51 protein-coding genes and 1 pseudogene (2 of these 52 cut by a window edge) are annotated in these 56,334 nt (G+C 72.0%); 28 read left to right on the top strand and 24 right to left on the bottom strand.

Annotated features, from left to right (window positions below; genetic code table 11):
• The 4 genes from cobO to IEY56_RS16785 form a co-directional block, all read left to right on the top strand.
• A protein-coding gene (gene cobO / locus IEY56_RS16800) for a cob(I)yrinic acid a,c-diamide adenosyltransferase (protein WP_189038000.1) crosses the window boundary here: on the top strand, positions 1-83 show its final stretch. 517 nt of this gene lie to the left of the window's left edge; 83 of the gene's 600 nt are visible here — the last part of the coding sequence; its start codon lies off the left edge, out of view; its stop codon occupies positions 81-83.
• 91 nt (positions 84-174) lie between these two features.
• A complete protein-coding gene (locus IEY56_RS16795) occupies positions 175-1,632 on the top strand; it encodes a cobyrinic acid a,c-diamide synthase CobB (protein ID WP_189037999.1) in 1,458 nt (485 codons plus the stop codon).
• Positions 1,629-2,228, top strand: a complete 600-nt coding sequence (locus IEY56_RS29095; protein ID WP_189037998.1) for a cobalamin biosynthesis protein — start codon at positions 1,629-1,631, stop codon at positions 2,226-2,228. Before IEY56_RS16795 ends, IEY56_RS29095 begins: the two co-directional genes overlap by 4 nt.
• On the top strand, positions 2,218-3,414 hold the full coding sequence (locus IEY56_RS16785; protein WP_189037997.1) for an aminotransferase class I/II-fold pyridoxal phosphate-dependent enzyme: 1,197 nt from the start codon (positions 2,218-2,220) through the stop codon (positions 3,412-3,414). The genes IEY56_RS29095 and IEY56_RS16785 overlap by 11 nt, the downstream gene beginning before the upstream one ends.
• 43 nt (positions 3,415-3,457) lie before the next feature.
• Here IEY56_RS16785 and IEY56_RS16780 read toward each other — a convergent pair whose 3' ends face one another.
• From IEY56_RS16780 to IEY56_RS16770, 3 genes are all read right to left on the bottom strand, one after another.
• Positions 3,458-4,897, bottom strand: a complete 1,440-nt coding sequence (locus IEY56_RS16780) for a carboxyl transferase domain-containing protein (protein ID WP_189037996.1) — start codon at positions 4,895-4,897, stop codon at positions 3,458-3,460.
• Complete coding sequence (locus IEY56_RS16775; RefSeq protein WP_189037995.1) at positions 4,890-6,329, bottom strand: acyl-CoA synthetase; 1,440 nt, start codon at positions 6,327-6,329, stop codon at positions 4,890-4,892. The genes IEY56_RS16780 and IEY56_RS16775 overlap by 8 nt, the downstream gene beginning before the upstream one ends.
• A gap of 188 nt (positions 6,330-6,517) precedes the next feature.
• Positions 6,518-7,906, bottom strand: coding sequence for an SLC13 family permease (locus IEY56_RS16770; protein ID WP_189037994.1), 1,389 nt, complete (start codon positions 7,904-7,906; stop codon positions 6,518-6,520).
• 302 nt (positions 7,907-8,208) lie between these two features.
• Between IEY56_RS16770 and IEY56_RS16765 the strand changes: the two genes are divergently transcribed.
• Positions 8,209-8,931: a FadR/GntR family transcriptional regulator gene (locus IEY56_RS16765; protein WP_189037993.1), complete on the top strand. Its 723-nt coding sequence runs from the start codon at positions 8,209-8,211 to the stop codon at positions 8,929-8,931.
• 185 nt (positions 8,932-9,116) lie between these two features.
• A complete protein-coding gene (locus IEY56_RS16760; RefSeq protein WP_189037992.1) occupies positions 9,117-9,551 on the top strand; it encodes a DUF6892 domain-containing protein in 435 nt (144 codons plus the stop codon).
• A 193-nt stretch (positions 9,552-9,744) separates the two neighbouring features.
• Here IEY56_RS16760 and IEY56_RS16755 read toward each other — a convergent pair whose 3' ends face one another.
• Positions 9,745-11,265, bottom strand: coding sequence for an amidase (locus IEY56_RS16755; RefSeq protein ID WP_229711949.1), 1,521 nt, complete (start codon positions 11,263-11,265; stop codon positions 9,745-9,747).
• Between the two features lie 2 nt (positions 11,266-11,267).
• Entirely contained in the window at positions 11,268-12,359 is a 1,092-nt protein-coding gene (locus IEY56_RS16750; protein WP_189037991.1) for an amidohydrolase family protein, read from the bottom strand.
• Between the two features lie 487 nt (positions 12,360-12,846).
• Between IEY56_RS16750 and ectA the strand changes: the two genes are divergently transcribed.
• The 5 genes from ectA (at position 12,847) to IEY56_RS16725 (ending at position 17,367) form a co-directional block, all read left to right on the top strand.
• Positions 12,847-13,374 (top strand): diaminobutyrate acetyltransferase, encoded by a 528-nt coding sequence (ectA, locus tag IEY56_RS16745; RefSeq protein WP_229711948.1) that lies wholly within the window; start codon positions 12,847-12,849, stop codon positions 13,372-13,374.
• 130 nt (positions 13,375-13,504) lie between these two features.
• Positions 13,505-14,773, top strand: coding sequence for a diaminobutyrate--2-oxoglutarate transaminase (gene ectB, locus IEY56_RS16740; RefSeq protein WP_189037989.1), 1,269 nt, complete (start codon positions 13,505-13,507; stop codon positions 14,771-14,773).
• 76 nt (positions 14,774-14,849) lie between these two features.
• Positions 14,850-15,254: an ectoine synthase gene (locus IEY56_RS16735; RefSeq protein WP_045864309.1), complete on the top strand. Its 405-nt coding sequence runs from the start codon at positions 14,850-14,852 to the stop codon at positions 15,252-15,254.
• A gap of 93 nt (positions 15,255-15,347) precedes the next feature.
• Entirely contained in the window at positions 15,348-16,247 is a 900-nt protein-coding gene (thpD, locus tag IEY56_RS16730; protein ID WP_189037988.1) for an ectoine hydroxylase, read from the top strand.
• A gap of 274 nt (positions 16,248-16,521) precedes the next feature.
• Complete coding sequence (locus tag IEY56_RS16725) at positions 16,522-17,367, top strand: DUF1989 domain-containing protein (RefSeq protein ID WP_189037987.1); 846 nt, start codon at positions 16,522-16,524, stop codon at positions 17,365-17,367.
• A 149-nt stretch (positions 17,368-17,516) separates the two neighbouring features.
• Here the strand turns inward: IEY56_RS16725 and IEY56_RS16720 are convergent, their stop codons facing one another.
• Positions 17,517-19,034, bottom strand: coding sequence for an aldehyde dehydrogenase (NADP(+)) (locus IEY56_RS16720; protein WP_189038071.1), 1,518 nt, complete (start codon positions 19,032-19,034; stop codon positions 17,517-17,519).
• A gap of 135 nt (positions 19,035-19,169) precedes the next feature.
• On the opposite strand from IEY56_RS16720, the gene IEY56_RS16715 reads away from it, so the two are divergent.
• The 5 genes from IEY56_RS16715 to IEY56_RS16695 all read left to right on the top strand — a co-directional run bounded on the left by IEY56_RS16715 (position 19,170) and on the right by IEY56_RS16695 (position 23,613).
• Positions 19,170-19,940, top strand: a complete 771-nt coding sequence (locus IEY56_RS16715; protein WP_189037986.1) for an IclR family transcriptional regulator — start codon at positions 19,170-19,172, stop codon at positions 19,938-19,940.
• Positions 19,941-20,049: 109 nt separating this feature from the next.
• A complete protein-coding gene (locus tag IEY56_RS16710; protein ID WP_189037985.1) occupies positions 20,050-21,093 on the top strand; it encodes a hypothetical protein in 1,044 nt (347 codons plus the stop codon).
• Positions 21,090-22,454 (top strand): sensor histidine kinase, encoded by a 1,365-nt coding sequence (locus tag IEY56_RS16705; protein WP_373292101.1) that lies wholly within the window; start codon positions 21,090-21,092, stop codon positions 22,452-22,454. The genes IEY56_RS16710 and IEY56_RS16705 overlap by 4 nt, the downstream gene beginning before the upstream one ends.
• Positions 22,451-23,167, top strand: a complete 717-nt coding sequence (locus IEY56_RS16700) for a response regulator transcription factor (RefSeq protein ID WP_373292099.1) — start codon at positions 22,451-22,453, stop codon at positions 23,165-23,167. The genes IEY56_RS16705 and IEY56_RS16700 overlap by 4 nt, the downstream gene beginning before the upstream one ends.
• A gap of 86 nt (positions 23,168-23,253) precedes the next feature.
• A complete protein-coding gene (locus IEY56_RS16695; protein ID WP_189037984.1) occupies positions 23,254-23,613 on the top strand; it encodes a DUF952 domain-containing protein in 360 nt (119 codons plus the stop codon).
• Positions 23,614-23,691: 78 nt separating this feature from the next.
• Here IEY56_RS16695 and IEY56_RS16690 read toward each other — a convergent pair whose 3' ends face one another.
• Positions 23,692-24,267, bottom strand: a complete 576-nt coding sequence (locus tag IEY56_RS16690; protein WP_189037983.1) for a carboxymuconolactone decarboxylase family protein — start codon at positions 24,265-24,267, stop codon at positions 23,692-23,694.
• 289 nt (positions 24,268-24,556) lie between these two features.
• Positions 24,557-25,543 (bottom strand): 5-dehydro-4-deoxyglucarate dehydratase, encoded by a 987-nt coding sequence (locus IEY56_RS16685; RefSeq protein WP_189037982.1) that lies wholly within the window; start codon positions 25,541-25,543, stop codon positions 24,557-24,559.
• Positions 25,544-26,026: 483 nt separating this feature from the next.
• On the opposite strand from IEY56_RS16685, the gene IEY56_RS16680 reads away from it, so the two are divergent.
• From IEY56_RS16680 to IEY56_RS16670, 3 genes are all read left to right on the top strand, one after another.
• The gene (locus IEY56_RS16680; RefSeq protein ID WP_189038068.1) at positions 26,027-26,308 is read left to right on the top strand and encodes a GlsB/YeaQ/YmgE family stress response membrane protein; all 282 of its coding nucleotides are present in this window, start codon (positions 26,027-26,029) and stop codon (positions 26,306-26,308) included.
• 88 nt (positions 26,309-26,396) lie between these two features.
• Positions 26,397-27,605 (top strand): TerD family protein, encoded by a 1,209-nt coding sequence (locus IEY56_RS16675; protein WP_189037981.1) that lies wholly within the window; start codon positions 26,397-26,399, stop codon positions 27,603-27,605.
• Positions 27,606-27,853: 248 nt separating this feature from the next.
• Positions 27,854-29,251: an NADP-dependent succinic semialdehyde dehydrogenase gene (locus IEY56_RS16670; protein ID WP_189037980.1), complete on the top strand. Its 1,398-nt coding sequence runs from the start codon at positions 27,854-27,856 to the stop codon at positions 29,249-29,251.
• 323 nt (positions 29,252-29,574) lie between these two features.
• On the opposite strand, the gene IEY56_RS16665 is transcribed toward IEY56_RS16670, so the two are convergent.
• Entirely contained in the window at positions 29,575-30,897 is a 1,323-nt protein-coding gene (locus tag IEY56_RS16665; RefSeq protein ID WP_189037979.1) for a YeeE/YedE family protein, read from the bottom strand.
• Positions 30,898-31,417: 520 nt separating this feature from the next.
• Between IEY56_RS16665 and IEY56_RS16660 the strand changes: the two genes are divergently transcribed.
• Positions 31,418-32,182, top strand: a complete 765-nt coding sequence (locus IEY56_RS16660) for a crotonase/enoyl-CoA hydratase family protein (protein WP_189037978.1) — start codon at positions 31,418-31,420, stop codon at positions 32,180-32,182.
• Between the two features lie 76 nt (positions 32,183-32,258).
• On the opposite strand, the gene IEY56_RS16655 is transcribed toward IEY56_RS16660, so the two are convergent.
• Positions 32,259-33,839: a hypothetical protein gene (locus IEY56_RS16655; RefSeq protein WP_189038067.1), complete on the bottom strand. Its 1,581-nt coding sequence runs from the start codon at positions 33,837-33,839 to the stop codon at positions 32,259-32,261.
• A 315-nt stretch (positions 33,840-34,154) separates the two neighbouring features.
• On the opposite strand from IEY56_RS16655, the gene IEY56_RS16650 reads away from it, so the two are divergent.
• Positions 34,155-35,999 carry a DUF8508 domain-containing protein gene (locus IEY56_RS16650; RefSeq protein ID WP_189037977.1) on the top strand — a complete coding sequence of 615 codons (1,845 nt, stop codon included), beginning with the start codon at positions 34,155-34,157 and terminating at the stop codon, positions 35,997-35,999.
• 181 nt (positions 36,000-36,180) lie between these two features.
• Positions 36,181-36,765, top strand: a complete 585-nt coding sequence (locus IEY56_RS16645) for a Uma2 family endonuclease (RefSeq protein WP_189037976.1) — start codon at positions 36,181-36,183, stop codon at positions 36,763-36,765.
• Here the strand turns inward: IEY56_RS16645 and IEY56_RS16640 are convergent.
• The 12 genes from IEY56_RS16640 to IEY56_RS16585 all read right to left on the bottom strand — a co-directional run bounded on the left by IEY56_RS16640 (position 36,719) and on the right by IEY56_RS16585 (position 46,785).
• Positions 36,719-37,567, bottom strand: coding sequence for an EI24 domain-containing protein (locus tag IEY56_RS16640; protein ID WP_189037975.1), 849 nt, complete (start codon positions 37,565-37,567; stop codon positions 36,719-36,721). The genes IEY56_RS16645 and IEY56_RS16640 overlap by 47 nt on opposite strands.
• A 124-nt stretch (positions 37,568-37,691) precedes the next feature.
• Complete coding sequence (gene dapD, locus IEY56_RS16635) at positions 37,692-38,681, bottom strand: 2,3,4,5-tetrahydropyridine-2,6-dicarboxylate N-succinyltransferase (protein ID WP_189037974.1); 990 nt, start codon at positions 38,679-38,681, stop codon at positions 37,692-37,694.
• Between the two features lie 116 nt (positions 38,682-38,797).
• The gene (locus IEY56_RS16630) at positions 38,798-39,400 is read right to left on the bottom strand and encodes a TetR/AcrR family transcriptional regulator (protein ID WP_189037973.1); all 603 of its coding nucleotides are present in this window, start codon (positions 39,398-39,400) and stop codon (positions 38,798-38,800) included.
• Positions 39,400-39,720: a DMT family transporter gene (locus tag IEY56_RS16625; protein WP_189037972.1), complete on the bottom strand. Its 321-nt coding sequence runs from the start codon at positions 39,718-39,720 to the stop codon at positions 39,400-39,402. The genes IEY56_RS16630 and IEY56_RS16625 overlap by 1 nt, the downstream gene beginning before the upstream one ends.
• Positions 39,721-39,894: 174 nt before the next feature.
• Positions 39,895-40,224: a metal-sulfur cluster assembly factor gene (locus IEY56_RS16620; RefSeq protein ID WP_189037971.1), complete on the bottom strand. Its 330-nt coding sequence runs from the start codon at positions 40,222-40,224 to the stop codon at positions 39,895-39,897.
• Complete coding sequence (gene sufU, locus IEY56_RS16615) at positions 40,221-40,688, bottom strand: Fe-S cluster assembly sulfur transfer protein SufU (protein ID WP_189037970.1); 468 nt, start codon at positions 40,686-40,688, stop codon at positions 40,221-40,223. Before sufU ends, IEY56_RS16620 begins: the two co-directional genes overlap by 4 nt.
• A gap of 44 nt (positions 40,689-40,732) precedes the next feature.
• Positions 40,733-41,986, bottom strand: coding sequence for a cysteine desulfurase (locus IEY56_RS16610; RefSeq protein ID WP_189038066.1), 1,254 nt, complete (start codon positions 41,984-41,986; stop codon positions 40,733-40,735).
• Between the two features lie 5 nt (positions 41,987-41,991).
• Positions 41,992-42,756: a Fe-S cluster assembly ATPase SufC gene (gene sufC / locus IEY56_RS16605; protein ID WP_189037969.1), complete on the bottom strand. Its 765-nt coding sequence runs from the start codon at positions 42,754-42,756 to the stop codon at positions 41,992-41,994.
• A 7-nt stretch (positions 42,757-42,763) separates the two neighbouring features.
• Complete coding sequence (locus tag IEY56_RS16600; protein WP_189037968.1) at positions 42,764-43,105, bottom strand: non-heme iron oxygenase ferredoxin subunit; 342 nt, start codon at positions 43,103-43,105, stop codon at positions 42,764-42,766.
• Positions 43,102-44,310, bottom strand: coding sequence for a Fe-S cluster assembly protein SufD (gene sufD / locus IEY56_RS16595; protein ID WP_189037967.1), 1,209 nt, complete (start codon positions 44,308-44,310; stop codon positions 43,102-43,104). Before sufD ends, IEY56_RS16600 begins: the two co-directional genes overlap by 4 nt.
• A 127-nt stretch (positions 44,311-44,437) precedes the next feature.
• Positions 44,438-45,859 (bottom strand): Fe-S cluster assembly protein SufB, encoded by a 1,422-nt coding sequence (sufB, locus tag IEY56_RS16590; protein WP_189037966.1) that lies wholly within the window; start codon positions 45,857-45,859, stop codon positions 44,438-44,440.
• Positions 45,856-46,785, bottom strand: coding sequence for a helix-turn-helix transcriptional regulator (locus tag IEY56_RS16585; RefSeq protein WP_189037965.1), 930 nt, complete (start codon positions 46,783-46,785; stop codon positions 45,856-45,858). Before IEY56_RS16585 ends, sufB begins: the two co-directional genes overlap by 4 nt.
• Before the next feature lie 209 nt (positions 46,786-46,994).
• On the opposite strand from IEY56_RS16585, the gene IEY56_RS16580 reads away from it, so the two are divergent.
• The 3 genes from IEY56_RS16580 to IEY56_RS16570 all read left to right on the top strand — a co-directional run bounded on the left by IEY56_RS16580 (position 46,995) and on the right by IEY56_RS16570 (position 49,912).
• Positions 46,995-47,924 (top strand): ABC transporter ATP-binding protein, encoded by a 930-nt coding sequence (locus tag IEY56_RS16580; protein ID WP_189037964.1) that lies wholly within the window; start codon positions 46,995-46,997, stop codon positions 47,922-47,924.
• Positions 47,925-47,971: 47 nt separating this feature from the next.
• Positions 47,972-48,688: an ABC transporter permease gene (locus IEY56_RS16575; RefSeq protein WP_189038065.1), complete on the top strand. Its 717-nt coding sequence runs from the start codon at positions 47,972-47,974 to the stop codon at positions 48,686-48,688.
• Positions 48,689-48,814: 126 nt separating this feature from the next.
• Positions 48,815-49,912, top strand: coding sequence for a COX15/CtaA family protein (locus IEY56_RS16570; RefSeq protein ID WP_189037963.1), 1,098 nt, complete (start codon positions 48,815-48,817; stop codon positions 49,910-49,912).
• Here IEY56_RS16570 and IEY56_RS16565 read toward each other — a convergent pair.
• A pseudogene (locus IEY56_RS16565) lies at positions 49,882-51,115 on the bottom strand (amidohydrolase). The gene IEY56_RS16570 and the pseudogene IEY56_RS16565 sit on opposite strands and share 31 nt — an antisense overlap.
• Positions 51,116-51,452: 337 nt before the next feature.
• Between IEY56_RS16565 and IEY56_RS16560 the strand changes: the two are divergent.
• A complete protein-coding gene (locus IEY56_RS16560; RefSeq protein ID WP_189037962.1) occupies positions 51,453-51,767 on the top strand; it encodes a hypothetical protein in 315 nt (104 codons plus the stop codon).
• Positions 51,768-52,002: 235 nt separating this feature from the next.
• Here IEY56_RS16560 and IEY56_RS16555 read toward each other — a convergent pair whose 3' ends face one another.
• A complete protein-coding gene (locus tag IEY56_RS16555; protein ID WP_189037961.1) occupies positions 52,003-52,944 on the bottom strand; it encodes a heme o synthase in 942 nt (313 codons plus the stop codon).
• A gap of 425 nt (positions 52,945-53,369) precedes the next feature.
• Between IEY56_RS16555 and tkt the strand changes: the two genes are divergently transcribed.
• Both tkt and tal read left to right on the top strand, forming a co-directional pair.
• Positions 53,370-55,445, top strand: coding sequence for a transketolase (tkt, locus tag IEY56_RS16550; RefSeq protein ID WP_189037960.1), 2,076 nt, complete (start codon positions 53,370-53,372; stop codon positions 55,443-55,445).
• A 52-nt stretch (positions 55,446-55,497) separates the two neighbouring features.
• Positions 55,498-56,334: the 5' portion of a transaldolase gene (gene tal, locus IEY56_RS16545; RefSeq protein ID WP_189037959.1), read on the top strand. It continues 306 nt past the right edge of the window; the window shows 837 of its 1,143 coding nt (coding positions 1-837); the start codon lies at positions 55,498-55,500; its stop codon lies beyond the right edge, outside the window.

The raw sequence follows: 56,334 nt of genomic DNA, 5'->3' as shown, positions 1-56,334 counted from the left end.
CGGCGGACCTGGTGACGGAGATGACCAAGGTCAGACACCCCATGGACGCGGGCCAGAAGGGCCAGCGGGGCATCGAGTGGTGAGCGCCGGCACGGCCCGCGCCCCGCACGCGCCCCTCGGGCCGACCGGCCTGGCAGGCCGGCGCACCCTGCCGCCCGCCGAGGGGGTGCGGACATGGGCGGCGTGAACGTCCCGCGCCTCGTCCTCGCCGCCCCCTCGTCGGGCAGCGGCAAGACGACCGTCGCCACCGGACTCATGGCCGCGTTCACGGAAGCGGGGGTGGCCGTCTCTCCGCACAAGGTCGGGCCCGACTACATCGACCCGGGCTACCACGCGCTCGCGACGGGACGGCCAGGCCGCAACCTCGACGCCTACCTGTGCGGCCCCGAACGCGTCGCGCCGCTCTTCGCGCACGGCGCGGCCGGCGCCGAACTGGCCGTCGTGGAAGGGGTCATGGGCCTCTTCGACGGTGCGGCAGGTGCGGGGGAGCTGGCTTCGACGGCCCACGTCGCGAAGCTGCTGCGGGCACCCGTCGTCCTGGTCGTGGACGCCTCCTCGCAGTCCCGGTCGGTCGCGGCGCTCGTACACGGCTTCGCGTCCTGGGATCCGGAGGTGCGGGTGGCGGGCGTGCTGCTCAACAAGGTCGCCTCCGACAGGCACGAGGAGCTGCTCCGGGACGCGATGGAGGCCTCGGGAGTGCCCGTGCTGGGTGTGCTGCGGCGCGTCCCCGCGTTGGGCTCGCCCTCGCGCCATCTGGGCCTGGTCCCGGTGGCCGAACGCGCTGCCGAGGCCGTCGAGGCCGTGCGGGGCGCCGCGGAGCAGGTACGGCGCGGATGCGATCTCGACGCGCTGCTGGCGCTGGCGCGGACGGCTCCGCCGCTTCCCGTGACGCCCTGGGACGCGGCCGAGGAGCTGGCGCCGGAGACGGTGTCCCGGGGGGCGGCGCGTGGCCCCGCTGCCGCGGCCCGCGTACCCGCCGGGAGCAACGGCCGGTGCGCGGACGGCGTACGCGGCGGGCCCCGCCGCCCGGTCGTCGCGGTCGCGGGAGGACCCGCGTTCTCCTTCTCCTACGCGGAGCACGGGGAGTTGCTGCGCGCGGCGGGCGCGGAGGTCGTCCCCTTCGACCCCCTGCGGGACGAGGAGCTGCCCGAGGGCACACGCGGCCTCGTCATCGGCGGAGGGTTCCCCGAGGTGTACGGGCCGGAGCTGTCGGCGAACAAGGCGCTGCGCGACGAGGTCGCCGCGCTGGTGGCCGGCGGCGGCCCCGTGGCGGCCGAGTGCGCGGGACTGCTCTACCTGACGCGCGAGCTGGACGGGAACGAGATGTGCGGCGTGCTGGACGCCACCGCCCGGATGACGGACCGTCTGACGCTCGGCTACCGCGAGGCCGTGGCCGTCGGGGACAGCTCCGTCGCGGAGGCGGGGGCCCGGGTCCGCGGCCACGAGTTCCACCGGACCGCGGTCACCCCGGGGGCCGGGCCCGAACCGGCCTGGGGGCTGGTGCGGCCCGAGCGCCGTACGGAGGGTTTCCTCGGCGGCGTACGGGGCGGCGTCCACGCCTCGTACCTGCATGTTCACTGGGCCGCCTCGCCCTGGGCGGCCCGAAGGGTCGTAGAGAGGTGTGCCGTATGAAGGGACCGCACGCGGACGCCGGCGCCGCCGCGCACCGCGATGCTCCGGCCGCGCCGGTCCGTCCGAGCGGACTCCCCTCGCCCCAGCGGATGCTGACGGTGGGCGTGGGCGCGAGCCGCGGGGTGGGGAGCGGCGAGGTCCTCGAACTCGTCGAGCGCGTCCTCGCCGAGGGCGGTCTCCCGGTGGACTGCGTCAAGGAGTTGGCGACGGTCGACGCGAAGGCCGGCGAACCGGGGCTGCTCGCCGCGGCCGAACGGCTCAGGGTGCCGCTGCGCACCTTCCCGTCGGCGGAGCTGTGCGCGGTCGAGGTACCGACGCCCTCGGTGCTGACGCGTACCGCCGTCGCGACACCGTCCGTTGCCGAGGCGGCGGCTCTCCTCGCCGCCGGCGAGGGCGGCCGGCTGCTCGTCCGCAAGACGCCGTCCGCGCGGCCGGGCAGTACCGCGATGGCGACGGCGGCGGTGGCCACCGCGGCAATGCCGAGCGCCGTCGGGGCACCCCTCGGCGTTCCGGCGGAACGGGCGTACGGCCGCACGGCGGGGGGACCCGACGGCCCGGCGGACTCCACAACGGGGCCCGGCGGCCATGCGCCCTGATCCGGGACCGCGTACGGCAGCGCCGCACGGGACACCGGTCGATCCCGGACTGCGGCACCACGGCGACGCCGAACTCCGCGACGCCGAACCGGGGTTGACCGATCTCGCCGTCAACGTGCGGACGGGCACGCCGCCCGGCTGGCTCACCTCGCGCCTCGCCGCCTCCCTCGGCTCCCTCGCCGCGTACCCGGACCCGAGGGCCGCCCGCAGGGCCGTCGCCGCCCGGCACGGTGTGGCGGAGGAGCAGGTCCTGCTCACCGCGGGGGCCGCCGAGGCGTTCGTGCTGCTGGCCCGCGCGCTGGGCGGCGCCCGGCCCGTCGTGGTCCACCCGCAGTTCACGGAGCCGGAGGCGGCACTGCAGGACGCCGGCCGGAGCGTGCGGCGCGTCCTGCTGCGCGCGGCGGACGGATTCCGGCTCGACCCCGCGGCCGTACCGGAGAGCGCCGACCTCGTCGTCGTCGGCAACCCGACCAACCCGACGTCCGTACTGCATCCCGCGCGCCTGCTCGCCGGACTCGCCCGGCCGGGGCGGACGCTCGTCGTGGACGAGGCCTTCGCGGACGCCGTCCCGGGCGAAGCGGAGTCCCTGGCACCCTCGTCGGCTCAGCGGGAGGCTCCGTCCCGTCCGGCCCCGGGCGCACCGAGCGGGGCGGGCGCGGGTTCCAGGACGGAGCCGGGCCGTCACGCCTGGGGGACGCGGTCGCTGCCGGGACGTGTCGTCGTGCTGCGCAGCCTCACCAAGACGTGGGGCCTCGCCGGGCTGCGCATCGGCTACGTGCTCTCCGACGCCGGGACGATCGCCGCCCTCGCCCGGCATCAGCCGCTGTGGCCCGTCTCCACTCCGGCCCTGACGGCCGCCGAGGCGTGCTGCGAACCGCACGCCCTGGCCGAAGCGGACGCGGCGGCGCGCCAGTTGGAGGAGGACCGTGCCCATCTCCTGGACCGCCTGCGGGAGTTCACGCCGGCGGGACTCGCGGTGGCCGGCCGCCCGCGTGGGCCGTTCGTCCTCGTGCGCCACCCGCGGGCGGCCGCGCTGCGGGAGGAGTTGCGCGCGCTGGGCTTCGCGCTGCGCAGGGGCGACACCTTCCCCGGCCTGGGCCCCGAGTGGCTCCGTATCGCCGTCCGGGACCGGGAGTGCACGGACCGGCTGGCGGCGGCGATGGCGAGCGTTCTCGGACTCCCCTGAGCCCCCGGCGAGCGCGCACCGGGCGCCGCCGTAGGTCCGGCGGCTACCGGGCTCTTGCGGCGCCGCTGCTCGACGGCTCCTCCCGGGACGACCGCTCGTCCACGACGCCCCGCGCGATGCCCAGCCGCACCACGTCCTGCGGCCGGAGCCACAACTGGTCGGCGGTGCGCGCGACTTCGTCGCCCGGCCGTTTGAGGATCGCCGCGGCCAGCTCGGGAGCGATCACGGAGAAGTAGCTGTCGGGGGTGACCCACAGCCTCCCGGGCGCGGCGAGTGCCAGGGCGCCGCCCGAGCCGCCCTCCCCGATGAGCAGCGACGTGACCGGAACCGTCGCCTCGGCGACCGCGGCGAAGGCGTCGGCGATGGCGGGGCCCGCGCCCGCCCGCTCCGCTTCCGCGTCGTTGGCCGCTCCCGGCGTGTCGATGAGCGTGAGCACGGGGATGCCCAGCCGGTCCGCGGTACGGATCAGACGGGCCGCGGTACGGAAGCCCGCGGGGCGTGTGGCGGTCCCGCACTGCGCCGCGTAGGCGACCGTTCGGCCTTCCCGGCGCCCGAAGCCGCAGAGCGTCCCCTCGTCGGTGCCGCCGCAGCGGTCCCCCCGCACGTCCTCACGCGTGTCGAAGTAGTCGTCCAGATAGGCGGCGGCGCGCGGCCGCAGTGCGTCGCGGGCGCGCGCCACCGCCTCCTGCCCGTCGGCGGGGACGGACGGGGGGCGTCCCCCGGGCAGGGCCCCCGGAGGGGGCGGAGCGGTGCCGGAGCCGCCGGTCAGCAGCGTGAGCCACCGGCCGAGTGCCTCCCGCAGCTCCTCCTCCCCCACGATCTGGTCGACGTGCCCCGCCTCCCACTGCCCCTCCGCGGAGTAGGGGTGCGGATCGGCGCCCTGCGGACGTACGCGCGACCCCGCGAAGGCGACCTGTGCCCCCGGCAGCGCGAGGACGACGTCCGCTCCGGCGCCGAGCGTGGCCCATCCCCCGCCGGTGGAGGGGTCGCGCAGCACGGCGATCTGCGGCAGACCCGCCCGTCGCGTGAGCATCGACTCCTGTGCCACGCGCTGCAGTTGGGACAGGGCGACCATGCCCTCCTGCATGCGGCTGCCGCCCGTGGCGATGAGGGAGACCACGGGCATGCCGCGTGCGCGGGCCTGCGCGTAGGCCGCGGCGATCCGGTCGCCGGTGCGGGCTCCCAGCGAGCCGCCGAGGAAAGCGAACTCGAAGGCGATCAGCACCACTTCCACGCCGCCGGCCACCGCCGTGCCGCATACCACCGACTCGCTCTCGCCGGTGCGCTCCACCGCGCGCTCGCGGGCGACGCCGTATCCGTCCCAGGCGAGGGGGCCGTCCCAGGCGAGGGGACCGTCCGCCGCACGGTGGCCGTCCGGGCGGAACTCGGCGCTGGTGCCCGGGAGTTCGGCGAAGCCGCTGGAGACGGCGCGGATCACGTCCCGCGCCGTCGGTCCTCTGCGGGGGGCGGCGCCGTCACTCATGGAACGCCCGCTTCATCAGCTTGCCCATGTCGTTGCGAGGCAGCGTCTCGCGGAACCGCACCACGCGGGGCCGCTTGTACGGCGTCAGCTGGGAGGCGACGTGCTCGGCGAGCTCCTGCTCGCCGGGCTGCCGGGCACCGGGGACGATCCAGGCGACGATGCGTTCGCCGAGGTCGTCGTCGGGCTCGCCCGTGACGGCCGCCTCCCGCACATCGGGGTGTTCGAGCAGGACGTTCTCGATCTCACCGGCACCGATCTTGTAGCCGCCGCTCTTGATGATGTCGGTGGCCTTGCGGCCGACGATCCGCACGTAGCCGTCGGGGTCCCTGGTCGCCATGTCGCCCGTACGGAACCAGCCGCCGTCGAAGGCCTCCGCGGTGGCGTCGGGCCGGTTGAGGTACTCGGTGAACAGGTTGCGGCCCCGGACCTGGATCTCGCCGACGGTCTCGCCGTCGAACACCTCGATGCCGCGCCCGTCCTCGTCGACGAGCCGCACCTCGACGCCCGCCAGCGGCACGCCCACGGTGCCGGGACGGCGCTCCCCGTCCGCGCGGACGCTGGTGTTCATCAGGGTCTCCGTCATGCCGTACCGCTCCACGATCTGCCGGCCCGTGGCCTCGGCGATCCGCCGGTGGTCGTGCACGGGCAGCGGGGCGGAGCCGGAGACCAGGAGACGGGCCTTCCCGAGAGCACGGGCCAGCTTCTCGTCGCCGCCGACCTCCTCGGCGATCCGGTGGTACATCGTCGGCACCCCGAAGAGCATGGTCGCCCCGCCGCTCAGCGCGTCGCTGACGCCGTCCGTCGAGAAGCGGCCGAGGTGGCGCACCGTCCCCGCGCGGCGCAGCGGCCCGAGGACGCCGAGGATGAGGCCGTGCACGTGGAAGAGCGGCAGGGCGTGCACGAGCACGTCGTGCTCCGTCCACTCCCAGGCGTCCTCGAGGGCGTCGAGGGTGCCGGCCAGCGCGCGCCGCGGGAGGACGGCGCCCTTCGGCGGCCCCGTCGTGCCCGAGGTGTAGACGACCACCGCGGGCGCCTCCTCGCCCGGTTCGGCCGGGAGCGGCGGCGCGGGAGCGGCGGGCGGCTCGGGGCTGACGTCGATGCGGGGCAGCGCGTCGAGCACCGCGGGGAGGGAGGCTTCCGGCTCGGCGAGTACGAGGGCCGGTTCGCTGTCGCCGACGATGTGCGCCAGTTCCCGCTCTCCGACCCTCGGGTTGACCGGTACGGCGGGCGCTCCGGCGAGGAGGGCGGCCACTACCGCGACGCCGGTGTGGAGAGTGGGGGTCGCCCATACGGCGACGCGCTGCCCGGGGGTGAGTTCCCGGGCCAGCGTGCCGGCCGCCGCCGCGAGTTCGGCGTAGGTGAGGGAGTGGTCGCCGAAGTCCAGGGCGGTCTTCGGGGGCGGGGTGTGCAGCGCCGGGAAGAAGGTGGACACGGTGGCTTTCCTCGCAGTCTCGCTGGTACGGCAGCGTGGTGGTCCGGTCGTCCGCGGGGGACGCGTGAGCGGGACGGTTCGGTCGTGTTCGCGGGACGGTCGGGTGGCGGAGCGTTCATGGCGCCGGGACGGCACGGCGCCGGCGGACGAGGGCCCTCGACAGTGCGGTTACCCGGGAGCCCGGCGCGTCACCCGAGGCCGGGGACGACGATCGCCAGCCAGACGAGTGCCGGCACCGCAGCCGTGACGGCACCGCCGTAGATCATGAGCTGGCGGAAGAAGCGGTCCCTGTCGACCTCCTCGGCGCTGGCCAGGACCAGGGCGCCGTTGGTCGAGAACGGGCTGACGTCGACGACGGTCGCGGACACGGACAGCGCGGCCACCATCCCGACGACGCCGATCTCGCCCTTCTCCAGGAAGGGCACGACCAGGGGGATGAGCGCGCCGATGATGCCGACGGACGAGGCGAAGGCCGAGACGAAGCCGCCGATGTAGCAGAAGAGCAGCGCGGCGATCAGCGGTACGCCGATGGCGGCGACGCCCTCCCCGGCCCACTCGATGGTGCCCATCTCGTCCAGCACGTTGACGTAGGTGAGCATGCCGCAGACCAGAAGCACCGTCGGCCAGGTGATGCCGTTGACGGCCTCCTTGCTGTCCTGGGGCCAGATCACGGCGAGCACCACGGCGAGGGCGATGGCCGTCAGGCCCGCGTCGAGATCGAAGACGAGGACAGCGGCGACGAGGACCGCCAGCCCGGCGAGCGTGGCGAACCGGGCGGGAGTCAGGGTGACCGTGCCGCCGGGCTCCTCCTCGGGGTCCGCGGCCGGCGGCGCTGTGGCGACGGGGCGCGGGTCTCCGGCCGCGGCCGTGCCCTCTCCCCCGCCGCTGCCGGACTTCCCCGGCGCGCTGCCCGCGCTCCCCGCCGGGCCCTCCGGCTCCGCAGCGGTGGCCGGTGCGGCTGACGCCCCGGTCCCGCGGAGGCGCATGCCTCCGCAGGCGACGAAGATGACGGCCGCGATGACGAGGTTGACGACGAGGCTCGCGGCGAACAGGGCCAGCTCGTTGCCCGGCAGGCCTTCGCTGGCGACGATGCTGTTGACCGTCGAGCCGTAGATGCTGATCGGGGAGAAACCTCCCGCCTGGGCGCCGTGCACCACGAGCGCGCCCATCAGCAGGGGGTGGATGCGGTACTTCGCCGCGAATCCCATGGCGAGCGGCGCGACGATGGCGACCGCCGCGGGACTGACGGCGCCGATGGCCGTCAGCACGCCCGTGACGGCGAACATCACCCACGGGATGAGCACCACGCGCCCGCGCACCATCCGGATTCCGGCGTGCACGAGCCAGTCGGTCGTGCCGTTGGCCCGCGCGATGGCGAAGAAGTACGTGACGCCGACGAGCACCACGAACAGGTCGCCGGGGAAGCCCGCGAAGACCTCCTCGGCGTCGAAGCCCGCGGCGAGCGTGCCGACGCCGAAGGCGGCCGCGAAGGCCAGAGCGCCCATGTTGACCGAGCGCGTGGTGGCGACGACGAAGATCACCGCCAGTACCAGGATCGATATGAGTTCGGCGGACATGGGGCTCCCGTCGTCGGGCCCGTGAGCGGATCGCCTCGGGGGAAGGTCGCTGTGGTGGTAGCGGGCCGGTCCGGACGCGGCCGACGCCGGTGCCGGTGCCCGCTCGGAAAGGCCGAAGGACCAGAGGCCGTACGGTCGCGAATTGGCCAACTGGCCGACTGGTCAAGTGGCTGAACCACATTCGCGTCGAGTCCTCTCCGGTGTCAATGACTGCGACAGAATTGGTCCGTCCACTTGGCCATTCAGCCTTTGATCCACGCTGCTAGGCTCCGGCCACGGGGCAGCTGACCGAGGGGGCCCGCATGACCGATGACTCACTGCGACCGATGGCGCGTCCTCGCCTCTACGAGCAGGTACTCGACCGGCTGAGGGCCTACGCGGTGGAGCAGGGGCTCCGCGCGGGCGACAAGCTGCCGACAGAGCGCGAACTGGCCCAGCGCCTGGGTGTCAGCCGGGCGTCTGTGAAGCAGGCCGTGGTCGTCCTGGAAGTGCAGGGGCTCGTGGAGACCCGGCACGGCGGGGGCACGTACATGGTGGGCGGCACCCTCGACGCGGAACCCGTCGAACGCCTGGTGGAACGCAGGCGGCGCCTCCCCGACGTGCTCGAGGCCCGGGAGGCGATGGAGACCAAGCTCGCCGAACTCGCCGCCGAGCGCCGCACGGAGGAGGACCTGAAGGCGATGCGCGCCGCCCTGAGCGCCATGGAGGCGGACATCGCCGCAGGCGGTCACGGCGTCGAAGGCGACCGTCAGTTCCACGCGGCGGTCACCGCGGCGGGGCACAGCTCCCTTCTCGCGGAGTTCATGCGCTCGATCGCCGAAGCGGTCGCGGAGAGCCGCACTGAGTCCCTGCGCCAGCCCGGACGGCCCACCCGCTCCCTCGACCAGCACGTACGCATCCTCGACGCGGTCCAGGCAGGCGACCCCGAGGCCGCGGCCGCCGCGATGCGCGACCACGTGAGAACGGTCGCCAAGGTGCGGCTCCTGGAGTGGAACCCGGACGAGAAGGCCGACTCCCCCGGCTAGGGGCTGTCGTGACGCGAACAGTCCCGGCCCGCTCAGTTCACGCGCAGGCCGCGGCCGGCACCGCAGGCACCCCGCCCTGAATCTCGGTGGCCCTCGCTCACCGCCGTCCGGAAGGACCGGGTCCGGTCCGGGTCCGGTCCGGGTCCGGGCCGGGGGCTGTCGTTCCTCCCTGATACCCATGTCCCATGAGCCAGTTCCGCGACTTCAACCTCAAGCTCCTCGTCGTCGAGGAGCTCATGTACGGCCCCGAGCCGCTCCTCCCGGTCTACGACCTGTCAGAGGAACTGGCCGAGCGGGGAATCGACGACCCCGCTGACTACGTCCTGGAGAACGCTCTCGAAGCGGAGGTGCTGCCGGAGCCCCGCGCCCACTTCGAGACACTGGAGATACCGGCCGAGCTGCTCGCACGCGTCGAGGAGCTGTGCTTCGACGCCGGCGCAGAGGTCTTCGGGCACTGCGCTCCCGCCTGGGACGGCGAGGACGGCCTCTTCGACGTCCGTTCGCTCGACGACCTCGCCCTGCTGCCCAACCTGCGGGAGGTCACCTTCGTGGAGGACGGCGTCCTGGCGGTGCCGGACGCGGCGGAGGTCTTCGCAGCGCGCGGCATCGAAACCGACTGAGCCCGGCGGCCGTTCGCGGCCGCCTTCCCGTCGGGGCCGCACGACTCACCCCCGCCCAGCGGGTGTTCTCACCACGGGGCGCACACGCCCCGGACGGGAGGGCCGAGTTGAGCGCCGACGCACAGTCCCGACGGCCGCCGCGGCGCCTGACGTCCGCCCGATCGCCCCGCCCCGGGGCCGGAGGGCGGCCCGCTCAGCCCGCGGCCGCCGGCGCGGGCGTGCGGCGCTCCACCCAGTTCGTCGACTGCTCGTACGCGTAGGCCAGTTGAAGCACCTCGAAGTCGGCTCGCGGTCTGCCGACGAGCTGCAGGCCCGCCGGCAGCCCCTGCCGGCCGAACCCGGCCGGCATCCCGATCACCGGCACGCCGACCAGCGACCAGGGCACCACCGTCTCCATCCAGCGGTGGTAGGTGTCCATACGGCGTCCGCCGACCACCTCGGGCCACCTCGTCTCCTTCGCGAAGGGGAAGACCTGTGCCGCTGGTGCGAGGACGTAGTCGTAGTCGCGGAAGAACTCCGCCAGCGCCGCGTACCAACGGTCCCGCGACGCGGCCGCCTCCGCGACGTCGAGGGCGCTCAGGGCCAGACCCCGCTCCGTCTCCCACACCGCCTCGGGCTTCATCCGCTCCCGTGCGGCGGGATCGGCGTAGAGGCCGTACCGGTCCAGGGCCGCCCACCAGCGCCACGTGAGGAACGTCCGCCAGAGCTCGTCGGCCGGGAAGTCCGGTACGGCGTCGGTCACTTCGCATCCGAGCGCCTCGAAGACGGACAGCGCGGAACGGCACACCTCCAGCACTCCCGGCTCGGTGGCCAGCCGCCCACGCCAGTCGCCGACCCATGCCACGCGCGTCCCACGGAAATCGCGTTCCAGGGGCTCCCGGAAGCGTTCGCCGCTCTCCGGGAACGCCGTCGGGGACTCCTCGTGCGGTCCCGCCATCACCGACAGCAGCCACGCGAGGTCCGTCACCGTGCGGGCCATCGGACCCGCGACACCCGGCTGGCCGGTGAACCCGGGGCCTGGGACGCGTCCCTGACTCGGGCGCAGGCCCAGCACGTTGTTGAACGCGGCGGGGTTGCGCAGGGAACCCATGTAGTCGCTGCCGTCGGCGACCGGCAGCATCCGCAGGGCGAGGGCGCAGGCCGCTCCCCCGCTGCTGCCGCCCGCCGTGAGCGCGGGGTCGTAGGCGTTGCCCGTCGTCCCCCACACCTGGTTGTACGTCTGCGAACCCAGGCCGAACTCGGGGGTGTTGGTCTTGCCGATCACGACCGCGCCGGCGTCCCTGACGCGCCGCACGAACGGGGCGTCCCGCTCCGCGACGCGGTCCCTGTGCAGGGGCGAACCCTCAGTCCACGGCAGACCGCGCGCCTCCGCGAGGTCCTTCACCGCGTACGGGAAGCCGTGCATCCAGCCGCGGCTCTCACCGCGCTCCAGCTCCCGGTCCCGCTCCCGCGCCTGCTCCAGGGAGAGTTCCGGCGCCTGTGCCCCGACGATCGCGCAGACGTGCGGATTGACCCGTTCGATGTGCTCCAAGTACGCCCGCATGACCTCGGTGCACGTCACTTCACGGCCCGCGACGGCCCGCGAGAGCTCCATGGCGCTCCACGAGACGATCCCGGAGGCGTCCACCCGGCGGGACCCCTCCGGCATCCGCTGCGGGGCCTCCCCCGCGCCTTGTCCGCCCTCCCGGGCCGTGAGCGCTCCGCCGTCCTCCACGGCTAGTGCACCACCTCTCCCCGCAGCACGACCCTCCGCGGGGAGCCCAGCACCCCGACGTCCGCCCGCGGGTCCTCCGCGTACACGACGAGGTCGGCGGGGGCTCCCTCCTCCAGTCCGGGGCGGCCCAGCCAGCGCCGGGCGCCCCAGACGGCCGCCGACAGGGCGTCCGCCGCGGGGATGCCCGCCTTGACCAGCTCGCCGACCTCCGCGGAGACGAGCCCGTGCGGCAGCGACCCGCCGGCGTCCGTCCCCGTGAAGACGGGGATGCCCGCCTCGTACGCGGCGCGGACCGTCTCGTAGCGGCGCTCGTGGAGCCGCCGCATGTGCGCGGCCCAGCGGGGGTACTTCTCGCCTCCCGCGGCGAGCTGCGGGAACGTGGCGGTGTTCACGAGGGTGGGGACGATCGCGACGCCGCGCTCCGCGAAGAGCGGGACGGTCTCCTCCGTGAGCCCCGTAGCGTGTTCGACGCAGTCGATCCCGGCCTCGACCAGGTCGCGGAGCGAGCTCTCCGCGAAGCAGTGCGCAGTGACGCGGGCGCCCTCCTCGTGGGCGGCGGCGATCGCCTCCTCCACGGCCCAGCGCGGCCAGCACGGGGCGAGGTCGCCCTCCTCGCGGTCGATCCAGTCCCCGACGAGCTTCACCCAGCCGTCGCCGCGGCGGGCCTCGCGCCGGGTGTAGGCGGCGAGGTCGCCGGGTTCGATCTCGTGCGCGAAGTTGCGGATGTAGCGCTTCGTGCGGGCGATGTGCCTGCCGGCGCGGATGATCCGCGGCAGATCCGCGCGGTCGTCGACCCAGCGGGTGTCCGAGGGGGAGCCCGCGTCGCGCAGCAGCAGCGCGCCGGCCTCCCGCTCCGTGACCGCCTGCTTCTCCGTGGCCGACTCGTCGACGGGGCCGTCGGAGCCGAGCCCCACGTGGCAGTGGGCGTCCACGAGGCCGGGCAGCACCCAGCCCTCGATGACGCCGGCGTCAGGAACCGTGCCCGGGGGGCGTTCGTAGGTGATGTGCCCGTCCACCACCCACAGCTCGTCCCGGACGTCCTCGGGCCCGGCCAGCACGCGCCCCTTGATGTGAAGAATCCCGCCGTCGCTCATGGGCCGCAGCCTACGAGCCGCTCCCCCGCGTTCATACCCGCCCGGCATTTCCGGCTGCTCAGGACCGCATACGGAACGTGGCGATCCCATTGCGCTCGCGGGCTTGGAGATGCGACATTGAACTCAACGGAGGAGAATGCATTCCCGGAATTCATCGAGCGTAGCCGCCCGTATTCTTGTTCCCGCTTTCCGAGGGCTTAAACACTCGAATTTTCTATGGTTACCCTGACGTAATTCGAGCACCTCACGAGGTCGTTTCGAGGATGTGACAGACTCCACAGGGCGCCCGTATCCTCCGGGAAAATCCCTTTAAGTCGGGGCATAACGGCGCCCCTCATCTCACCTGCGCGCCTGCGCGCGATAACACAGGAACCCCTTCTTGCGTAACCCCGGTCCGCCGTGCGTTTTTGGCATCTGCTGGGTAAATTTAATACCCATGACCGCCGCACAAGCAGACCATGCACGTGCCCATAGGAATTTCCTGGAAATGCCGGAGGGGCTGACACTCGACGCTCCGCGGCCTGAGGACGGGGCGGCGCTGTGGCGCATCACCCGCGACTCACGGACGCTCGACCTCAACTCCTCCTACAGCTATCTCCTGTGGTGCCGCGACTTCGCAGGGACCTCCGTGGTAGCACGGGGCACGGACGGCGAACCAGTCGGCTTCATCACCGGCTACGTGCGCCCCCGGCAGCCCCGGACGCTCCTCGTCTGGCAGGTCGCCGTCGACGAGGCGGCACGAGGCCGCGGGCTGGCGGCGGCGATGCTCGACGGGCTCGCCGCCCGCGTCGCGCGGGAAGCGGGGATCGACGGGATCGAGACCACCGTCACCCCGGACAACACGCCCTCGAACCGCCTCTTCACCTCTTTCGCGGCGCGCCACGGCGCCCCCGTGGAGAAGGAGGTGCTCTTCGACGCGGGCGACTTCCCCGAGAGCGGTCACGAACCCGAAGTGCTGTACCGCATCGGGCCGGTCGCGTCGCTGTCCGGCCTCGGGCCGCTCACCCCACGCTGAGCGCCCGCCCGCGCGTACTGCTTCGCGTCCCGAACTTCGAACAGATCCGCAACCCCTGAACTTCGCAACTTCGCAAGGCACATCCGCAAGAAGCACTTCTCAGCACTCAACTCACTCCCAGGAGCATGCTGTGACCATCACCCAGCCGGACCTCAGCGTCTTCGAGACCGTCGAGTCGGAAGTCCGCAGCTACTGCCGCAGCTGGCCCACGATCTTCGACCGGGCCCAGGGCTCGCACATGTACGACGAAGACGGCCACACCTACCTGGACTTCTTCGCCGGTGCGGGAACGCTCAACTACGGCCACAACAACCCCGTTCTCAAACGGGCGCTGATCGACTACATCGAACGTGACGGCGTCGTGCACGGGTTGGACATGAGCACGACCGCCAAGCGGGCCTTCCTGGAGACCTTCCACGAGAAGATCCTCAAGCCCCGCGACATGAACCACAAGGTGATGTTCCCCGGCCCGACCGGCACCAACGCCGTCGAGGCGGCGCTGAAGCTCGCCCGCAAGGTAAAGGGCCGCGAGTCGATCGTCTCCTTCACCAACGCCTTCCACGGCATGTCGCTGGGCTCGCTCGCCGTCACCGGCAACGCCTTCAAGCGCGCCGGCGCGGGCATCCCGCTCGTCCACGGCACGCCCATGCCGTTCGACGACTACCTCGGCGGCACGACCGAGGACTTCGTCTGGTTCGAGCGGCTGCTGGAGGACCAGGGTTCCGGCCTCAACAAGCCCGCCGCGGTGATCGTCGAAACGGTCCAGGGCGAGGGCGGCATCAACGTCGCGCGCGCCGAGTGGCTGCGCGACCTGGCCGACCTGTGCGAGCGGCACGACATGCTGCTCATCGTCGACGACATCCAGATGGGCTGCGGCCGCACCGGCGCCTTCTTCTCCTTCGAGGAGGCGGGCATCAAGCCGGACATCATCACCCTGTCGAAGTCCATCGGCGGCTACGGACTGCCGCTGGCGCTCACCCTGTTCAAGCCCGAGCTGGACATCTGGGAGCCCGGCGAGCACAACGGCACCTTCCGCGGCAACAACCCGGCCTTCGTGACGGCCACGGCCGCGGTGGAGACCTACTGGACCGACAGCCAGATGGAGAAGCAGACCCTCTCCCGCGGTGAGCAGGTTGAGACGGTTTTGCGCGCGATTTCCGAGGAACACACCGAAGACGTGGCCGACTACCGCGGCCGCGGCCTCGTGTGGGGCCTGGAGTTCCACGACAAGGACCGTGCCGGTGCCGTCGCCAAGCGCTGCTTCGACCTGGGTCTGCTCGTCGAGACCTCGGGTCCGCAGAGCGAGGTGGTCAAGCTCCTGCCGTCCCTGACGATCACTCCCGAGGAGCTGGACGAGGGGCTGCGCGTACTGGCGCGCGCAGTCCGCGAAACCGCGTAACTTCCCGTTCACGGCCCGCCCCGGTTGCGTCCGGGGCGGGCCGACCCCGTAATGAGAGAGAAGGGCAAGACAGAACGTGATTGTTCGTTCCATCAAGGACATCGAAGGCACCGACCGACACATCAAGTCCGCATCCGGTACCTGGGAGAGCAAGCGGATCGTGCTGGCCAAGGAGCGAGTCGGCTTCTCCCTGCACGAGACCACGCTCTACGCGGGTACGGAGACGTCGATGTGGTACGCAAATCACATCGAAGCCGTACTCTGCGTCGAGGGCGAGGCGGAACTCACCAACGACGAGACGGGTGAGAAGCACCTGATCACCCCCGGCACCATGTACCTCCTCGACGGGCACGAGAAGCACACCATGCGCCCCAAGACCGACTTCCGGTGCATCTGTGTCTTCAACCCGCCCGTCACCGGCCGGGAGGATCACGACGAGAACGGCGTCTACCCGCTTCTCACCGAACCCGCCGAGGACTGAGTTCCAAAGCCCGGCCGCCACAGGCCGTTTCGGCCGCATCAGGCCGCTCGCCCACCAATACAGGGCCGTACGAGAGGAGAGGAAGGCAACACCATGACCACCGCACCCGAGCGAACCGCCGACCTGTACCCGACTCGCGGAACCACCGAGGTGGCCACACCACGCATGGACCCAGTCGTGTGGTCCGAGCCGGGTGCCCCGGGGCCCATCGAGGCCGCGGTGCTGGCGGACTACGAGCGGGACGGATTCCTTTCGGTCGACCAGCTCATCACTCCCGATGAGGTCGACATGTACCGGCAGGAACTGAACCGGCTCACCACGGATGCGGATGTCCGTGCCGACGAGCGCTCGATCATCGAGCCCAAGACGGACGAGATCCGCACCGTGTTCGAGGTGCACAAGATCAGCGAGCTCTTCGCCGACCTGGTGAAGGACCCGCGGGTAGTGGGCCGGGCACGGCAGATCCTGGGATCGGACGTCTACGTCCACCAGTCCCGGATCAACGTCAAGCCGGGCTTCGGGGCCACGGGCTTCTACTGGCACTCCGACTTCGAGACCTGGCACGCGGAAGACGGCATCCCCAACATGCGGACCGTCTCGGTCTCGATCGCGCTGACCCGCAACTACGACACCAACGGCGGCTTGATGATCATGCCGGGGTCGCACAACACGTTCCTCGGCTGCGCGGGCGAGACGCCGAAGGACAACTACAAGAAATCACTGCAGATGCAGAACGCGGGGACTCCCTCCGACGAGTCCCTGACCAAGTTCGCCGACGCACACGGCATCAAGCTCTTCACGGGCGAGCCGGGTTCGGCGGTCTGGTTCGACTGCAACTGCATGCACGGAAGCGGTGACAACATCACTCCGTACCCCCGGAGCAACGTGTTCATCGTCTTCAACAGCGTGGAGAACGAGGCGGTGGAGCCCTTCGCGGCACCGGTACGCCGTCCCGACTTCATCGGGGCACGGGAGTTCACGCCCGTCAGGTGACACACACGACGTCACACCTGATCCCGCTGGAGAAGGGGGAGGCCGCATGACGGCCTCCCCCTTTTCCGCGCGGGCGCCTCTCCGTTGAGATCGGCGGAGCCGCACCACCGGCACCGGCCGGGTCCGCCGCCCGCCAGCCCGCCAGCCCAGTCCGACGGAGGAGAGGCGTGCGTCGCCGTCTGCCGGGGCGGCGGCTCGGACAGCACGACGGCGCCACAGCACCACGTACAGCACGACGGCACGACGGCACGACAGCGAGGGAGCGTACGCACGCATGGCAGGCACCGCAGCCGCATACCGGGCATCCGAGGGCGGCCCCCTCGACGTCGACCGCGCGTTCTACGGACGCGCGGCCTCCGCGCTGGACGGACGGGAGCTCGTGGAGCGCTTCACCGTGCCGATCCGCTCCGGCAGGGCCTGGGAGGTCCCCGCGGGGCACGTGTGCCGCCTGGTCACGGTGGACGGCCCCCAGGTCGGCGACCTCAACGTATGGAACAGTCACGACCCCCGCGAGCGGCTGTGGGCCTCGCGCACGAGGCAGCTGCAGCGGGCGCACGTGAGCACCTACGACCGGTTGTGGTCGACGCTGCCGTTCCTGCGACCGCTGCTGACGATCACCTCCGACACCCTCGCCGGGTACGGGAGGGACGCGGAGGGCGGCAGGGTCCACGACCTGCTGGGCACGCGCTGCGACCCGTACGTCAACCGCATGCTGACCGGCGAGGACTTCGACTTCCACTGCCACTCGAACCTGGTCCGCGCCGTACTCCCGTACGGGCTCACGGAGTTCGACGTGCACGACGTCCTCAACGTCTTCCAGTGCACCGGACTCAACGACGACGACCAGTACTTCATGAAGGACTGCCCCGCGCGCCCCGGCGACCACCTGGAGTTCTTCGCCGAACTCGACCTGCTGTGCGCGCTCTCGACGTGCCCGGGCGGCGATCTGTCGGTTCCCATGTGGGGGCCGGGCTCCGACGTCGACCCCGTCGAGTTCTGCCATCCGATCGGCGTCGAGGTCTACCGCCTCGATCCGGAGCTGCTGAAGGGCTGGACGCCCCCGGAACGGGCCGCCTACCGCAACGTGCACGGCATGAGCCGTCCCGAGTGGCGGCCCTGAACCGCCCCTCTCCGGCCGCCGGACGCGCCGAGCACGGTCCCGTTACGCAACGCGCGGCGGCATCCCGCGGGACGCCGCGGGATGCCGCCTGTCCTGGGCCTCGGGCCCTTCCGGTTCCGGCCGCGCTAGGGGCGCGCTGACCGCGCCTCTCAGCGCTCCCAGCGCCCGTCGACGCGCCGCGGCAGCCCCAGCGGGTTGGACTCCCGCAGCTCGGCCGGCAGCAGCGCGTCCGGCGCGTCCTGGTAGGCGACGGGACGGAGCCAGCGCTCGATCGCGGTGGCGCCCACGGAGGTCGAGGTGGAGGTGGTGGCCGGGTAGGGGCCGCCGTGGTGCTGTGCGGGCGCCACGGCGACGCCCGTGGGCCAGCCGTTGACGAGGACGCGGCCCGCCAGCGGGGTCAGCGCCGCCAGCAGGCGCGCACCGCGGCCGCCGTCACCGGCGGCTTCGCCTCCGCTGAGCTGGACGGTGGCGGTCAGGTTGCCGGGGAGCCGCGAGAGCACCGCGGAGACCTCGTCGTCGTCCCGGTAGCGCGCGACGACGGTGACCGGGCCGAAGCACTCCTCCAGCAGCAACTCGTACTGCGGCTGCCCGACCTTCCCGGCGGGAACGGTGAGGACGCCGGCACCGACGGTGTGCCCGTCGTCGCCCGCGCCCGCGAGCACGGGAGCCTCGACGCCCTCCAACTCCGTGCGGGCGCTGATGCCTTCCAGGAAGGACTCGCGCATCCGGCTGTCCAGCAAGGGCCCTTGGGCCGCCTCGGCGACCTTCTCCCGCAGGGCGGAGAGCAGTTTGTCGCCGTCCTCACCCTCAGGTGCGAGGACGAATCCGGGCTTCGTGCAGAACTGGCCGGTGCCCATCGTCATGGAACCGGCGAGCCCCGCACCGATCTCCTCCGCCCGCTCGGCAGCCGCGGCGGCCGTGACCACCACGGGGTTGAGGGAGCCGAGTTCGCCGTGGAAGGGGATGGGCGCCGGCCTGGCCGCAGCGGCGTCGAAGAGGGCGCGGCCGCCGCGGACGGACCCGGTGAACCCCGCCGCCGCGACGAGGGGGTGCTTGATGAGCTCCACGCCCGCCTCGAACCCGTGCACCACGGTGAGTACGTCCTCGGGCAGCCCCACCTCGGCCGCCGCGCGGCGCAGCGCCGCCGCCGTCAGCTCGGACGTCGCCGGGTGGTCCGGGTGGGCCTTGACGACGACGGGGCAGCCCGCGGCGAGCGCGCTGGCGGTGTCGCCGCCGGGCACGGAGAAGGCCAGCGGGAAGTTGGAGGCGGCGTAGACCGCCACGACGCCGAGCGGGATCCGGTAGCGGCGCAGGTCGGGGCAGGGCGGGGTCGAGTCGGGGTCGGCGTGGTTGACGGTGATGCCGAGGTAGGTGCCGTCCTCGATCTCGTCGGCGAAGGAGCGCAGCTGGGCCTGGGTGCGGGCCAGCTCGCCGGGGAGCCGCGGCCGCCCGAGGGCGGTCTCGGCGTCCGCCGTCGCGATGATCTCCTCGCTCGCCGCGCCCAGTTGATCTGCCGCGGCGCGGAGCAGCGCGGCGCGCACCGCGCGGTCGGCGAGCGGCTCGAGGGCGCCGTGCGCGGCGCGTACCGCCGCGTCGACGTCGACGGCTGTGGCCTCCGTGCCGACCTGCTCGCGCTGCTGTCCGGTCCTGGGGTCGACGCTCCACACTGGTGCTGCCACCGTGATTTCCTCCTGCCGCGTGCTTGTCTCCGCAGAGAGGTTGTTCGATATGCTGAACACCGTCTCTGTCAGTGAACCACTGCCGGGGACCCTAAGAGTGCCGCGACGAGGGGGTCAAGGTCGATGTCAGCCGGTGAGACGGGTGCGTCGCAGGTCAAGTCCGCTGTCCGCACGGTGGAGCTGCTGGAGTTCTTCGCCGGACGGCCCGGCATGCACTCCCTCGCCAGCGTGCAGGAAGCCGTCGGGTACCCCAAGTCCAGTCTGTACATGCTTCTTCGCACGCTCGTCGATCTGGGCTGGGTGGAGACGGACTCCACGGGCACACGCTACGGCATCGGCGTGCGGGCGCTGCTGGTCGGAACCTCCTACATCGACGGCGACGAGGCCGTGGCCGCCGCCCGCCCGACGCTGGACCGGCTCTCCGAGGACACCACCGAGACCATCCACCTCGCCAGGCTCGACGGCACGAACGTCGTCTACCTCGCCACGCGCCAGTCGCAGCACTACCTGCGGCCCTTCACCCGCGTCGGGCGGCGGCTGCCGGCGCACTCCACGTCGCTCGGCAAGGCGCTGCTGGCCACGTACGACGACGAGCAGGTCCGCGAGATGCTGCCGGAGAAGCTGCCGGCCCTCACGGAGCACACCGTCACCGACCGCGAGGCGCTGATCCGGCAGCTAGCGCTGGTGCGCGAGCAGGGCTACGCCGTCGACCGAGAGGAGAACACGCTGGGGCTGCGCTGCTTCGGCGTCGCCATCCCCTACCGGACGCCCGCGCGGGACGCCGTCAGCTGCTCGGTCCCCGTCGCGCGGCTGACGCCCGCGCACGAGCAGATGATCAGGGACGCACTGTTCGACGCGCGGGACCGGCTGACGATGGCCACCAGGCGCCTCTGACGCGCCTCCCGGCTCCGCAGCCGGGACGAGAGGGTCTCCGCCGCGCGGCGGAGGCGGTTCGCCGTCAGGCAGGACGCCCCCACCCCCGCGCGCCGCGAGGGTGGACCGCATGAAGACCCCGACTCCGCGAAGCGCGCGCACCGTTCTGTGCCTGGCCGCATGGGCCGCGTGCCTGCCCTATCTCGCGCTCAAGACCGCCTGGGTGTCCGGCAGCCACATCGGGATCCCGGAGGGGAGCCCGCTGCGCGAAGGCGGCGGGCTGCTCGCCGCGGCGAACGCGCTGGGCGTGCTGCTGGACTCCTGCGTCGTCGTCCTGGCCCTCGCGCTCGTCCGTCCCTGGGGAGCGCGGCTTCCCGCGTGGCTGATGCTCGTGCCGCTGTGGGCGGCGACCGGGTTCCTCAGCCCGATCCTCATCGCCTTTCCCGTCCAGTCGCTCCACGCCGCAGTGGCCGGCGGTGGGGCCTCCAGCGCCGGGTCCGCGGGCACGTCGGCGGAGAGCGAACTGCTGGACAGCTGGGTGTGGACCACCGTCTACACGGGGTTCGTCCTCCAGGCGCTCGCCCTGGGCGCTCTCTTCGTGCTGTACGGGCGCGCACGCTGGCGGTCCCTGATCGACGGTCCGGTCCGCCCCGCGGACCGTCCTGAGTCGGCCGTACGGCCCTCCCACGCCCTGCTCGGCTCCCTCGGCGCCCTGCTGCCGGGCGCCGTGCACGCCATGTGGGCCGCGGGGCTGGGCTTCGGCCTCGACCACGAGCGCAGAGCGGCGTACGACGCGGACACCGTCGTCACCGAGGCGTCCTTCACCGTCCTGGCGCTCCTCGCCGCCGCGGGCCTGCTGCTGGCGGCGGGCCGACGCGGCGGGGGACGGCTGCTGCCGCCCCTCGTGCTCGTATGGACCGGTTCCGGGGCGCTGGCGTGCTGGGGCGGCTGGCTGCTGCTCAACTCCCTTGCAGGGGTGGGCGGAACGCTCGGCAAACAGCCCACCGCCATGATGTGTGCGCTCTACGCTGGGCAGATGCTCGTCGGACTGGGGATCGCCGCTTTCGGGGGCCGCCTGCTGACCCGGCGCGCGGCGTACGTACGGGCTGACGCGCCGGTGCCGAGCGCCGCGTCCGTGCCGGGCGCGCCTCACGCGGGGCGGCTGCCGGCGTGACCCCGCGAAGGTGGCGGGAGGCCGGCCGGCGGCTGGCCCGGCGCTGGGTGCACCTGCTGCTCGGCGGCGCGCTGCTGATGCCGTACTTCCTGCTGGTGACGGTCGTCCTGAGCCTCACCGTGCCGGGCATCGACGTCTTCACCGGGCTCGGCCCGCAGTTCGCCGTGTACGCGATGTGCCTGCCGCTGGTCGCGGGGACCGCGCTGCTCTTCCCGCTCGTGCGCCCGCTGGAGTCGGCCGCCGCCGGAGCTCTGTGTTCCGTTCCGCAGTCCTCGATGGTGAGCGAACCCGCCGGCTCCTGGGCTGCGCGACGGCGGACGGCGGGCTGGTTCACCCTGCACGCCGGAGTGGGCGCCCTGATCAGCGGCGCGAGCCTCGCTCTGCCGCCGGCGGCCGCCGTCCTGGTGCTGTATCCGTTCGTCGAGTCCCTGCGCGAGGTCGAGTGGCTCTGGCCGGACGGCCCCGCCGCGTGGACGGCGCTGCCCGCCGGGCTGGCGCTGGCGGCGGCGCTGGTCGCGGCCGTCCACGCCGCGGGAGCGCTCCTCGACCGCTGCGCGCCCGTGCTGCTGGGACCCACCCCGGCCGACCGGCTGGCCCTGGCCGAACGGCGTGCCGCGGACCTGGCCGTACGCAACCGCCTGGCACGCGAACTGCACGACTCCGTGGGGCACGCGCTCAGTGCCGTGACACTGCAGGCCGGGGCGGCACGCCGCGTCCTCGGCACGGACCCGGACTTCACGCGTGAGGCGCTGGCGGCGATCGAGGAGACCGCGCGCAGCGCCGTGGCCGAGCTGGACGGAGTGCTCGGCGTGCTGCGCGAGGTCGACGAGCCCGACGGACCCGCGGCGGAGGACGGTTCGCCGGGCCGTGCCCGGGAGCCCCGGCCGCCCACCCTGGCGTCGGGTCTGCAGGGCCTGCTCCAGCGGATGCGGGCGGCCGGAGTACGGGTGAGCGGCACGTTCCCGGACGAGGAGGGAGCGGTGCTCGCGGCTCTTCCGGACCAGCTGTCCCGTGAGGCGTACCGGATCGTCCAGGAAGGGCTGACGAACGTACTGCGGCACGCGGGCCGGGTGCCCGTCGATCTGTCGATAAAGGTCCACGCCACCGGCCGGGGCGAGGAGTTGGTCGTCCGCGTGGAGAACCCGCTGCCCGGCCCCCGCGATGCGGACGCGTCCCACGGCAGGGGCCGGCGGCGGGGCGGACGCGGACTGCGCGGCATGGAGGAACGAGCGGCCCTGCTCGGCGGCAGCGTCGAGTCGGCACCGCATGAGGGGAGTTGGCGGATGACGGCACGGCTGCCGTTGCGGAGCGGAGGGCCGGGACGGCCCGGACACGTCGAGCAGGCGGAGGGGACGCTGTGACGTCGCCGCCCCGGCCGGGCGGTACCGGTCACGCGGAGACACCCGCGCCGCGGGAGCTGCGGCTGGTCGTCGCCGACGACGAACGCATGGTCCGCAGCGCGCTGCGCGCCATCCTGGGCGCCGAGGAGGACATGGCGGTCGTCGGCGAAGCGGCCACGGGGGCCGAGGCCGTCTCCGTCGTACGGGCGCTGCGCCCCGACGTGGTGCTCATGGACGTGCGGATGCCGGACGTCGACGGCATCCGCGCGACGGAGCAACTGCTGGGCTCCATGGGCGAGGAGGCGCCCCGGATCGTCGTCGTGACCACCTTCGAGAACGACTCCTACGTCTACGACGCCCTCCGCGCGGGAGCGCACGGCTTCCTGCTCAAACGCGCGGCCGCCGAGGACCTGGTGCAGGCCGTGCGGCTCGTCGCCCGCAGCGACACGCTCCTCTACCCGGCGGCGGTACGGCAGTTGGCCGCCCGGTACGCCCCCGGCCTCCGGCGCGGGCCGGAGGCTCTGCGCGCCCGGCTCACCGGCCGCGAGGCCGACGTCCTGCGGCTGGTGGCCGAAGGCCTCACCAACGCCGAGATCGCCGCCCGGCTCTCGGTCGGCCCGGCCACCGTGAAGAGCCATGTGGCCGCTGTACTGGCGAAGTTGGGCGCCCGGGACCGTACGCAGGCAGTGGTCGCGGCCTACGAGCAGGGCTTCGTCACGCCGGGAACGCGGTGACGTCAGCAGCGGAGGCGCGGCGCGCGCTCCGGGCATGCCGTCGAGGGCGTCTGCCGGTGCGGAGCCGCACGCACTAACGTGACCGCATGGCTGAGTTGCTGCACATCACGGAGCGCGCCGTGTGGGAGTCCGCCCGCCCCTCCGGCCGGTACGAGATGTCGACGCGGGGGCGGACCCTGGCGGAGGAGGGCTTCATCCACTGCTCGCTGCGGCACCAACTGCCGCGAGTGGCCGAGATGTTGTACGCCGACACAGCCCCCTCCCGCCTCGTCGTCCTCGTCATCGACAGCGAGCGCCTCTCCGCACCCGTGCGTTTCGAGCCGCCTGTTCCCGGCGAGGTGTGCGGTCCGGGCACCGAGGAGTTCCCGCACGTCTACGGGCCGCTGCCCGTGAGCGCCGTCGTCGCGGAGGAGGCGTGGCCCGGACCGGCCGGCGAGGCGGGCTGACGGCCGGCGTGCCGCACCCCGCGTGAACGGCCCGCCTGCCACGGGCCGTCGCCGCCTGCGCGGCCTGCCGGGTGGTGCTCAGGCGGGTGCCGCTCCCGACCGGTGCGGCGGCACCGCGCACTGGTCGGAGAACCCCTGGCCCACCAGCCCCAGCGCCGCGTTGATGCGGGAGCGATGGTTCTCCACGGCGACGATCGCGGTGAGTTCGACGAACGCGCGCTCCCCCAGCCTGCCGATCAGCTCCTCCGCCATCGCGTCGGTCACCGTGGGCTCCGTCTCGGTCATCGCCTCGGCGTACTCCATCACGAGCAGTTCGATCTCGCTGAAGCGCTCCCTGTGCTCCCGCCACGCGGGCACGTACTGGACCTTCTCCATCGGCATGCCGAGGCCCTCGGCGAGCCAGTAACCGAAGTCCATGCACCACGAGCAGCCGATGCGCGCGGCGGAGACCATCTCCGCCAGGTGCTTGAGGCCCGGGTCCAGGTCCCGCCACTTGCCGACGCCCTGCTCGTAGAAGGTTCCCGCCCGCAGCACTCTGGGGTTGTGCCCCATGGCCAGCAGCGGGTCGAGGACCTTCCCGTACTTGCGCCGGGAGTACCACTCGGCGAACCGCAGGAAGACCGTGCGCGGGGGATCCAGCGAGATGCGGGCCATGAGCTGCTCCTTCGTTCCTGACGCCTGCCCGGGTCCGGGCCTTTCCGGCTGACACCTCTACGACGGGAGCAAGCTCGTGGATGTGACACGCGCCGCCGGGGTCGCCCGGCCGGACCCCACCGGTACGGCCGGGTGACAGCGCCGCCGCCCGCGAGGCACCGCCGTCCGGGCCGCCGTCCAGGGGAGCCCCGCGTCCGCGTCGGGGCAGCGGGACGCCGGACGGGACGTCGGGGAGCGGACCGGGGGCGGCGGGCGGAGCCGGCGCCCCGCGTGTGCGGCCCTCGCTTTGTCAGGCGCCCGAGTCGCGGACCAGCCGCAACCCGCGCTCCGTGAGTTCGGCCAGCTCCTCCAGATGCGCGGGCGAGGGCTCCGACAGCGGCGGACGTACCTCCCCGACGTCCAGGCCACGCTGCCGGACCCCGGCCTTCACCAGCGAGACCGCGTACCCGCGGCCCCTGTCGCGGAGTTCGACCAGCGGGCGGAAGAAGCCGTCGAGGAGGCGGGCGGCCGCGGCGTCGTCGCCGGTCCTCAGCGCCTCGTGGAAGGCGAGCGCGATCTCGGGGGCGAAGCAGAAGACCGCCGAGGAGTAGAGGGTCACACCGATGGAACGGTAGGCGAGCCCCGTCTGCTCGGCGGTGGGCAGCCCGTTGAAGTAGCGGAAAGCGGCGGCCTGTTGCTCCGGCACCTCGGTGCGGACGGCGCTGATGATGCGCTGCATCAGATCGAGGTCCCCGTACCCGTCCTTGAGCCCGCAGATACCGGGGGTGCGGGCGAGTTCGGCGACGGTAGCCGGGGTGAAGACCGCGTTGTCGCGCTGGTAGACGACGACGTCGAGGGAGGTGGAGGCCGCCAGCGCCGTGTAGTGCCGGAGCAGGCCCTCCTGCGAGGGCTTGACGAGGTACGGCGGCATCGCCAGCAGCCCGTCGGCTCCCGCGTCCTCGGCGAGAGCCGCGTAGTGGCAGGCGAGGGCCGTGCCGTACCCGGCACCCGCGACGACGGGGACCCGCCCCCGCGCCTCCTCGACCGCGGCGCCCACGCACGCGCGGAACTCCTCGGGGGTCAGCGCGTGGAACTCGCCGGTGCCGCAGCAGGCGAACACCGCGCCCGCGCCCGCCTCGATCCCCTGGCGCACATGCTCGCGGAAGACCGCGACGTCGACGGACCCGTCCGGCGCGAAGGCGGTGACCGGGAAGAACAGCAGTCCGTCGAGGCGTCCGGCGAGCGTGCCGCGGCCGGATGCCTGCGAGGCGGGCGGGGGGGAGGAGGGTGAGGTCATGCGGAACTCCCGGGAAGGGACGGCACGCAACTGGGCCGTCCCGGCGCGTCGTTGACCGGAGGTGCCACACCCGTGGCACCCGGCTCCGATTGTGTACACGTTTCTGATCGACGTCTACATTTCTGAACGTGAAATCACCGTAGGCCAGCCGCGATCCACCGGTCAAGAACGAGAAGGAGGACGACAGCTCCACCTGCACAGCCGCAGACGGCAACGAGCGGCCGGCCGGCCGCTGCGATCGCCGCACCCGCGCCGCGCCGCGCCGCCCCGACTCCCCTCCGGACGAGGCGAGTCGGGCCCGCCGGTCCCCATCACCGCCGCCACGCGGGCCAGTTGCAGGGAGGCGGATGCCAACCCGCTGCACTGAAGCGCAAGTCAGCGGGCATGATGGTCACCGAACCGATCAGCACGGTCGCCACGGGGAGGCGCTTCACCATGTTCTTCATCGCAGACACCGATCCGGAGTCGGCCCTGTCCGGCCTCATGGAGTCCGGGGTCGTCAGCTGGCTGATCCTGGGGCTCGTCGCCGGCACCGTCGCCAAGGTCCTCCTCCCGGGCCGCGATCCGGGCGGGCTGCTCGGCACGATCCTCATCGGTATCGTCGGCGCCTTCCTCGGCGGCTGGCTCTCCTCGACGTTCCTCGACCGGTCGGTGGACCACGACTTCTTCGATCCGGCGCTGTGGGTCGCGGCCATCGCGGGATCGCTGGTGCTGCTGATCGCCTACCGCATCTTCTTCGGCCACTCGCGGGAACGGCGCCGCTGACCCTCACCTGCGCTCACCCCCGGCTCACCTGCGCTCTCGGCAAAGGAACCGCAAAGCCAGGCCGCTCGTTACGACCGGCATGACCGCAATGACTCCTGGCTCGAACCTTCCGCTGACCACACCGCGGGTCGCCGTGGAAGTGACCGCACCGACCCGGCTCGACGTGTCGGGGCTGCTGCTCGGCGAGCAGGGAAAGGTTCGATCGGACGACGACTTCGTCTTCTACAACCAGCCCACCGCCCCGGGCGTGACGCACAGCAGCGGCGCCGCCGACACCATCACCGTCGACACCGCCGCGGTGCCCGCCGACGTGCACAAGGTCGTCGTCACGGCCAGCCTCGACGCCCCCGGTGCCGCCTTCGCCGGCACGGAACCGACGGCGACCGTACGGGACGCCGATACGCAGGCGGTCGTCGCCACGTTCACCCCGCCCCAGCTCGGCGCGGAGACGGCCCTCGTCGTGATCGAGGTCTACCGCCGCGGAAACGCGTGGAAGGTGCGCGCTGTCGGCCAGGGCTACGCCAACGGACTCGGCGGTATCGCCACCGACTTCGGCGTCAACGTCGAGGAGCCCGCGGCGCCGCAGGCGGCGCCCGCTCCCCCGCCCACCCCGCACGCGCCTCCGCCGCAGCCCGCACCGCAGGCGGCGCCCGCTCCCCCGCCCACGCCCGCCGCTCAGCCCGCGCCGTCCGCCCCGCCCGCCAACGTAAAGATCAACCTGGACAAGGGCAGGGTCAGCCTGCAGAAGAACCAGACGGTCTCGCTCACCAAGGGCGGGCGCCCCGTGCTCACCACGGTGAAGATGGGCCTCGGCTGGGAGCCCGCGTACAAGGGGCGCGGGAGGGCCCAGGACATCGACCTGGACGCCTCCGTCATCGCCTACGACGCCAACCGCAAGAAGGTCGACGCCTGCTACTTCGGCAAGCTCGTCATCCTCAACGGCGTCGTGCAGCACTCCGGCGACAACCTCACCGGTGAGGGCGGCGGCGACGACGAGGTGATCACCGTCCATCTCGGCGACCTCCCGCCGCAGGTCTCGGGGCTGGTCTTCACCGTGAACTCCTTCTCCGGGCAGAAGTTCACCGAGGTGGCCAAGGCGTACTGCCGCCTCATCGACGCGGGCAGCGACCAGGAGCTGGTGAGGTTCGACCTCAGCAACGCGGAGCCGCGCACCGGCGTCCTGATGTGCAAGCTGGTCCGCCAGTTCTCCGGCGAGTGGGACATGACGGCACTGGGCGAGTACGTCGACTCGCGCACCGTCCGCGGAATGGTCAAGCCGGGAGGCGCCGCGCTGTGACGGTGCCGGCGGAGGGGCGGGCCCGGCGGCCCGCACCTCCGCCGCTCTCCCCGTCTCTCCCGTCGCCCCTTCCCCCACCTCGCTTCTCTCCGTCCGCTGCCGCTTCCGGCGCCCGCGACGAGCCATAGGGCGCCCGATCCGGGGTACCGCGAAGGGCGCGGAGCGCCGGCGCCCGTGCGGACAGCCGGCGTCCGTACTGCGCGGACGCGCAGACAGGCTCCCGAAGCAGGCAGAAGGAGGCGCTTCACATGGCCATCGCCACCGTGAATCCGGCCACGGGCGAGACCCTCAAGACGTTCGACGCGCTGAACGCCGGCGAGATCGAAGAGCGGCTCGTCCGGGCGGACAGGGCGTTCGGCGAGTACCGCCTGACCGATTTCGCCCACCGCGCCGGGCTCATGCACCGCGCCGCAGACCTGCTCGAGGAGGACCAGGAGAGCGTCGCCCGCACCATCACCACGGAGATGGGCAAGACGCTCGCCTCCGCGCGGGCCGAGGTGGCCAAGTGCGTCAAGGCGATGCGCTGGTACGCCGAGCACGCCGAGAAGCTGCTCGCCGACGAGCGGCCCGAGCAGGCCGACGTCGAGGACTCGGGCGCGGTGCGGGCCTTCGTGCGCTACCGCCCCCTCGGCACGGTACTGGCGGTCATGCCGTGGAACTTCCCCCTGTGGCAGGTGGTCCGCTTCGCCGCTCCGGCCCTCATGGCGGGCAACACGGGCCTGCTGAAGCACGCGTCGAACGTCCCGCAGACCGCCCTCTACATGGAAGAGCTCTTCCGCAGGGCGGGGTTCCCCGAAGGCGTCTTCCAGACCCTGCTGATCGGCTCCGGCGCCATCGCGGACCTCCTGCGCGACGAGCGCGTCGCCGCGGCGACGCTGACCGGCAGCGAACCCGCGGGCCGCTCCGTCGCCTCGATCGCGGGCGACGAGATCAAGAAGACGGTGCTCGAACTGGGCGGAAGCGACCCGTACCTCGTGATGCCCTCCGCCGACCTGGACAAGGCCGTGCGGACCGCCGTCACCGCCCGCGTGCAGAACGCCGGGCAGTCGTGCATCGCCGCGAAGCGCTTCATCGTCCACACCGACGTCTTCGAGCAGTTCTCCTCGGGATTCGTGGAGCGCATGGCGTCGCTCAAGGTCGGCGACCCGATGGACGAGGAGACCGACGTCGGTCCGCTCTCCAGCGCGAACGGCCGCTCCGACCTGGAGGAGCTCGTCGACGACGCGACCCGTCGCGGAGCCACCGCCCTGTGCGGAGGCGGGCGCCCGCAGCACCTCACGAACGGCTACTTCTACGAGCCCACGGTGCTCACCGGCATCACGGAGGCGATGCGGGTGCACCGCGAGGAGGCCTTCGGCCCCGTCGCGTCGCTCTACCGCGTGGCCGACCTCGACGAGGCGATCGACCTGGCCAACGACACGCCCTTCGGGCTCAGCTCCAACGCCTGGACCCGCGACCCCGCCGAACAGGAACGGCTCACCCGCGACCTGGCGGCCGGAGCCGTCTACTTCAACGGCATGACGGCCTCGCATCCCGGACTGCCCTTCGGCGGCACCAAGCGTTCCGGGTACGGGCGCGAGCTGGCCGGGCACGGCATCCGCGAATTCTGCAACGCGACGACGGTGTGGTTCGGGCCCGAGGGGTGACCCGTACGGCCGAGGAGGCCGGAGCCGGCGCGGAAGCCGGAAACCGGCCCGGGAGCCGGAGCCGCGCGGCCACGTCCCCGTGGGGACGGGCCGCGCGCGCCGGACAGCCGGGCGGGCGACGGTGCTCTCCGGACCGGTGGGGGCCGGTGGGGACCGGGCGGGCGGACATCCGGGGAGAGGGTCCGCCCGCCTGGCCTTTGCCGGGCCGCGGGTGACGGAGCGCGGGAACAAGGGCGCTCCGGCACCCTCAGCCCGATGAACCCCTCAGCCTGTAGGCGCCGTCGGAGCGCCTCGCCTCTGCGCTGTGCGCCTCCTGAGAGCCGTCAGCAGACTCCGTCGCGCGGAGCGGGGTTGCCCAGCCGGAACAGCGGCCGGAGTTTCAGGCCCGCGTACGTCCCGGCGATCGCGGCGGCCGCCCAGATCCACCCGTGCAGGCTGCCGGAGGCGATTCCCGCCAGGTAGGCGCCGATGTTGCAGCCGCCCGCGATCCTGGCGCCGATCCCCATCAGCACGCCCCCGAGGACGGCGCCCACGCCGCGGCGCAGGGCGATCCCTCGGTGCAGCGTCCACACGCCGCCCGCCGCAGCGGCCAGGGCGGCGCCGATCATGATGCCGAAGTCGGTGAGGCTGGTCTTGTCCGCCAGGACCGGCCCGGAGAGCTGAACGGCGTTCTTCGGCTCCTGCCAGTACGCCCACGTCTCCGGCGAGGCGCCCAGCGCGCCCGCCAGCTTCGAACCCCACAGGGCGAACGCGCTGGTCACGCCCCATGCGCCGCCCGAGACCAGCAGCACGCCCGCACCCAGTACTGCGAGCACGACGGCACCGGCGGCCAACGGCCACGAACCCCGCACCGTACGGGCGAGGGCGCCGCGGGCCGAGGGCGGGGCGCCCAGGGGCGGCGGGTTGCGCCGCGCCTGGATCTTCCGGGAGACGACCACGACGAGGGCGAGCAGCGCCAGGGTCAGCGCCAGGGAGCCCGGCCAGCCCAGCCCGTCGGAGAAGAGGACCGGCTCGAAGGCCGGCAGGTCACGCCAGAGGCCGTACTGCCAGGCCGCGAGCGTCGATCCGGCGATGAAGCCGCCCAGCGTGAGCACGATCGTGCTCTGCCCGGAGCCGACGGCGAAGAGCGTACCGGAGGCGCAGGCCCCGCCGATCTGCATGCCGACGGCGAAGAGGAAGGCTCCGGCGAGCAGCCCGACGCCGAGCGGACCGGTGCTGGGGGCCGGCGCGGTACCGAACAGCCCCGTCCCCGAGCCGATCACGAGCGCGAAGAGCGTGGCCGTCGTCCCGAGCAGCAGGGCGTGCGCCCGCATTCCCGCGCCGTTCCCCACGGCGACAAGCTGGCGCCAGGCCGAGGTGAAGCCGAAGCGCGAGTGGAAGAGCCCGACGCCGAGGCCCACTCCGAGGAGGAGCAGGATGCCCGGCTTCGCCCCGTGGACCGCCCACACATACGCGGTGAGGACGGCACCGAGCACGCCGGCGACGAGGAGGGGCAGGCGCCGCACGGGCGGTACGGGGTCGGCGTCGGGCGCGGGTACGCGCGTCGGCGCGGGCTCGAACCAGGCGAGCTTGCGGAGGGGGCGTTCCGTCCGGTCCGGACTGTCCGTGCCGGCGGGCGTCGCTCCGGAGGGTGGTGCGGTGGTCACGAGGTAACTCCGGTCGGTGCGGGAGGGGCGGTGAAGAGGGGACCAGGCAGGGCAGGCCCGGGAGGCAGTCCGAGGGGCGGGGCCGCCCGGTTCGGTCGCGCCGTGGGCGGGCGCTGGAGGCGTCGCGGGCCGCCCGGCGAGTGCCGGATCGGGAGCGCCACGGGCCGACGGCCGGCACGGGAGCGGTCCGCGGGTTCAGCGGACCGGAGAGGGGCCGGCGGGGGCGCGGGGCGCGGCGTTCAGCGTCGACAGAGTGCGTCGTCGACGCTCCACGCCGTGGCCGCGAAGAGCGCGAGTGCCAGATGGCGCGTGGTACCGAACATGCGCAGCAGGCTACTTCAAGCCATCCATATGACGGAATCGCGTCTCGCTCAGCGAGACACCACCGTCCGCGGGGCGGCGGGGGCCGCGTGGGGCCTGTCCCGGCGCCCACCGATAGGGTCCTCTGGCGCCGCCGCGCGCCCCCGCCGCCCGGGGCCGGGCGCACTCAACCGTCCTGACACACACGGAGGTCGCGTCCATGGCCGTACGCACCGAGAAGCAGGGGCCGGTCACGACGGTGATCCTCTCCCGCCCCACCGCGCGCAACGCCGTGGACGGCGAGACGGCGCAGGCGCTCGCGGACGCCTTCAAGGCATTCGAGGCGGACACCGAGGCGCTGGTCGCGGTCCTGTGGGGTGAGGGCGGCAGCTTCTGCGCCGGCGCGGACCTCAAGGCCATCGGGACGGACCGGGCCAACCGCGTCGCCCCCGGCGGGGACGGCCCGATGGGCCCCACGAGGCTCCGCCTCTCGAAGCCCGTGATCGCGGCGGTCGCCGGCCACGCAGTCGCCGGAGGGCTCGAACTCGCCCTGTGGTGCGATCTGCGGGTCGCCGAGGAGGACGCCGTCTTCGGCGTCTTCTGCCGCCGATGGGGCGTCCCTCTCATCGACGGCGGTACGGTGCGCCTGCCGCGCCTGATCGGCACGAGCCGCGCCCTGGACCTCATCCTCACCGGCCGGCCGGTCCCCGCGTCCGAGGCGTACGGGATGGGGCTCGTCAACCGCCTCGTCCCGCCCGGCACTTCACGCTCCGCCGCCGAGGAACTGGCGGCCGGGATCGCCCGGTTCCCGCAGACCTGCCTGCGCGGCGACCTCGCCTCGGTACACGAGCAGCACGGCCTGACCGAGGAGGAGGCGATGGCCCGCGAACTGCGTCACGGCCAGGAGGCGCTGCGCGAAGCCGGCGAGGGTGCGGCGCGCTTCGCCGCCGGGGCCGGCCGGCACGGCGACTTCGACGCCATCTGAACCTCGCCGCCCGCCGGCAGGAGGACCGCGGCCCGCGAAGTCCCGTCCCGCAGGCCGCGTCCGTCGCCGCCGGGGCTCAGGCCTCCAGCCGGCTGCGCGCCTTGAAGGCCGCCTTACGGGCCTCCTTGGCCGTCTGCCTGTCGGGGTGCACCCGGCCCATCGCCTCCAGCACCTCGGCGGTCGCCGGGTGGTCGACCCGCCATGCCTTGTCGAAGAATCCGGTGTGCTGGTCCACCAACCCCTGGACCAGTCCCCGAAGTTCGGCCGCCTCCCCGGCTGTCGCCAGCTGGGCCGCGATCGTGTCGACCGTGAGCCAGAAGACCATCTCCTGGTCCGGCTGCGGCACGTCGTCCGCTCCGTGCTCGACGAGCCACACCCGGGCCAGACCGCCCAGCTCCCTGTCCTCCAGCACGTCCCGGAGGGCCGGTTCGGCCTCCCTGCCCAGCAGCGAGAGGGCCTGCTGACAGGCGAGCCGGCGCGAGGGCGCGTGCTCGTCCATGCCGTGTGCCGCGCCGAGGAGTTCGCGGGCGGCTTCGAGGGGCGTACGGGCGGCGAGCCAGGACTCGATCTCGGCCCGGGCGTTCTCCTCCGTGTACTCCGAGAGCGCGCCGAGCAGTTCGGCGCCTCCCGCTCCGGCCAGGTCCCCGACCGCGGGCGCCTCGATACCGGCCTCCTTGATGCGGGTACGGACGCCGTGGACGCCGAGGGGGGTCAGCTTCACCATGCCGTAGCGGGAGACGTCCTCGTCGTCGAGCTGCTCCGGCAGCTCCGTGTCCTCGTCGGACTCCTCCGTCAACGCCTCGTCCACGGGCCGGTATTCGACGAGCCCGGTGGGCGCGAGCATCCGGAACTGCTCGTCGAGCCTCATCATGGCCGCGGATACGGCTTCGAGGACCTCGTCCGTGGGTTCCTCCATGTCGTCGGGGACGATCATGGAGGCGGCGAGCACGGGGAGCGGCACCATCGCACCGGCGGAGACGGCCTGGTCCGTCGCCGTGAGGAGGTAGAGGTTGGCGAGCGCTCCGTCGAGGAAGTCGGCCTCCTCCTCCGGGTTCCAGTCGAGGTCGTCGAGGTCGATGGCGTCCGGGTCGATCTTCCCGTCCTCGTCCGTGACAGCGTCGAGATCGCCCACCAGGTCCTCGAAGCTGGGGGCGGCGGCGTCGGCGAGGACGCTCTCCAGACCGCCCTGCCAGATCTCCAGCACGTCCAGCGGGCTGCCGCCGCCCCTGAGCTGGGCCAGTTCCTCGCCGGGTCGGGCGAACCCCACGGGTTCCTCGGTCAGCGTCCGCGCGGCCCCGCTCTCCGCGGAGCCAGCCGTGCCGCCCTCGTCCTCGTCGCCGTCCTCCTCGACCTCCAACAGCCCTGTGTCGACGGCCAGATGCCACGCCTGGTCCGTGTGCGCGGCCCCGTCCTCGTCCTCGGAGAGCCCCAGGTGCGCCACGGCCTCCTTCATCTGCGGGGCGAGGAGTTCCCCGCCCGCCCCGACCGGGACGCCCTTGCCGCCGGACCCTCCCGTGGCGTCGGCGCCTCCGTCCCCCGCCCAGCTCGCCAGCCTGGCGGCCCGCGCGAAGAGCGGGGCGGCCAGCGCGTCCCGGGCCAGCTCGGCTTCGGACGGCAGCCGTACGGGCGGCATGGCGGGGCGTTCGCCACCGGTCATCTCACCGGACATCAGCGCGTTCATCTCCTACGGGGTGCTACTCACTGCCGGAATGGTGCGGCCCCAGCGTAGACGGGATGTGTCCCGTGCTGCCCGAATCGCACGGCTCGCCACCCCGGCATCCGAGAGTGACACTACGATCGCGGTGAGTGTCACCAGGCGGGCACCGGGCGAGAGTTGCGTCGCAGTCGTGACAACCGGCTGGTCTTCTTCTTGACAACTCGGGTTTCGGCGCCAGACTTTACGCGCGTAGAGAATCACGGATCCTCACGAACGCCCGGACCACCGTCCGTAAACCCCCCTCCGGAGGCACCGTTGTCGTCACGTCTGGCCCGCTCCTCGGCTCTCACCGTCGTGGCGCTGTGTTCCACACTCATCGTCCTGCCCGCCCCCTCCGCGGCCGGTGCCACCGCCAAGTCGCCGCGCGTGCACGAGATCCAGGGCAGCACGCGGATATCCCCCTACGCGGGCGAGCGCGTCACCGGCGTACCCGGAGTCGTCACAGCGGTACGCGTGTTCGGCAAGGCCCGCGGCTTCTGGATGCAGGACCCCAAGCCCGACAACGACCCCGCGACGAGCGAGGGCATCTTCGTCTTCACCGGCGAGGAGACTCCCGACGTGATGGCCGGGGACCAGGTACGGGTCTCCGGCGAGGTGAGCGAGTTCTACCCGGGCGGCAGGGAGTCGGGCGGCCAGTCCGTCACGCAGCTGACGAAGGCGGAGTGGACCAAGACGGACAAGAAGCGGAAGCTGCCCCGCGCGGTCACCCTGGACGGCGGCAGGATCCCCGACGAGTACGCGCCCCCCGCCGAGGACGGCGGCGACATCGAGCCGCTCGCGCTGCGCCCCGGCGACTTCGCCCTCGACCTCTACGAGTCCCTGGAGGGCATGCGGACGCAGGTCGAGGACGCCGCGGTCACCGGGCCCACCACGAAGTACGACGAGGTGTGGGTCACCGCGGACCGCTTCGAGAACCCGACACCTCGCGGCGGCACGCTCTACGGCGGCTACGACCAGCAGAACGGCGCCCGCGTGAAGGTCAGTTCGCTCCTTCCCGCCGAGATACAGCCGTTCCCGAAGGCCGACGTCGGCGACAAGCTGAGCGGCAGGACCGCCGGCCCGCTGGACTTCGACAGCTTCGGCGGCTACTCGATCCGCGCCACGGATCTGGGCGAGCTGGAGGACAACGGCCTCGCCCGGGAGAAGACGCGCAAGCAGCACAAGGGCGAACTCTCCGTCGCCACCTACAACGTGGAGAACCTCTCCCCGAAGAGCGAGCCGGAGAAGTTCACCCGCCTCGCCGAGGCCCTCGTGCAGAACCTCGCCTCGCCGGACATCGTCGCGGTGGAGGAGGTGCAGGACAACTCCGGTCCCGACGACGACGGGACGGTCGCCGCCGACGAGACGCTGAAGAAGCTGACCGAGGCCGTCGAGGCGGCCGGCGGGCCCTCGTACGACTGGCGCCAGATCGACCCCGCCGACAAGGCGGACGGCGGGCAGCCCGGCGGCAACATACGTGTCGCGTTCCTCTTCAACCCGGAGCGCGTCTCCTTCACCGACCGCAAGGGCGGCGACGCCGACACCGCGGTGGAGGTGACGGACGAGGACGGCACCCCTCAGCTCTCGGCGAACCCGGGCCGCATCGAGCCGCAGAACGAGGCGTGGAAGGCGAGCCGCAAGTCGCTCGCCGGTGAGTTCACCTTCCGCGGGCGGCAGGTCTTCGTCGTGGCGAACCACTTCAGCTCCAAGGGCGGCGGCGACCTCGAGGGCGACCAGCCCCTGGACGGCCGCATCCAGCCCCCGGCGCGCCACTCCGAACCGCAGCGCATCGAGCAGGCGAAGCTGGTCAACTCCTTCGCGAAGCAGGTCCAGTCCGTCGACCCCGACGCCGCTGTGATCGCCGCCGGCGACCTCAACGACTTCCCCTTCTCCCCCAGCCTCGACGCCCTGCGGGCCGACGAAGCCCTCACCAGCCCGATGGACCGGCTGCCCGCGAACGAGCGCTACGGCTACGTCTTCAACGGCAACTCCCAGGCCCTGGACCACGCCCTGACCAGTCCGGGCGTCGGCTGGGTGGACTACGACATCGTGCACATCAACTCGGAGTTCCACGACCAGACCAGCGACCACGACCCCTCGGTGATCCGGTTCCGTCCCTGACGGGCCCCCGGGCTCCCAGCCCACCCCGACCTGCCCGGCGGGCGCCTCTCACCGGAGGCGCCCGCCGGCTCGCTTACCGTGACCTTTTCGCAGTCGTATCGTTGAACCTGCGGCTACGCCGCACGGCGTGATAGGGGAGGGAGCGGCACGATGACAAGTCGAGCTCACCGACAGGATCGAGATGGCCGACAGCAGCGAACCTAGCCTGGACGACTTGTTCGAGCTGTTGGAGCGGATGCCCGTCCCCGAAGGCTACAAGGCCGAGATCGTGGAGGGTACGGTCCACATGGCGCCGCAGCGGGACACCCATTGGGAGATCATCCGCAGAATCGTCCGATCCCTTGAGGACAGATTCGGCGTGGACGTCCAAGTGAAGTCGGACGTGCGGATCGACTTCCCCGGCCACAAGAACGGTTTCGCACCGGACGTGGCGAAGCTCAAGGAAGGCGCGGTGCGGGACGCGCGGGGCCGCTGGCGTTACCAGGACGTCGAGTTCATCGCCGAGGTCGTCTCCAAGGGAACGGGAGCCGACGACTACGGCCCCAAGCTGCGGGCGTACTCGACGGCAGGGGTGCCCGTCTATCTGATCGCCGATCCCTATCTCGGGCGGTGCCACCTCTACACCCGGCCCAAGGACCCGGCCGGCTACCGGAGCGAGTTGACCGTCGACTTCGGCACCCCCGTCGACCTGACCACGACGCTCCTGGGGATGACGCTGCCTACTGCGAGCTTCCCCCGGGAGGCCGAGTCCCGGCAGCCGGGTTGACCCGGGGGTCGGCCGCCGCGCCGCCCTGGACCTCCCCGGCCGCCACGTCACCGTCCCCGCCCGTTCCGGCGTCCATCAGGTCCCGTACGAGCAGCGCCGCCCCGGCCACCGCACCCGGCATCAGCACCACCGCCACCAGCGGCACCAGGAACGCCAGCACCAGCGGGACGCCGAAGCCGAGGGCGAGCGCCCTGCGCGTACGCAGGATCGCCAGCCGCTCCCGTACGGGGATGCCGCGGCGCTGCATGGCGACCGAGACGAGTTCGAGCGTGAGGAAGAAGCCGGACACGCAGAAGCCCAGCGCCGGGACGACCGTCTGGCCGATCACCGGCACGAAGCCGAGGAAGAAGAGCGGCACGGCGAAGAGCAGGGCCCTCCACAGTACGTAGAGGCTGTCGCACAGCGACGCCCACAGTTCGAGCCAGAGCGGGCGGTCGAGGCCCTCGGGGCAGTCGCCCTCGGACTCCTCGACCTGTTCGGAGAGCTTCTCGTAGAAGGGATCGCCGACGAGGAGCGTCACCGCCGTGAAGGTGAGCACGGACAGCAGCAGCGCGCCCAGCCAGAGCAGCACCGCGAAGAGGCCGCGCAGGATCGAACGCCAGGTCTCGTCCCAGCCGTCTGCGAACGGGGTGGCCCACGCCGCGACGTCGTCCGCCCAGAAGGCGAGCGCCGCGAGAGCCGCCGCGTACAGCACGAACGTGACGAGCGCGGGCAGCAGGCCGAAGCCGAACCACCGTCCGTGCCCGAGGACCCAGCGCTGGCCGCGCCCCAAATACCGTACTCCTGCCGCAAGATCGCGCATGCCCGTAAGCCTATGGCCTACGGGCATGCGCGGTGAACTTCGGGCCGGCACCCGCCCCGGGAGTCGCGGAGGCTCCTCACGCGGCGGCCGCCGAGGGCCGAACTCCCCTGTCTGCGCCGCGGGTTCAGTTGCTGTGCAGGGCCTCGTTCAGCCCGCCCCACGAGCCGGTGCGCTGCAGGACCTCGACCGTGCCGGTCGTCGAATTGCGGCGGAAGAGAAGGTTGTTGGCGCCGGAGAGCTCCAGGGCCTTGACGATCTTCCCGTCCGGCAGCGAGACGCGCGTACCGGCCGTCACGTAGAGGCCGGCCTCGACGATGCAGTCGTCGCCGAGCGAGATGCCGATGCCCGCCTCGGCACCGAGCAGGCAGCGCTCGCCGATGGAGATCGTCTGCTGACCGCCGCCGGAGAGGGTGCCCATGATCGAAGCGCCGCCGCCGATGTCGGAGCCGTCGCCCACGACGACGCCCGCGCTGATCCGGCCCTCCACCATGGACTTGCCCAGCGTGCCCGCGTTGAAGTTGACGAAGCCCTCGTGCATCACCGTCGTGCCCTCGGCGAGGTGCGCGCCGAGACGCGCGCGGTCGGCGTCGGCGATGCGCACACCAGCCGGCGCGACGTAGTCCGTCATGCGCGGGAACTTGTCGACGCTGGTGACGCTCAGGTGCTTGCCCGCCGCACGGGCCGCGAGCCGCACCTGCTCCAGGCGGTCGACGGCGACGGGGCCGAGGTTCGTCCAGGCGACGTTCGTGAGCAGACCGAAGAGACCTTCGAGGCTCTGCCCGTGCGGCCGCACCAGGCGGTGGCTGAGCAGGTGAAGTCGCAGGTACGCGTCGTGGGCGTCGAGCGGCTTGTCCTCCAGCGAGGTGATGACCGTGCGTACGGCCACGATCTCGACACCGCGCACAGGATCGGTGCCGAGCGCCTTCGGTGCGGCCTCCCCCATCGCCTCGGCGGCGCTCTCGGGGCTCAGCCGGTCGCTTCCGGCGGGCACACCGGGCTCCGCGACGAGTTCGGGGGCGGGGAACCAGGTGTCCAGGACCTTGTCCCCGGCGATCGTGGCGAGCCCGACGGCGACGGCGCCGGTCGTACGGGTGGTGGTGGCAGCTTGGGTCATGTATCGAACGCTATCGGCCCGCGCGTGGCCGATGCCAACCGGTCTCAGCAGGCGGAGCGCCCGGCGGACGTGCCCTCCCGTCCGGGGCGAGCGGTCCCCTCACCGGCCCCGGAGTCTCAGGGTTCGCCAGTGACGCGGGCGAGCGCCGACCGCACGGCCTGCCGGTCGAAGGGCCGGTCGGTGAGCAGGAGCTGGAGAAGCAGGCCGTCGATGAGCGCGACGAGGACACGTGCCGTGGCCTCGTCGGCGGTATGGCGGGCGAGTATCCGCGCCATCTCGTCGCACCAGGCGGCGGCGACGGGCTGCAGGGCCGGGCGGCGCAGCGCGGCCAGGTAGAGCTCGTACTCCAGGCGGATGCGGCCCCGGCCGCCGTGCGCGTACTCGTCGAGGAGACGGGTGAGGGCGTCGGCGAGGGTGAGCCCCCGTCCTTCCGTCGCCTGCGGCCCGGCGCCGTGCGCCGGTGCGGGCCGTCCCACCTCCGCCAGCACGTCCTCCCAGTCCGTCATCGCGCTGCTCGGCTCTCTGGTGACCTGTTCGAGCGCCGCGACGAGCAGATCGTCGAGGCTGGCGAAGTGGTAGGTCGTCGAGCCGAGCGGGACGTCCGCCTCCGCGGCGACGGTCCGGTGCGACAGTCCGGCGATGCCCTTGAACTCGGCGATGCGGATGGCGGCGTCGATGATTCGCTGCCGCCGCCCGGGGTCGAAGCGGCGGACGGCCATCAGTGCGCGCTCCCCAGGTTGAGCAGCATGACCCCGGCGATGACGAGCACGATGCCCGCGATCTTCGCGACACTGACCGATTCCCCGATGAAGACGATCCCGATCACGGCGATCGCGGCCGTGCCGACGCCTGACCAGATCGCGTAGGTCGTGCCCACGGCCATCGTCTTGAGCGTCTGGGCGAGCAGCACGAAGGCGACCGTGTAGCCGGCGGCGGTGGCGAGCGTCGGCCAGAGCCTGCTGAACCCGTAGCTGTACTTCATCGCGGTGGTGCCCAGGACCTCCGCCAGGATCGCCCCTATGAGCGTCACGTAGACCATGGCCACGAGCCTACAGAGCGATGCGTACGGCCGTACACAACTGCGCCGCTCCGATCGTGTCGATTCCGGAGAACTCAGACAAGGAAGGCACAGAAAGGCGTGCCCCGGCATGAATGCCGGGGCACGCCCGAGGTGAGGCTGGCGGGTCGACGTGCCCGCGCGAGAGCGGACGGCTCAGACGTTGAAGCCCAGCGCCCGCAGCTGCTCGCGGCCGTCGTCCGTGATCTTGTCCGGGCCCCACGGGGGCATCCAGACCCAGTTGATCTTCAGTTCCTTGACGATGCCCTCGGTCGCGGACTTGGCCTGGTCCTCGATGACGTCGGTCAGCGGGCACGCCGCCGAGGTGAGCGTCATGTCGATCGTCGCGACGTTCGACTCGTCGACGTGGACCCCGTAGATCAGGCCCAGGTTGACGACGTCGATGCCCAGCTCCGGGTCCACGACGTCCAGAAGCGCCTCGCGGACCTCGTCCTCGCCCGCGGGCTTCGTTGTGGTCTCGGTCATGCGGTCTTCTCCTTTACCGAGTCCTCGCCCAGCGCCTGGGCGGTGGCGTCCTTCCATGCCATCCAGCTCAGCAGAGCACACTTCACACGTGCCGGGTACTTCGAGACCCCGGCGAACGCGACGGCGTCCTCCAGCACGTCCTCCATGGCCTCGTCCGGCTCGATCTTCCCGCGGGACTGCATCAGCTCCAGGAAGGTCTGCTGGATGGTGCGTGCCCGGTCCAGCTCCTTGCCGACCAGCAGCTCGTTCAGCACCGAGGCGCTGGCCTGGCTGATGGAGCAGCCCTGGCCCTCGTAGCTGACGTCGCGAACCGTCTCGCCGTCGTACCGCACGCGCAGGGTGATCTCGTCGCCGCACGTCGGGTTGACGTGGTGCACCTCGGCGTCGCCCTCTCGCAGGCCCTTGCCGTGCGGATTCTTGTAGTGGTCCAGGATCACTTCCTGGTACATGGAGTCCAGCTTCACGAGTCGTCCGTCCGTCCAGTCCTCAGCTGCGGCTTCGTCTCCGCCTAGGCGAAGAAGTTCCGTACGTGTTCCACACCCTCGGCCAGGGCGTCCACCTCTGCCGGCGTGGAGTACAGATAGAACGACGCCCGCGTGGTCGCAGGAATTCCGTACCGGAGGCAGACGGGCCGCGCGCAGTGGTGGCCGACACGGACCGCGATGCCCTGCTCGTCGAGCACCTGCCCCACGTCGTGAGGGTGGATGTCCCCGAGCGTGAAGGAGATCGCCGCGCCCCGGTCCTCGGCCGTGGTGGGGCCGATGAAGCGCAGGTCGGGGATCTCCTTGAGCTTGCTGACCGCGTACTCGGTCAGCGCGTGCTCATGTGCCTCGATCTTGTCCATGCCGATCGACGACAGGTAGTCGACGGCCGCGCCGAGACCGACCGCCTGAGCGATCGGCGGCGTGCCCGCCTCGAACTTGTGCGGCGCGGGCGCGTACGTGGACGCGTGCATCGTCACGGTCTCGATCATCTCGCCGCCGCCGAGGAACGGCGGCAGGTCGTCCAGCAGCTCCTGCCGCCCCCACAGCACGCCGATGCCCGTCGGACCGCACATCTTGTGCCCCGTGAAGGCCACGAAGTCCGCCTGCAGCGCCTGCACGTCCAGCACCATGTGCGGCGCCGCCTGCGAGGCGTCGACGACGACGAGCGCACCGACCTCCTGGGCACGCCGGACGATCGCTTCGACCGGGTTGATCGTGCCCATGATGTTGGAGACCAGCGTGAAGGAGACGACCTTGGTCTTCTCCGTGATGACCTGCTCGATCGACGACAGGTCCAGCCGGCCCTCGTCGGTCAGCCCGAACCACTTCAGCTTCGCGCCCGTGCGCTGCGAGAGCAGCTGCCACGGGACGATGTTGGAGTGGTGCTCCATCTCCGTGATGACGATCTCGGTGTCGTGCTCGACGCGGTAGGGCTCGTCCGCCCAGCCCAGCATGTTCGCCACGAGGTTGAGCGACTCCGAGGCGTTCTTCGTGAAGACGACCTCGTCACGGCTCGGCGCGTTGATGAAGCCCGCGACCTTGTCGCGCGCCCCCTCGTACAGCGCCGTGGCCTCCTCCGCGAGGACGTGCACACCGCGGTGGACGTTGGCGTTGTGCCGCTCGTTGTAGTCGCTCATCGCGTCGAGCACCTGGCGCGGCTTCTGCGAGGTCGCCGCGTTGTCCAGGTACACGACCTTCTTGCCGTCATGGACCACGCGGTCCAGGATCGGGAAGTCCTTGCGGATCGCCTCGGTGTCGAGCAGACCCGGAAGCGTCACGTCACTCACGAAGCGGCGCCTCCCTTCACGTATGCCTCGTAGCCCTCTTCCTCGAGCTTGTCGGCCAGCTCCGGGCCGCCGGACTCGGCGATCCGGCCCTTGGCGAAGACGTGCACGTGGTCGGGCTTGATGTAGCGCAGGATGCGCGTGTAGTGGGTGATCAGCATGGTGCCGACCTCGCCGCCCTCGCGGACGCGGTTGACACCCTCGGAGACCACCCGCAGCGCGTCCACGTCGAGGCCGGAGTCGGTCTCGTCGAGGATGGCGACCTTCGGCTTGAGGAGCTCCAGCTGGAGGATCTCGTGCCGCTTCTTCTCACCGCCGGAGAAGCCCTCGTTGACGTTCCGCTCGGCGAAGGACGGGTCGATCTGCAGGCGCTCCATGGCCTCCTTGACCTCCTTCACCCACAGCCGCAGCTTGGGGGCCTCGCCGCGCAGCGCCGTCGCGGCGGTGCGCAGGAAGTTGGAGACGGAGACGCCGGGCACCTCGACCGGGTACTGCATGGCCAGGAAGACGCCCGCGCGGGCGCGCTCGTCCGGGGACATCTCCAGTACGTCCTCGCCGTCGAGGCGCACGGACCCGCCCGTGATCGTGTACTTGGGGTGGCCCGCGAGGGAGTACGCGAGGGTGGACTTGCCGGAGCCGTTCGGCCCCATGATCGCGTGCGTCTCGCCCTGCTTCACGGTCAGGTCGACGCCGCGCAGGATCTCGTTCGGGCCGTTCTCGGCGTTGACGGAGACGTGCAGGTCGTTGATCTCAAGCGTTGCCATGGGGACTTCAGGACTCCTGGGTCACGGAGACGAGAACAGCCGCTTCAGGGCCCTCGCCTTCGATTTTTACGGGGTACACGGGTACGGGTCGGGTCGCCGGAAGCCCGGAGGGCTTGCCGGTGCGCAGGTCGAAGCTTGAGCCGTGCAGCCAGCACTCGATCTGGCAGTCTTCGACCTCCCCTTCGGACAGCGAGACGTTCGCGTGCGAGCAGATGTCGTTGACCGCGAACACCTCGCCCTCCGTACGAACGAGAGCGATCGGCACGCCTTCGAGCTCCACCCTCTTCGGGGTGTCCTCCTCCAGCTCGCCGAGTGCCGCCACGCGGACGAAGCCTTCGCCGCTGCTCATACGGACGTCTCCAGCTCGGTCTCGATCTTCTCGATGAGGCGCTCCTCCACGTCCGGCAGCCCGATCTGCTGGACGAGTTCGGCGAAGAAGCCCCGGACGACCAGCCGGCGGGCCTCCTGCTCGGGGATGCCCCGGGCCTGGAGGTAGAACAGCTGCTCGTCGTCGAACCGGCCGGTCGCCGAGGCGTGCCCCGCCCCGACGATCTCACCGGTCTCGATCTCGAGGTTCGGCACCGAGTCGACCCGCGCGCCGTCGGTGAGGACGAGGTTGCGGTTCAGCTCGTAGGTGTCGGTGCCGGTGGCCGCGGCGCGGATCAGCACGTCGCCGATCCAGACCGCGTGCGCCTGCTCACCCTGCAGGGCGCCCTTGTAGACCACGTTGCTCCGGCAGTTGGGCGTGTCGTGGTCGACGAACAGCCGGTGCTCGTGGTGCTGGCCGTCGTCGGTGAAGAACAGGCCGTAGAACTCGGCCTCGCCGCCGGGGCCCGCGTAGTTCACACGCGGATGCAGCCGGACCACGTCACCGCCGAAGGTGACGACGATCGACTTGTACGTCGCGTCGCGGCCCACGAGCGCGTTGTGCTGCGAGCAGTGGACCGCGGTGTCGTCCCAGTCCTGCACGGAGACCACGGTCAGCTTGGCGCCGTCGCCGACGACGAACTCCACGTTCGCGGCCCGCACGGCGTCGCCGGTGTGGTCGATGACGATGACGGCTTCCGCGAAGTCCTGCACCTCGAAGACGGTGTGCCCGTAGCTGACGCCGCCCTCGCCGTGCAGCGAGACCCGCACCGGCTCCTTCAGCACGGCCTCCTTGGGCACGGTGACGACCGAGGCCTTCTCGAACGAGGAGAACGCCTGCGCGGCGACCCGGTCGACCGGCTTGCCGGCACGGCCGACGCGCGCGTCGTCACGGGCGACCGTCTCCACCGTCACGCCCTCGGGCGCGTCGACCTGGACCTTGAGGCCACCGGAGGCCTGGGCCGAACCGTCGTGCAGTCCCTTGAGCCGCTCCAGCGGCGTGAAGCGCCATTCCTCTTCCCGGCCGTGCGGCACGGGGAAGTCCGCCACGTCGAAGGAGGGCGGTGCACTCATCCGGGTGGCGACGGTGGACTCAGCTGCCACCGCGATCGAGCCGGTGGTGTTCGAACCAACCGGTGGGGGTCCTCCCTGGACGACGTCCTTGGGGGAGTTCTGAGCCTCAGCCATGGCGCTCGTACTGCTCACTCTCTGAAAACGGAACCTGCTTGGGAACCTCGGACGAAAAGCTGCTGGAAGGTGCTGGAGGAGGGGCGGCCGCGGCGGCACCGCGGCCGCCCCCCGCACGGTACGGCCGTCAGCCGACCGCGCCCTCCATCTGCAGCTCGATCAGCCTGTTGAGTTCCAGCGCGTACTCCATCGGGAGTTCCTTCGCGATGGGCTCGACGAAGCCTCGGACGATCATCGCCATCGCCTCGTCCTCGGACAGGCCCCGGCTCATCAGGTAGAAGAGCTGGTCGTCGCTGACCTTGGAGACGGTGGCCTCGTGGCCCATCGTCACGTCGTCCTCGCGGACGTCGACGTACGGATAGGTGTCCGAACGGGAGACGGTGTCCACCAGCAGCGCGTCGCACAGCACGTTGGACTTCGACCCCTCCGCGCCCTCGGCGATCTCGATGAGGCCGCGGTAGGACGTGCGGCCGCCGCTGCGGGCCACCGACTTGGAGACGATGTTCGAGGACGTGCGCGGCGCCATGTGCACCATCTTCGCGCCGGCGTCCTGGTGCTGGCCCTCGCCGGCGAAGGCGACCGAGAGCGTCTCGCCCTTGGCGTGCTCGCCCATGAGGTAGACGGCCGGGTACTTCATGGTGACCTTGGAGCCGAGGTTGCCGTCGACCCACTCCATGGTCGCGCCCTCGTAGGCCACGGCGCGCTTGGTGACCAGGTTGTAGACGTTGTTCGACCAGTTCTGGATCGTCGTGTAGCGGCAGCGGCCGCCCTTCTTGACGATGATCTCGACGACGGCGGAGTGCAGCGAGTCCGAGTCGTAGATCGGAGCCGTGCAGCCCTCGACGTAGTGCACGTAGGCGTTCTCGTCGACGATGATCAGCGTCCGCTCGAACTGGCCCATATTCTCCGTGTTGATGCGGAAGTAGGCCTGCAGCGGGATGTCGACGTGCACGCCCGGCGGGACGTAGATGAAGGAACCGCCGGACCACACCGCGGTGTTGAGCGCGGCGAACTTGTTGTCACCGGGCGGGATGACCGTGCCGAAGTGCTCCTGGAAGATCTCCGGGTGCTCGCGCAGCGCCGTGTCGGTGTCCAGGAACAGCACGCCCTGCTGCTCCAGGTCCTCGCGGATCTGGTGGTAGACGACCTCCGACTCGTACTGCGCGGCCACGCCCGCGACGAGGCGCTGCTTCTCCGCCTCCGGGATGCCGAGCTTGTCGTAGGTGTTCTTGATGTCCTCGGGCAGGTCCTCCCATGTCTGGGCCTGCTTCTCCGTGGACCGCACGAAGTACTTGATGTTGTCGAAGTCGATGCCCGAGAGGTCCGAGCCCCAGTTGGGCATGGGCTTCTTCTCGAAGAGCCGGTGCCCCTTGAGACGCAGCTTCAGCATCCAGTCGGGCTCGTTCTTCTTCCCCGAGATGTCGCGGACGACCTCCTCGGAGAGGCCACGCTTCGCGGTGGCACCGGCCGTGTCGGAGTCGGCCCAGCCGTATTCGTACTTGCCCAGTCCCTCGAGTTCCGGGTGAGCAGTCTCCGTAGGAGAGGTCATGCGGGGTTCCTCCCGGCGGTGTGGTTCGCAGGTGCTGTGGTGGCCTTGCTGGTTCTGCTGGTGGTGCTGGTGGTCTCGTCGGCGGCGCGGTCCGGCGGCCCGGACCCGCCGCGGGGTCTCCCCGGCGGAGGCAGGGGATGGGCGGACGGGACGAAGGTCGTGCACACCCCGTCGCCGTGGGCGATGGTCGCCAGCCTCTGGACGTGGGTTCCGAGCAGGCGGGAGAAGACCTCCGTCTCCGCCTCGCACAGCTGCGGGAACTGCTCAGCGGTGTGAGCCACCGGGCAGTGGTGCTGGCAGAGCTGCTCTCCCCAGGAGCTACCCCCGGCGGAAGCGGGCGCGCTGCGCGCAGTGGCAGCGTACCCGTCCTTGGAGAGCGCCTCTGCCAGAGCCCTGGTGCGCTCCTCGGGCGGTACCCGCTCGAGTGCGCGGCGGTACTGCTCGGCCTGTTCGGCCACGCGGGCCCTGGCGAAGTCCGCGACCGCGGCCTCACCGCGCTCGCCGCCTCCGGCAGTCCGCGCGATCCAGCGGAGGGCGTCCGCGGCGAGCCTGTCGTAATCCTGATCGAAGGCGTCCCGGCCGCCGTCCGTGAGTGCGAAGACCTTGGCGGGCCGTCCCCTGCCCCGCGAGCCGTAGACCCGCTTCTCGCGCGGCTCGACGACTCCCTCGCCGACGAGCGCGTCGAGGTGCCGCCGGACGGCGGCGGGAGTCAGCTCCAGGCGCCTGGCCAGCTCCGCTGCGGTGGAAGGGCCGTGGTCGAGGATCGAGCGGGCCACCTTGTTGCGCGTCCCGCGCTGCTCCTCGTGCCCGCCCGCGCCGGGCTGGCTTCCGGACGGTTCCGCGGCTGCGTTTCCGGGCGCAGCAGAACCGCCGGCGGCCGCTGCGGCCGCCGATCGCGTCTGATGTCCCTCAGCCGTCTTTTTCACAACGCCATTGTTGCGTAATTCTCCGCGCCGCAGCAACCGAGGTTCTGACCTGCCGGAATGGACTGCGTCACGTAAGGCGAGCCTTACCTGCGGCCGACGCGGGACCTGCGGAGCGCCGTGTACACGCGGTTCACGGGGCCGCGGCAGGGTGTCACCGAATCGTCAACCCCGTACACGGGGAGTGCATTCCGCTCCTTAGACTCCCCCGTATGGGAAGCGGAGGGGCGGCACTCGAGGTATCGGGGCTGACGAAGCGGTACGGCGCGAAGAGAGCGGTGGACGGCCTCGACCTCGTCGTCCCCTACGGCACCGTCACGGCGGTCCTCGGCCCCAACGGCGCGGGAAAGACCACGACCGTCGAGATCTGCGAGGGCTACCGCAGAGCAGACAGCGGCACCGTCCGCGTGCTCGGCCTGGACCCCGCCGCCGATGCCGCCCGGCTGCGCCCCCGCATCGGCGTCATGCTGCAGAGCGGAGGCGTCTACCCCGGCGCCCGGGCGGAGGAGATGCTGCGCCACATGGCGTCGCTCCACGCCGATCCGCTGGACGTCACGGCGCTCGTCGAAGGGCTCGGCCTCGACGGCTGCGGGCGCACGCCCTACCGGCGGCTCTCCGGCGGCCAGCAGCAGCGCCTCGCCCTGGCCATGGCCGTCGTGGGCCGCCCCGAGCTGGTCTTCCTCGACGAGCCCACCGCCGGCCTCGACCCGCAGGCCCGCCGCGCCACCTGGGAGCTGGTCCGCGCCCTGCGCAACGACGGGGTGACGGCCGTGCTCACGACGCACCACATGGACGAGGCCGAGGAGCTGGCCGATGACGTGGCCGTCGTCGACGGCGGCCGGATCGTCGCGCAGGGCAGCCCCGAGGAGCTGTGCCGCGGCGGAGCCGAGAACTCGCTGCGCTTCACCGGACGCCCGGGGCTCGACCTCGCCTCCCTGCTCAAGGCGCTCCCCGACGACACGGCGGCGGCCGAACTCGTGCCGGGCGGCTACCGCGTCACCGGCACCGTCGACCCCCAGCTGCTGGCCACCGTCACGTCCTGGTGCGCGCAGCACGGCGTCATGCCCGACCGCATCTCCGTCGAGCGCCGCACGCTGGAGGACGTCTTCCTGGAACTCACCGGCAAGGAGCTTCGGTCGTGAGCGTCGGCACCTTCACCCCCGCTCCGGGGGCGGCGCCCCTGGGGCGCATGATCCGCGCGCAGGCCGCCCTGGAGACACGGATGCTGCTGCGCCACGGCGAGCAGCTGCTGCTGACCGTCGTCATCCCTGCGCTGCTTCTGGTGCTCTTCAGCACGGTCGACGTCGTCGAGACGGGCGGCGGTCCGCCGGTGGACTTCCTGGCGCCCGGAATCCTCGCGCTGGCCGTGCTCTCCACCGCCTTCACCGGTCAGGCCATCTCGACCGGCTTCGAGCGCCGCTACGGGGTGCTGAAGCGCCTCGCGCTCTCCCCGCTCCCCCGCTGGGCCCTCATGGCGGCCAAGACGTGCTCCGTGCTCGTCATCGAAGTGCTGCAGGTGGCTCTGCTGGCAACCGTCGCGCTTCTGCTCGGCTGGTCGCCTCGCGGCGGCCTGCTGCCGGCGGCGCTGCTGCTCGTCCTCGGCACCGCGGCGTTCTCCGGCCTCGGGCTCCTGCTGGCCGGGACGGTACGGGCGGAGGCGACGCTCGCGGCCGCTAACCTGATCTTCGTCCTGCTGCTGGTGGGCGGCGGCGTGATCGTGCCGCTGGGCAAGTTCCCCGGCGCCGTACAGAGTGTGCTCGAACTGCTTCCCATCGCCGCGCTGTCCGGCGGCCTCCGCGACGTGCTGCAGCACGGGGCGGGCATGCCCTGGGGCGATCTGTGCGTCCTCGCGGTCTGGGCCGCGGCCGGCCTGGCCGCAGCGGCACGCTGGTTCAGGTGGGAGTGACGGAGGCCGGCGCGGCGGCCACGCCGGAGCGCGGCGCCGCGGGCTGACAGAGCAGGTGCAACGGGCCGCGGCCCGGCTGCGGGACCCTCGTGAACGCGCGCACAAGCGCGCCCGTACGATGTTCCCGTGCCGAAACTGCTCGAACTCGTACGCAACCCCGTCGCGTACGTCGCCGCACGCTGGACCCCGTCGCAGCGGGTCCTCCAGCGGGCCGCCCTCGCCGCGCTCCTCATGAGCGTCTTCATCATCGTGACCGGCGGCGCCGTCCGGCTCACCGGCTCCGGGCTGGGCTGCGACACGTGGCCGAAGTGCAGCAGCGACAGCCTGTACGCCACGTCGGAGATGGGCGTGCACGGCGCGATCGAGTTCGGCAACCGGATGCTGACGTACGTGCTCAGCGCCGCCGTCGGCTGGGCCATCGTCGCCTCCCGCGCGGCCAAGCCGCGCAGGCGCGGGCTGAGCCGCCTCGCGTGGTCGCAGTTCTGGCTCGTGGTGGCCAACGCCGTCATGGGCGGGATCACGGTGCTGACCGAGCTCAACCCGTACACCGTCGCCGGGCACTTCCTGCTCGCGACCGGGCTGCTGACCGTCGCCACGCTCACGTGGCTGCGCGCCAGGGAGGGCGACGAGCGGCCTCGGCCGCTGGTGGGCGTGCGGCTGAAGCAGCTCGTGCGGGTGCTGACGGCCCTCACCGCCGTGCTGATCGCCGCCGGCACCGTCGTGACGGGCGCCGGGCCGCACGCCGGCGACAGCAGCCAGGTGCCCCGGATGCCGGTCGACTGGAGGACGGTCACGCAGGTGCACTCCGCCCTGGCGTGGCTGGTCGTCGGCCTCACGCTCGTGCTGTGGCTCGTGCTGCGCGCGGTCGACGCCCCGGCGAGGCCCTGCGGACGCACCCGCGACCTGCTGGTCGTCCTGCTGGCGCAAGGCGTCATCGGCTACGCGCAGTACTTCACGGAGCTTCCAGAGATCCTGGTAGGGACGCATCTGCTGGGATCCGCGCTGGTCTGGATCGCGGTCCTGCGGGTTCTGCTGTCGGTGCGTGAGCGCGGAACGCCCCCGCAGGGCGGGCCGACGGCGCGGTCCGCGGAGAGCGGAGAGGAAGACACGGCGCTGCCGGACTCCCCGCGCCCTGCTGCCGGGCCGGCGGCCGGTGTTCGCGCCGCCGAGGCGTCCGCCGCCGGCGAGAGGGATCAGCCCGCCGCGGCTTCGTCGAAGCCGTAGATCCGCAGGGCGTTGCCGCCCGCGACGCTCCGGGCGATGCGCACCGCGTCCTCACGCGTGCAGCTTCCGTCGGCGGTCCACTCCGCCAGTACCTCCCGCAGCGCCTGCACGAACGCGCATGCCCTCAGTACGTACAGCTCGGGCAGCGCCCGCGCGTGCGAGGTGAACAGCAGCTTCCCGAACGGCGCCTCCGCCAGCGTCTCGGCGGGCGCGGGGCCGACGTCCGCGTACACGTGGGGATGTCCTGCGGCCAGCCCGGCCGCGAGCCGGTGGTACGGGGGCCTCGTCAGTACCACCGCGTCGCTGCCGAGTCCACGCGTGGCGTGAAGGAAGCGTTCGAGCTGAGCGGGGTCACCGACGTGCAGCTGCACCGGCCGCCGGGTGACCAGCGCGCTCCACAGCAGGTGGCGGAGGAGGACGGGCTCCCTGAGCAGCGAGTTCCCGGCCACGGCCGGATCGGTGTCCGCGCCGGCTCCGGCAGGCGTCAGCGCCTGCCCGCGTGCCGCGAGCCAGCGGCCGGCCGCGCGGTGCACTTCCGCGAGGCCCGGCGGCCGCTCGTCCCTGAAGTCGGCGGGGCAGGAGAAGGCGGCGGCGCTCCGCGCGGCCGCGTGCAGGGCCTCGGCGGTTTCGCGCACGAACGCCCGGACCGACCCGGAGGTGTCCGCGGCCTGCTCGGCCAGGGCGCGGAGGGAGACCGTCTCGCGTGCCGTGCCCGCCGCGACCGCGGCCGTCTCGCGTGCCGATGTCAGACCGTAGGGACCGGCCTCAGTTCTTCTTGCGGATCGGTTCGCGCCGCCGCTCTCCACCAAGGAAGCCGCCGATGCCGCTGCCCCGCAGCAGCGCCCGCCCCGCCGCGTACGCCCCCATCTCCCGCCGGCGGGCGAGGTAGCGCGCCGGCGAGCAGTGCGGCTCCAGGTCGAGCAGCGGGGGGCACCAGCGGCGCAGAGCAAGACCGGTGCGGCTGTCGAACAGCGTTCCGCCGGCGGGGATCTCGCTTCCGGTGGCGGCGGCCAGGTGGGCCTCGAAGGTGCCGAGGCCGAGGTCGCCGTGGAGCACGCCGTGGCTGCACTGGTCGACGAGCACCTCGGCGCCCCGGAGCACTGGACGTTCCGGTGCCCGTCCCGTCAGGTGCCGCCCGGGGGCTCCGTCCTCGTCGCCTCCGGGTGGGAGCCCGGGTCCGCACACCGGCATGACGGCCGTCATCCGCGCCTCCTCGTCCGGTAGGACTAGGGGCTGTCTGACAAATGGCGCCGTTCGCCCGGAGGGCGGGGCTCGCGTCGTCTGGTGCGTGCGGATGCAAGGCGGAGGTCCGTCCTGGTAGTGGGCTACTCGGTCGGTCCCACAACGCAGCAGACGTGCGTGCCAGGCGGCGCGAGCCAGGCGGGATTTGTCAGACAGGCCCTAACGGCCGGAGACGCCCGCGGTGTCGCCCTGGGACCGTCGGCGGACGCGGCGACGGACCCGGGAACGCGGTGTGGCATGGATCTCGCACGGAGAACGGCCGTGGCCAGGTCATATACCCGCCGGTAGCATCGGGGGCATGGCAGACACGAGCAAGCGGGCCGCGAAGCTCGCCAGGGAGATCACCAAGTTCGCGCAGTCCCACGGCGGCAGCGCGGAGGGACAGATCGCCTACGTGGGGCAGACGGGCGCCCGCATCGTCCTGGTGGGGGCCGACGGGACCTGGGGCGACCTGATGGCGCCGTCGGTCGACAGCGCGAAGCAGGCCGCCGAGAGCGCGGGCATCACCGTTCGCGAGGCCTTCGACGGCGAGATGGCGGAGAAGGTCAGGACGGGTCCGTACGAATGGAGCCGCATGGCGGGCATCCAGGTCGGCGGCTCGTCCGTCAGCTGACCACCTGACGCCTCACGCGCGTCAGCTGACCACCTGACGCCTCACGCGGGCGGCCGTGCGACGCTCGCGCCGCGGACGAGGCCCGGGCCGCCGTCACAGGTCCGGGCCCTTCGCGCTGTCCGGCCCGGACGCAGGGGCCCACGAGACGTGACCATGGGACAGCGCAGAAGCGGAGCGGTGAACGAGGGCCGGGCCGGGCGTACCGCGCCGGCGCTCGGCTTCACACTCTCGGCGCTCAGCGCAGGAAGGGGTCGACCGCGACGGCGACGAACAGCAGCGACACGTACGTGATCGACCAGTGGAAGAGGCGCATCTCCTTCAGCTTCGCGCCCGCCGCACCCGCCTTCGCCCGGGAGTGCAGCGCGTGTGCCTCCCACAGCCACCAGCCGCCCGCCGCCAGCGCGACGCTCGTGTAGAACCACCCGACGTAGCCCAGCGGCCACAGCAGCAGCGAGACGGCGACCATCACCCAGCTGTAGAGCACGATCTGACGGGCCACAGCCCTGTTGCCCGCGACGACGGGCAGCATCGGGACGCCGACGCGCGCGTAGTCCTCCCGGACCTTCATCGACAGCGGCCAGTAGTGCGGCGGCGTCCAGAAGAAGATGACGAGGAAGAGGACGACTGCCGCCCAGCTCAGCTCGTTCTTCACCGCCGTCCAGCCGATGAGGACGGGCATGCAGCCGGCGATGCCGCCCCACACGATGTTCTGCGAGGTGCGCCGCTTGAGGACCAGCGTGTAGACGAGGACGTAGAAGAGCAGCGCACCCAGGGAGAGCGCCGCGGAGAGCCAGTTGACGAGCAGCCCGAACCACAGGGTCGAGCCCACCGCCAGGGCGAGGCCGAAGACGAGACCCTCGCGGGGCGAGACGATGCCCGTCACCAGCGGGCGGTTCTCGGTGCGGTGCATCAGGGCGTCGATGTCGCGGTCGGCGTACATGTTCAGCGCGTTGGCGCCGCCCGCCGAGAGGTACCCGCCGACGCAGGTGACGACGACCAGCGACAGATCCGGAACGCCCTGCGCCGCGAGGAACATCACCGGGATCGTGGTGATGAGCAGGAGCTCGATGATGCGGGGCTTCGTCAGCGCCACGAACGCCATGGCGCGAGCGCCGAACGACCGGTGCGCGGCGCTCTGGTCAAGCACCCCCGCGGAACGGGAACCGACGGCCGTCACGAACACCCCTGATCACTTCAAATAAAAGCGGGCGTGTCTACGGCCGGAGTCCGTAAAGCCCGCGCGTACCACGCCACTTTAGACGGCGCCATGTTTGCGCCTCCGCCCGGGGGCCGTGTTGGCCGCGACGCCCCGTCCGTCCCGCGTGTACGCGCCCCCACTCCGCGGCGGGCGCGGGGCATCCGCGTTCCGGCAGGTCGCCGCGGTGCCCGTTCGGCCGTTCCGCGGCCGGTACGGGGCGGGCTGCGCGGGTACACGGGTAGGGCCCCGGCAGGAATCCCTCTTGTCCTGTTTCGGTTGTAAGAGTGGGTGCGCCCGTCGTGACAACACCCGGAAGTGCGCGCCTGGCACAGGGGTACGCTCGTCCCCGCCGGTGAGCGCAACTGCACCGGTCATCGACATGTGGAGAGGAGCCCTGACGCAGGGTGAGCACCAAGCCGACCACGACAGACCTCGAGTGGACCGATCTGGACCAGCGGGCTGTAGACACCGTCCGAGTCCTGGCGATGGATTCCGTGCAGAAGGTCGGCAACGGCCACCCCGGCACGGCCATGGCGCTGGCCCCGGCGGCCTACCTGGTCTTCCAGAAGCTGATGCGCCACGACCCCTCCGACCCCGACTGGCCCGGCCGGGACCGCTTCGTCCTCTCCGTGGGCCACTCCAGCCTGACCCTCTACATCCAGCTCTACCTCGCGGGCTACGGCCTGGAGCTGGACGACCTGAAGAGCTTCCGCACCTGGGGCAGCAAGACCCCCGGCCACCCGGAGCACGGCCACACGGTCGGCGTGGAGACGACGACGGGACCGCTGGGGCAGGGTCTGGCCAACGCTGTCGGCATGGCGATGGCGGCACGCTACGAGCGCGGCCTCTTCGACCCGGAGCCCGCGGCGGGCGAGTCCCTCTTCGACCACACCATCTGGGCGTTCGCCAGCGACGGCGACCTCCAGGAGGGCGTCTCCGGGGAGGCTTCCTCCCTCGCGGGCCACCAGAAGCTCGGCAATCTGGTCGTCCTGTGGGACGACAACCACATCTCCATCGAGGGCGACACCGCGACGGCCTTCTCCGAGGACACGGTCAAGCGGTACGAGTCCTACGGCTGGCACGTACAGCGCGTCGACCCGCTACCCAACGGCGACCTCGACCCGAAGGCGCTGTACAAGGCGTTCAAGGCGGCGAAGGCCGAGACGGGCCGTCCCTCGTTCATCGCCGTGCGCTCCATCATCGCCTGGCCCGCCCCCAACGCCCAGAACACGGGCGCCTCGCACGGCGCGGCGCTGGGCGAGGAAGAGGTCGCCGAGACCAAGAAGGTCCTCGGCTTCGACCCCGAGCAGCACTTCCAGGTCGACCAGGACGTCCTCGAGCACGTCCGCAAGGCGTGGGACCGGGGACGGGAGTCGCGGGCGGCGTGGGACAAGCGCTTCGCCGAGTGGCGTTCCGCCGACCCGAAGCGCGCCGCCGAGCTCGACCGCATCCGCGCGGGTGAACTGCCCGCCGGCTGGGAGGAGGCCCTGCCGTCCTTCGAGCCCGGCAAGGACATGGCCACCCGCAAGGCGTCGGGTGCCGTGCTGAAGGCGCTCGGCCCCAGGATCCCGGAGCTGTGGGGCGGTTCGGCCGACCTCGCGGGCTCCAACAACACGTCCTTCGCCGAGAGTTCGTTCCTGCCGGAGGGCAACCCGCTGCCGGGGGCCGACCCTTACGGCCGCACCGTGCACTACGGCATCCGCGAGCACTCCATGGGCGCGACCATGAACGGCATCGCGCTGCACGGCAACACCCGCGTGTACGGCGGCACTTTCCTCACCTTCTCCGACTACATGCGTCCCGCCGTCCGTCTCGCCGCGCTGATGAAGGCGCCGGTGACGTACGTCTGGACGCATGACTCCATCGGCCTCGGCGAGGACGGCCCGACCCACCAGCCGGTCGAGCACCTGCCCGCGCTGCGCACTATCCCGGGTCTCAACATCGTCCGTCCCGCGGACGCCAACGAGACGTCGCTCGCGTGGGGCGAGATCATGCGCCGCCACACCGAGAACCCCGCGCCGCACGGCCTCGCCCTGACACGGCAGAACGTGCCGACCTACGAGCCCAACCACGAGGCCGTCAAGGGCGGTTACGTGATGTTCGAGGCCGAGGACGGGGAGCCGCAGGTCATCCTCATCGGCACGGGTTCCGAGGTGCAGCTCGCGGTCGAGGCGCGCGAGGCACTGCAGTCGGAGGGCGTGCGCACGCGCGTCGTCTCCATGCCGTCGGTGGAGTGGTTCGAGGAGCAGGACCAGGCGTACCGGGACTCGGTGCTGCTGCCGACCGTGCGTGCGCGTGTCGCCGTCGAGGCGGCGGTGGGCCTGACCTGGCACCGTTACGTGGGGGACGCCGGCCGGATCGTCTCGCTGGAGCACTACGGCGCCTCCGCCGACTACAAGACGCTCTACCGGGAGTTCGGCCTCACCGCCGAGGCCGTCGTGAACGCCGCGAAGGAGTCCCTGGCGGCCGTGAGCCGCTGAGGCCCGTACCCGAACAGCTGCGAAAGCTACGACAAGCAGGAGATGCATTCACATGACAGACGCTCTCAAGCGCCTCTCCGACGAAGGCGTCGCGATCTGGCTGGATGACCTGTCTCGGCACAAGATCAGCTCGGGGCACCTCGGCGAACTCATCGACGAGCACCACGTGGTGGGCATCACCACGAACCCGACGATCTTCCAGAAGGCCATCTCGTCCGACGAGAAGTACGACCAGCAGGTCTCCGACCTCGCCGCCCGCGGCGTCACCGTCGACGAGGCCCTGCGCATGATCACCGCCGCCGACGTGCGGGACGCCGCCGACGTGATGCGCCCCGTCTACGAGGCCACCGGCGGCAAGGACGGCCGGGTCTCCATCGAGGTCGACCCGCGGCTGGCGCACAACACCAAGGCGACCGTCGCGGAGGCCCGCCAGCTGGCCTGGCTCGTGGACCGCCCCAACGCCTTCATCAAGATCCCGGCCACGAAGAACGGACTGCCGGCGATCACCGAGACCGTCGGGAAGGGCATCAGCGTCAACGTGACGCTGATCTTCTCCCTGGACCGGTACCGGGAGGTCATCGACGCCTACCTGTCGGGCCTCGAGAAGGCCAAGTCGCTCGGGATGGACCTCTCGACGATCCACTCCGTGGCGTCCTTCTTCGTCTCCCGCGTGGACACGGAGATCGACAAGCGCCTCGACGCGGTGGGCACCGACGAGGCCCGCGAGCTGAAGAGCAAGTCCGCCGTCGCCAACGCCCGGCTCGCCTACCAGGCCTACGAGGAGGTCTTCGGCAGCGCCGACGGCTCCGTCGAGCCCTCCGAGCGCTGGCAGACCCTGGAGCGCGCCGGCGCCAACGGCCAGCGCCCGCTGTGGGCTTCCACGGGCGTG

The organism is Streptomyces daqingensis, assembly GCF_014645895.1.
GTDB classification, from domain to species: Bacteria; Actinomycetota; Actinomycetes; order Streptomycetales; family Streptomycetaceae; genus Streptomyces; species Streptomyces daqingensis.
Note: the sequence above shows the minus strand (reverse complement) of the source record. Positions and strands in the feature narration are given on the sequence as shown.

What these genes read in the sequence shown, in the direction of transcription:
- IEY56_RS16685 (WP_189037982.1), bottom strand. Translation starts at nt 25,543, where the DNA reads ATGACCTCACCCTCCTCCCCCCCGCCCGCCTCGCAGGCATCCGGCCGC.
- IEY56_RS16660 (WP_189037978.1), top strand. Translation starts at nt 31,418, where the DNA reads ATGGCCGTACGCACCGAGAAGCAGGGGCCGGTCACGACGGTGATCCTC.
- IEY56_RS16715 (WP_189037986.1), top strand. Translation starts at nt 19,170, where the DNA reads ATGTCAGCCGGTGAGACGGGTGCGTCGCAGGTCAAGTCCGCTGTCCGC.
- IEY56_RS16750 (WP_189037991.1), bottom strand. Translation starts at nt 12,359, where the DNA reads ATGAGCGACGGCGGGATTCTTCACATCAAGGGGCGCGTGCTGGCCGGG.
- IEY56_RS16765 (WP_189037993.1), top strand. Translation starts at nt 8,209, where the DNA reads ATGACCGATGACTCACTGCGACCGATGGCGCGTCCTCGCCTCTACGAG.
- IEY56_RS16620 (WP_189037971.1), bottom strand. Translation starts at nt 40,224, where the DNA reads ATGACCGAGACCACAACGAAGCCCGCGGGCGAGGACGAGGTCCGCGAG.
- IEY56_RS16580 (WP_189037964.1), top strand. Translation starts at nt 46,995, where the DNA reads ATGGGAAGCGGAGGGGCGGCACTCGAGGTATCGGGGCTGACGAAGCGG.
- IEY56_RS16600 (WP_189037968.1), bottom strand. Translation starts at nt 43,105, where the DNA reads ATGAGCAGCGGCGAAGGCTTCGTCCGCGTGGCGGCACTCGGCGAGCTG.
- IEY56_RS16645 (WP_189037976.1), top strand. Translation starts at nt 36,181, where the DNA reads ATGGCCGACAGCAGCGAACCTAGCCTGGACGACTTGTTCGAGCTGTTG.
- IEY56_RS16710 (WP_189037985.1), top strand. Translation starts at nt 20,050, where the DNA reads ATGAAGACCCCGACTCCGCGAAGCGCGCGCACCGTTCTGTGCCTGGCC.
- dapD (WP_189037974.1), bottom strand. Translation starts at nt 38,681, where the DNA reads ATGACCCAAGCTGCCACCACCACCCGTACGACCGGCGCCGTCGCCGTC.
- IEY56_RS16630 (WP_189037973.1), bottom strand. Translation starts at nt 39,400, where the DNA reads ATGGCCGTCCGCCGCTTCGACCCCGGGCGGCGGCAGCGAATCATCGAC.
- IEY56_RS16785 (WP_189037997.1), top strand. Translation starts at nt 2,218, where the DNA reads ATGCGCCCTGATCCGGGACCGCGTACGGCAGCGCCGCACGGGACACCG.
- sufB (WP_189037966.1), bottom strand. Translation starts at nt 45,859, where the DNA reads ATGACCTCTCCTACGGAGACTGCTCACCCGGAACTCGAGGGACTGGGC.
- IEY56_RS16625 (WP_189037972.1), bottom strand. Translation starts at nt 39,720, where the DNA reads ATGGTCTACGTGACGCTCATAGGGGCGATCCTGGCGGAGGTCCTGGGC.
- sufC (WP_189037969.1), bottom strand. Translation starts at nt 42,756, where the DNA reads ATGGCAACGCTTGAGATCAACGACCTGCACGTCTCCGTCAACGCCGAG.
- IEY56_RS16575 (WP_189038065.1), top strand. Translation starts at nt 47,972, where the DNA reads ATGATCCGCGCGCAGGCCGCCCTGGAGACACGGATGCTGCTGCGCCAC.
- IEY56_RS16680 (WP_189038068.1), top strand. Translation starts at nt 26,027, where the DNA reads ATGGAGTCCGGGGTCGTCAGCTGGCTGATCCTGGGGCTCGTCGCCGGC.
- thpD (WP_189037988.1), top strand. Translation starts at nt 15,348, where the DNA reads ATGACCACCGCACCCGAGCGAACCGCCGACCTGTACCCGACTCGCGGA.
- IEY56_RS16695 (WP_189037984.1), top strand. Translation starts at nt 23,254, where the DNA reads ATGGCTGAGTTGCTGCACATCACGGAGCGCGCCGTGTGGGAGTCCGCC.
- IEY56_RS29095 (WP_189037998.1), top strand. Translation starts at nt 1,629, where the DNA reads ATGAAGGGACCGCACGCGGACGCCGGCGCCGCCGCGCACCGCGATGCT.
- sufD (WP_189037967.1), bottom strand. Translation starts at nt 44,310, where the DNA reads ATGGCTGAGGCTCAGAACTCCCCCAAGGACGTCGTCCAGGGAGGACCC.
- IEY56_RS16675 (WP_189037981.1), top strand. Translation starts at nt 26,397, where the DNA reads ATGACTCCTGGCTCGAACCTTCCGCTGACCACACCGCGGGTCGCCGTG.
- IEY56_RS16780 (WP_189037996.1), bottom strand. Translation starts at nt 4,897, where the DNA reads ATGAGTGACGGCGCCGCCCCCCGCAGAGGACCGACGGCGCGGGACGTG.
- IEY56_RS16725 (WP_189037987.1), top strand. Translation starts at nt 16,522, where the DNA reads ATGGCAGGCACCGCAGCCGCATACCGGGCATCCGAGGGCGGCCCCCTC.
- IEY56_RS16560 (WP_189037962.1), top strand. Translation starts at nt 51,453, where the DNA reads ATGGCAGACACGAGCAAGCGGGCCGCGAAGCTCGCCAGGGAGATCACC.
- IEY56_RS16655 (WP_189038067.1), bottom strand. Translation starts at nt 33,839, where the DNA reads ATGACCGGTGGCGAACGCCCCGCCATGCCGCCCGTACGGCTGCCGTCC.
- ectA (WP_229711948.1), top strand. Translation starts at nt 12,847, where the DNA reads ATGCCGGAGGGGCTGACACTCGACGCTCCGCGGCCTGAGGACGGGGCG.
- IEY56_RS16770 (WP_189037994.1), bottom strand. Translation starts at nt 7,906, where the DNA reads ATGTCCGCCGAACTCATATCGATCCTGGTACTGGCGGTGATCTTCGTC.
- IEY56_RS16760 (WP_189037992.1), top strand. Translation starts at nt 9,117, where the DNA reads ATGAGCCAGTTCCGCGACTTCAACCTCAAGCTCCTCGTCGTCGAGGAG.
- IEY56_RS16670 (WP_189037980.1), top strand. Translation starts at nt 27,854, where the DNA reads ATGGCCATCGCCACCGTGAATCCGGCCACGGGCGAGACCCTCAAGACG.
- IEY56_RS16795 (WP_189037999.1), top strand. Translation starts at nt 175, where the DNA reads ATGGGCGGCGTGAACGTCCCGCGCCTCGTCCTCGCCGCCCCCTCGTCG.
- IEY56_RS16640 (WP_189037975.1), bottom strand. Translation starts at nt 37,567, where the DNA reads ATGCGCGATCTTGCGGCAGGAGTACGGTATTTGGGGCGCGGCCAGCGC.
- IEY56_RS16690 (WP_189037983.1), bottom strand. Translation starts at nt 24,267, where the DNA reads ATGGCCCGCATCTCGCTGGATCCCCCGCGCACGGTCTTCCTGCGGTTC.